This window comes from Prevotella sp. P4-67 (genome assembly GCF_002251325.1).
Lineage (GTDB): Bacteria > Bacteroidota > Bacteroidia > Bacteroidales > Bacteroidaceae > Prevotella.
On record NZ_NPJL01000015.1, the window covers coordinates 1 to 46,401 of the forward strand.

Sequence of the window (46,401 nt, forward strand, 5' to 3'; positions counted from 1 at the left end):
TCGATCTTCTTCATCATGAATGTAGCGAGTGGATTCTACCCATACCCATTCATACTGACCTGTCGCTTCATTTAGGACACGATCTCTTTCACGTTTTACTTTTGTTCTCATACACTTTTGTTTTAGGTATCCAAAAGTGTCAAGTTTTTTTAGGGTAAGTCACATACCGCTGCGATATGGCCCTTGGGCGGCATGGCCATAGTCTGCGCTGCCACCGTAGGCTCACCACTGCGCAAGGCGGATAGGCCGCCTCGGTAGATGATGCCATTCGCTGCAAGGGGAAATGGGGGTGGGAGGAAGTTTTGTGGCGTGCGCGCGAAAAGAAATGGGAGGAAGCGTGGGTTTCTTCGTAATTTTATATAACTTTGCCTGCATGAAATATGTTGAGGCTATACTTCCGCTGCCGTTAGACGGCCTTTTCACTTACAGCGTGCCCGCTGCCCTGGAGTCAAGGGTAGTGCCAGGCGTACGTATACTGGTGCCGCTCGGACGGAGCAAGACCTACACGGCGGTGGCGCTCAACATCCATGACATCCAACCCGACTTTGAGGTAAAGGACATCGTCGACGTGCTCGACGACCATCCTATGCTGCTGCCCCATCAGCTCTCGCTGTGGCAGTGGATATCCTACTACTATCTGGCGCCTATCGGCGATGTATATACCGCCGCGATGCCGTCGGGGCTGAAGGCCGAGGACGGGTTCAGACCCAAGACAGAGGACTATATAGCCCTCAGCCCGCAGTTGCACGACCAGCGCGCGCTGCACGTGGCTATGGAGTCGCTCGCAAGGGCCCGCAAGCAGCAGCAGGTGTTTGCCACCTATCTGCAGATGAGCCACTGGGACATGAGGGCCGATGGCGAGAAGGTAGAGGTGCGCGAGATTACCCGTGAAGAGCTGCGCAACGAGTCCAACGCTACCGAAGCCATCATCAAAGCGCTCGTAGACCGCCACCTATTATATATATATAAGGTGGAAGTGGGCAGGCTCAACGACGGAGTGGGCGAGCCCCTGGCCCAGCCCAAGACACTGAGCCCCGCGCAAGCCCATGCCTATGACGCCGTGGTGGCGAGCATGAAGGAGCGCGAGGTGACGCTGCTCCACGGAGTGACCTCGAGTGGTAAGACCGAAGTGTACATCCATCTGATAGCCCGCGCGCTGGAAGAGAAGAAGCAGGTGCTCTATCTGGTGCCCGAGATTGCGCTCACGGTGCAGATGATGGAGCGTCTGCGCCGCGTCTTCGGTTCGCGGTTGGGCATCTACCACTCCAAGTACAGCGACGCCGAGCGCGTGGAGATATGGCGCAAGCAGCTCTCCGACCATCCCTACGATGTAATCCTCGGCGCGCGCAGTGCCGTCTTCCTGCCCTTTACCCGGCTGGGCATGGTCATCATCGACGAGGAACACGAGACCAGCTTCAAGCAGCAGGACCCGTCGCCGCGATACCATGCGCGGTCGGTGGCGATTATGCTGGCCCGTGCCACTGGAGCCCGTGTGGTGCTGGGCACCGCCACGCCGTCGGCAGAGTCGTATCACAACGCGCAGAGCGGCAAGTATGGGCTGGTAACCCTCACCACCCGCTATCAGGACATCCAGCTCCCCGAGATACGGGTGGTCGATGTCAAGGACCTGCGTCGTCGCAAGATGATGAACGGTCTCTTCTCGCCCGACCTGCTGGTTGCCGTGCGCGACCAGCTCAGCCGCGGCAAGCAGGCCATACTCTTCCAAAACCGCCGCGGCTTTGCGCCGATGATAGAGTGTCACGACTGCGGATGGGTGCCGCGCTGCGAGAACTGCGACGTGTCGCTCACGCTCCACAAGGTGACCAACAGGCTCACCTGCCACTACTGCGGCTACACCTATACCGTGCCCACAGAGTGCCCCAACTGTGGTGGGCGCGACCTGAGAGGGCAAGGCTATGGCACAGAGAAGATAGAGGACGCCGTGCGCACCGAGTTTCCCGATGCCAGGGTGGCTCGCATGGACCTCGACACCACCCGCACGCGCAACGCCTATGAGCGCCTTATCGCCGACTTCTCTCAGGGCAAGACCAATGTGCTCATCGGTACGCAGATGGTGACCAAGGGACTCGACTTCGACAATGTGGGCGTGGTGGGCATACTCGATGCCGACTCGATGCTCAACTATCCCGACTTCCGCGCCTACGAACACGCCTTCATGATGATGGGCCAGGTGAGCGGAAGGGCTGGCCGCAAGGGCGAACGCGGTCTGGTGATACTCCAGACTAAAGCTCCCGAGCTGCCGGTGATACACCAGATCGTGGGGCATGACTTCAAGGGCTTCTTCGGCGACCTGATGGACGAGCGGCGACTGTTCCGCTATCCGCCGTTTGCCCGTCTGATATACGTGTACATCAAGCACAGGCAGGAGCACGTGGCAGAGAGTGCTGCCCTGCTCATGGCGGGATGGCTCAGGCAAGGCTTGGGCGAGCGGGTGCTGGGCCCCGACAAACCGTCGATAGCCCGCGTCAAGACGATGAGCATCCGCAAGATTGTGCTCAAGCTCGAGAACAGTCTCGACGGGCGTCAGGTGAGACAATACCTGCGTCAGGTGCAGCAAAAAATAATGCAGGACAAGCAATATGCTACCCTGCAGATATACTATGATGTGGACCCGCTATGACAGCAAGCCCACATCACACACAGATTATTGATATATTTACTTATAATTAAGGTCTCTCTTAGAGAGTGAGGTCTACACCGAGGCCGAAGACACGGTTGGTACGTGTGAACGAGTTGGTAACGGTGCCCTGACCGACGGCCTCTTTCTTGTCGTAGTCGCTGTAGATGGTCTGGAAGTAAGCGGCATTGATCTTTACCTTCTCGCTTACCTGGACACCGACTCCGAAGCCGATAGAGTAGGAGTTGACATTGAAACTGATGTCGTTCATACCCGCATCCTTGAATCCGTACTGGGTCTTCTGCGCTCCGGCGCTTACCTGCCAGCACTTGTTGATGTCGTATTCGGCACCGACGAGATACTCATTGGTGTCGCTCAACATATCCTTGGTGTACTGCTTGGTGTCGACATCGAAGTAGTGGTGCCAACCGGCCGAAATGCGGAGCGAGGGCAGCAGCGAGTACTGTGCACCTACGGTGAGCAAGCCGGGAGTGTCTTCTGCCACCTCGTTACCGTCCTTGAATTTGCTGAGCATGGGGATGCCCTCGGCGCTGAGGCTGTTGGCCGACTTGTTCTTCAGACGCATACGGGTCTTGAACTCATACTTGGCAGCAAGGTTCAGGCGTCCTGTCTTGTAGTCGATACCGATGATGGGAGCCACGCCCCATCCAGTCTGGTCGCAGTTGAGCTCGATGTCCTGGGTGGACTGGCTCAGCCCAGTAGCAAGTCTTGCGGCATCTTTCAATCCTTCTAATTGTTCTGTATTGAGAGTTGGCTCTAAGGCTCCGATGTAGCGGTTAAGCATGGTGGCCAATTCAGCGAAGTGGGCGGGAGCACTTACCATAGATGACTGGCCGTTTTCGATATGCTCGATGGAGATGTTCTTGACATAACCATAGTAGTTGGCCGAACCGTAGAGCATCTTCAGACCGCCATAGACAGAGAGGTGGTCGTTGATGCGGTAAGCGGTACCGAAGGTGAAACCATAATAATACTGGCGGCCACGCATAAATGAGTCGTAGCTATACTTGCTGCCCATGCCGTGACCTGCCATGCCGGGGATGCCCAGGTGGCCGAGTTTCTGGTAAAGCCCGTTGACTGCGGGGGCATAGGTGGTGACGCCGGCAACCACCTGCTCAAAAGAGCCGAGGCCGTAGGGGAATTCACATTTGCCACCGCCGCCGGTAAGGGCAAATCCGAACTGGAAGCTCCAGTTTCCCTTGTTGTAGGCAGCCTGCAGAGAGGGGAGAACGGGCGCGTCGGCCTTGCCCTCAAACTCGTGTACGCTGCCACTCATGTTCACGTTGTTGGGGAAGAGTGGGAAGCCCGTCTTGATAGTACGGGTCTGGTGTACATTCTGCAATCCTATAGACAGGTGCATGCCCTCGCCCAGGAAGACTACACCGGCGGGGTTGCTGTAGACGCCATCGATGGCAATGGCAGCATCGCGCGCGGGATTGCGGAGGAAATTAATGTTCTGGTTGGTGTTGGTGAGTAATCCACCGGCCTGTGCGGTGGTCGAAAAAATAACGATTGCTAACGCTGTGCAAATCAGTTTTGTCTTATTCATCTTAAAAAAACTAAAAATATTGGATGCAAAGGTATTAATATTGTTCTATATATCCACTACGTTCATCGTTATTTTATCTCTTGTTAACATTTAGAAGCCCAAAAACCGCACAAATCGGGCTTTTTGTGCGGTTTTTGGGCCTTAAGTTGGACTCTGTGGGCGCCCAGATTGGTCTCGAGGGTACCCAGGTTGTTCTCGGTTTCCTATTTCTTCAGTTCCGGATATTGTATACGTGTATGGTAAATGGCCTTGAGGCGCTCGATGAGCACCAGTTTGGCCTGGGCGATGTCGCGGAAGGTGATGGGGCACTCCTTGAAGAAGCCGTCGGCCACCTGCTGGTCGATGAGGCGGTTGACGAGGTCGCAGATGCTGTCTTCGGTATATTCGGGCAGCGAGCGAGAAGCCGCCTCGACGGTATCGGCCATCATGAGGATGGCCTGTTCGCGGGTGAAAGGATTGGGGCCGGGATAGGCAAATTCCTGGATGTCGACATCCTCGTCGGGATGTTCATTCTTATATTTAATATAGAAGTACTTGGTGATGCCCTTGCCGTGGTGGGTGAGGATGAAGTCCTTGATGAAGGCGGGCAGATTGGCGCGCTCGGCCTCTTTGACGCCCTTGGTGACATGGCTGATGATGATGCGCGCGCTCTCGCGGCAGGAAATCTCGCTGTGCGGGTTCACGCCCGACTGGTTCTCGGTGAAGAAGACGGGGTCGTCTTTCTTTCCGATGTCATGATAGAGCGCTCCGGTACGCACAAGCAGACTCTTGGCGCCTATCTTGTTGGCTATCTCGGCTGCCAGGTTGGCCACGGTAATGGAGTGCTGGAAGGTACCGGGAGCCACCTCGCTCAGCTCGCGCAGCAGTCCCTTGTTGGTGTCAGACAGTTCGATGAGCGTCACATCGGAGATAAATCCGAAGGTCTTCTCGATGAGATACATGAGCGGGTAGGCAAGCAGCAGGAATACGCCGTTGACGATGAAGTAGGAGTACATGCTGTGGTCGAGGTCGGTGAAGTCGCTGTCCTGCATGAGTTGCAGGGCGAAGTAGACCACGCAACTCGACAGCGTCACCAGCAGAGCGGTGCGGAACACCTGGGCACGGCGCGACAGTTCGCGCAGCGAGTAGATGGCCACCATGCCGCCCACTATCTGGACGATGATGAACTCGTACTGGTATTTTACGGCGGCGGCACAGATGATGACCATCGTGACGTGGGTGGCAAAGGCGGTGCGCGAGTCAAGGAAGACGCGCACGAAGATGGGCGCCATCACCAGCGGCAGGATGTAGACGCTGAACACGTTGTGGGTCATCATGAACGACACCAGCACGGGGAAGAGCGTCACCATCACGTAGAGCATCAGTATGTTGCGGGGCTTGGCAAAGTAGTCCTTGCGGAAGAGCGCCAGGTAGGTCGAGAAGAGCGAGATGAGGATGAGCACAAACAGCAGCTGGCCCATGATGGTCGAGGTGATCTCGGTAGAGTCTGAGCTGCGTCGCTGCATCTCCCGCTCAAACGAAGAGAGCACGCGGTAGTCGTAGTCGTCGACGATCTCGCCACGGTCTATAATCTTCTGACCCGTAAGCACCATGCCGCTGGCTGGCGAGATGCCGCTGAGCAGGTCGTTGAGCTCAGCCTGGCTGCGGTCCTTGTCGTAGATGAGGTTGGGCTCGATGTACTCATTGAGGTTGAGCTTCTGCAGGGTCGACTTCTGGTCGGCAAGACGCTCATCGGCGAGCAGCTGTTCGTAGGCACTCATGGTCGAGTAGACCTGCCCCACCTCCAGAGGCACAGCCTCTTTCTCGTTGACTATGCGTATGGTCGTGGCAGAGTCTCTTGCCATGTCCTGATATTCTGCCATGCCCATGATACCTGTGGCATAGAGGCGGTGCAGGCGCTTTATGACGGCCGCCTCCAGGTCGTGGGAGATAGGGTGGCTATTGGCGGCGAGGTCCTGGCGCAAGTGCTCTAGCTGCTGCTGCTCCACCTGGGTGTCGTAGCGGTAGTAGGGCTGAAAGGACTCCATCAGCGAGTCCTGCTCCAGCTTGATGGCTTCGTCGGTCTTGTAGATGGGGAAGTCAAACTTGGCGATGAACGAGCCGTACATCCATGGCTTGCCGATATCGTATCTTATGCGCTGGCTCTCGTTGTGGGGCAGAAACCACACGATGATGGCCGTGCTGGCAATGATAAGTGTCAGACGCGTGAGCGCTCTGTTGATTCGGTTGTTGGTAAACCCTATTTTCATGTTTATTGTATCTGTAATGCTTTTATTTTGCGAAAATACGAAAAATAATGGTCAATACTCAGAAAAATACCGTAATTTTGCAAAAAAATAATAATTTCTATAAATATAATGACCGAAAGAAGAGTCAGAGTGCGCTTTGCGCCGAGTCCTACAGGACCTTTGCACATCGGTGGTGTTCGTACCGCCCTTTTCAATTACCTCTTTGCCCGCCAGCATGGTGGTGATTTCGTGTTCCGTATCGAAGATACAGACTCCCATCGTTTTGTTCCAGGAGCAGAGGAATACATTATAGAGTCATTCAAGTGGCTCGGCATCAAGTTTGACGAGGGCGTCAGCTTCGGTGGCGACCATGGTCCCTACCGCCAGAGTGAGCGTCGCGACATCTACAAGAAGTATGTAGACCAGCTCTTGGCCGACGGCAAGGCTTATTATGCCTTCGACACGCCCGAGGAGCTTGACGCCAAGCGCGCCGAGATACAGAATTTCCAGTATGATGCACGCACCCGCATGCAGATGCGCAACTCGCTGTCTCTCCCCGAGGCAGAGTGGCGCCAGATGATAGCCGACGGCGAGCAGTATGTGGTGCGCTTCCTCATCACCCCCGGTATCGAGGTGCATGTCAACGACATGATACGCGGCGATGTGGTCATCAAGAGCGACATCCTCGACGACAAGGTGCTCTATAAGAGTGCTGACGAGCTGCCCACTTACCATCTTGCCAACATCGTAGACGACCATCTGATGGAGATAAGCCACGTTATCCGTGGCGAGGAGTGGTTGCCATCGGCACCGCTGCACGTGTTGCTCTACCGCGCGTTTGGTTGGGAAGACACCATGCCCCGCTTTGCCCACCTGCCATTGCTCCTCAAGCCCGAGGGCAAGGGCAAACTGTCCAAGCGCGATGGCGACCGTCTGGGTTTCCCCGTATTCCCGCTCGAATGGCATGACCCCAAGACCGGCGAAGTGTCAAGCGGATACCGCGAGAGCGGCTATTTCCCCGAGGCAGTGGTCAACTTCCTGGCGCTGCTGGGCTGGAACCCAGGCACCGAGCAGGAGCTCTTCAGCCTCGAAGAACTGGTTGAGGTCTTCGACATCAGCAAATGCTCGAAGAGTGGCGCCAAGTTCGACTACCAGAAGGGCATCTGGTTCAACCATGAGTACATTCTGCGCAAGAGCAACGAAGAGATAGCCGACCTCTTTGCACCCATCGTGGCCAACAATGGCGTGGATGAGTCGATGGAGCGTATCCGCACGGTAGTCAGCCTGATGAAAGACCGCGTCAGCTTTGTACGCGAGCTCTGGGATTTGTGCTCTTTCTTCTTCCTGCCACCCACGGAGTACGACGAGAAGACAGTGCGCAAGCGCTGGAAGGAATATTCAGCCCAGCAGATGACCGAGCTGGCCGAGGTGCTCGAGGGCATCGACGACTTCAGCATCGAGGGCCAGGAGCCTGTGGTCATGAAGTGGGTCGAGGACAAGGGCTACAAGCTGGGCGACATCATGAACGCCTTCCGTCTGGCCCTCGTGGGCATAGGCAAGGGTCCCGGCATGTTCGACATCTCTGCCTTCCTGGGCAAGGAGGAGACTCTGCGCCGTCTGCGCCGTGCCGTCGAGGTTCTGAAATAACTATATATATAATAAGGTGTCGTGCCCACGGGGGCGGCACCCTTTTTTCGTTAGATTATGTACAATGTCATTATCTACCTGATACAGGTGGGCGTAGCCATAGCCAGCCTGTTTTCAGACAAGGTGCGCAAGATGTGGCGCGGAGAGCAGGAGTCGTTCCGTATATTGCGTGAGAAGATTAATCCAGCCGACCGCTACATCTGGTTTCATGCTGCGTCGTTGGGCGAGTTCGAACAGGGCCGCCCGCTGATGGAAGAGGTGCGCCGCCAGCACCCCGAGTACAAGATACTGCTTACCTTCTTCTCGCCCTCGGGCTATGAGGTGCGCAAGGATTACAAGGGTGCCGACGTCATCTGCTATCTGCCCATCGACACCATAGGCAATGCGCGCAAGTTCCTGCGCATCGTGCGCCCCGTGATGGCATTCTTCATCAAGTACGAGTTCTGGTACAACTTCCTGCATGTGCTCAAGCACCGCGGCATACCCACCTACAGCGTGTCGAGCATCTTCCGTCCCGAGCAAATCTTCTTCAAGTGGTACGGATGGCGCTACAGCCGTGTGCTCACTTGCTTCACCCGCTTCTTCGTGCAGAACGAGGAGTCGCAGCGCCTGCTTGCCTCTATCGGCATCACCGATGTCGACGTGGTGGGCGACACCCGCTTCGACCGCGTGCTCCAGATTAAGGAGGCAGCCCGTCGTCTGCCCATTATCGACGCCTTTGTGGGTGGCGATGCCGATGTCAAGGCGCCCGTCTTTGTGGCTGGATCTTCCTGGCAGCCCGACGAGGAGATTTTCATTCCCTATTTCAACGAGCATAGACAGTGGAAACTCATCATCGCGCCCCACGTGATAGGCGAGGACCATCTGCGCCAGATTACCGACATGCTCCAGATGAAGACCGTGCGCTACACCCAGACCAACGAGCAGGAAGCCGCAGAGGCCGACTGTCTCATCATCGACTGTTTCGGTCTGCTGTCGAGTGCCTACCACTACGGCGACGTGGCCTATGTCGGTGGCGGCTTCGGCGTGGGCATCCACAATGTGCTCGAGGCAGCCGTGTGGGATATGCCCGTCATCTTCGGTCCCAACAACCAGCGCTTCAGTGAGGCGCAGGGCTTGAAGCGTGCCGAGGGAGGCTTTGAGATACACACCCCGGAAGACTTTGAAGAACTGATAACCCGCTTTACCGACGACGCCGAATACCGCAAGTGCTGCGGCGATAGGGCTGGCGCATTTGTGGCCCAGATGACTGGCGCCACCACCAAGATACTCGGCAAGGTGAGGTTCTGAGCAGCGCTTTCCACCCCGCTTGGTTCGCTACCCGACTCTTGTGGCCCGCTACCAGACCTTCTTGGCTCAACTGGTGGGTGCCATAGGCCGACAACCATGACCATAGTAATAGAAAATCAGTATATTCCCCTGTTTCCCGTCATCGTGGAGGCAGGGGAGTTTTGTTTGGCGGCGAGCTGGGGGAGCGTGGGCATGGCTGTGGGGGCAGCGACGGCCGGGCTGTTGCTGATAATGAGGCGGCTGGCCACGTATGATGGGGCGGCTGATGACCTTGGGCAGCTCGTATCGTAAGTCACGAGCCTACGTATCGTAAGTCACGAGCTTTCGTATCATATGTTACGTGGCCTCGTGCCTTACGATACGAGCCAGCCAGGATGGTCAGCAGCTTCGCAGAGTTGGTCAGCAGCTTCGCAGAGTTGGTCAGCAGTTTTGCAGAGTTGGTCAGCAGAGTTGTGGAGATGGTCACGGTGGCTCGCTCGTGGGTCAGGGTGCTTGAAAAAAGGATAAAAGTGACGCGATAGGGGGATAAATTGGCAGAAAAAGTTTACCTTTGCAGTGGCCTTCGTGGCTATATATGCGAGCATACGAGGCTATAAATATAATATACGAGGCTATAAATATAACAAGGTGTAAGATGAACAACGTGACAGAATGGTTGCAGACCGTGGGAGTATGGCTTAGCCGCATCGCCTATTGCAGGGGATTTGGCATCCAGTCGCCGTCGGCTTACCGCTTTGTGCGCTATGTCATCAACGAGCATTACCCCTATTATGCCTACGCCGACCTGCAGAAGCGGGAGCCCGTGGAGAGCCGTGTGGCGCTGCGCCTGCTGCGTCTCTGTCTGCGCGTGGCCAACGAGGTTCAGCCCCGCTATATCCTCGACTTCATAGACGGCTTGAGCGCTGAGCGCCAGGAGTATTTCTCTGCCGGCGCGCGCCGTGCCTGCATCCTCCCGGTGGCTGAAGGCGACGAGGTGCCCGCTGTCATCGACGGTGAGCGCGTGGTGATACGCACCGATGTGCAGCATGTGGATGCTCTGCTCAGCCTGTTGCCACGCATAGACAGCGCCAGCGTGGTCATGGTCGATGGTATACACCGCGACGCCCGCTCGCGCGAGACTTGGCAACGCATCGTCGGCAACAACCATGCCGCCGTCTGTTATGATTTATACTACACCGGCATCGTGATGCTGGACCAGAGCAAGCACAAGCGTTGTTACACAATCAATTTTTAATCCAATCGTCCCTATATTTTTGCTTTTTTTTATTATTAATGATTATTTAACAGCAAAAATGGTCATAAACAGTCGTATAATTGAATATAAAGTGCTACTTTTGCATCCAATAAAATTAACGACCAAAACTAAAGACTATGTATTGGACTCTTGAATTAGCTTCAAAATTGGAAGATGCACCTTGGCCCGCAACCAAGGACGAACTTATAGACTATGCCACCCGTTCAGGTGCTCCTCTCGAGGTACTCGAGAACTTGCAGGAAATAGAGGATGAAGGTGAAGTGTATGAAAGCATTGAAGACATTTGGCCCGACTATCCCTCCAAGGAAGATTTCCTCTGGAACGATGATGAATACTAATCGCTGACGGGCTGACTTTCTCAGCCGTAGGCGTAGAATATAAGCGGTATAGGAATTCCACAACAGGGTTCCTATGCCGCTTTTTTCCGTCTTTTCCCGCCAGTGGGCCAAAATAACCCTCCGAAAACTTGTTCCTTTCCTCTTTATATCGTATATTTGCACACGACAAGTTCGGAAAAATGTCAAAAATGACACAAATCGGAAGTTGTTAGTGTAATTATGAAGATAAAAAGAGACATAGTCAACAAATTCAAGGAGTGGAAAGATGCGGCAAAGCACAAGCCAATCCTATTGAAAGGCGCCCGCCAGATTGGCAAGACGTGGGCCATGGAAGAGTTTGGAAAGGAATGCTTTGACTACACGGCGAAATTTGACTTTGACCGCCAGAAGGAGTTATTGTCAGCCTTCACGGTGTCAAAGGAACCCGCCCGCATCATAAAGGAACTGTCTCTTTATAGCCCAGTTCCCCTTGTGCCGGGCAAGACGCTGCTCATATTTGATGAGATACAGGAGTGCGAGGAAGCGCTCAACTCGTTAAAGTATTTTTGTGAGGAAGCCCCCGAATGGCACATCATAGCGGCTGGCTCGCTGTTGGGTGTGGCTGTTAAGAGGCGGAGGATGACCGTACCTGTTGGTAAGGTACAGGTTATGCGCATGTATCCTATTACGTTCAAGGAGTATCTGCGGGCCAGCGACATCCAGATCTTCAATTATGTTGAGCAGATAGAGGAACCTGAGAAGCTACCGCTTATTATTCTTGACAAGTTGAAGTCGGAGTATCGCAGATATATGGTCTCTGGCGGTATGCCTGAAGCCGCTGTCAGCATGCTTGAAAACCAGGGAATGCAGGCAGTCGACGACATACTGCAAGGCATATTGGACTTGTATGAACTTGACTTCGCCAAGTATGCAGACCCTCGCGAGATACCTCGCATACATGCCCTTTGGCGCTCACTTCCGTCCCAGCTTGCCAAGGAGAACAGGAAGTTCATCTATAAGGTTGTAAAAAAGGGCGCAAGGAGCCGTGACTACGAGGATGCTTTGCTCTGGCTTGAAGATGTAGGCATGATATATTGTGTGAACGCCGTCTCGAAACCTGGAATGCCATTGAGCGCCTACGAAGAACCAGACATATTCAAGGTATATGCCAGTGACTGTGGCCTGTTGAGGCGCTTGGCCGACTTGCCGGGAAGCATAGTCATTGACCCGACAGCCAACTACACCGAATTCAAAGGCGCCATGGCAGAGAATGCGGTGTTGCAAAGTCTGTTGCCATCCTATGGCTCTGTGCCTTACTATTGGTCTTCGGAAGGGAAGGCAGAAATAGAGTTCCTGTTGCAGCGGGAGGACGAGATAATACCTGTAGAGGTAAAGGCAGAGAACTGCGTCAGTGGCAGAAGTATCGTTGTGTACAACGAACGTTACCACCCCAAGAACCGCATACGTTTCTCTTTCCTCAACTTGCAGCGTAACAGTGGTATGCTCGCATGCCCTTCGCCTCTGACGGAATGGGCTATGAAATGGCTGGACAAATAAATGTCCTATAGTGATGGTATGCCGCGCTCTTTTCGGATAGGGCAAGTAGCAGACAGGCATAGACAAAACAATTATTAACCATACAACATGACAATGAAACAAAAACATCTAATTTGGGGAGCTGCGGCAGCGTTGATCTTCCTTTTCAGCGCATCGGCTCTGGCTCACCCCCGTCCCGCCAAGAAGAAAAAGGTGGTGGAGACGAAGGCCGACGTATGCCCCTTTATGGATAAATGGGTAGAAGACGAGACCAAGTTTGAGGACCGCAAGGAAAAGGCCCACGCCACGTTTGTGCCCTATGCCTCTACAGCCTCGATGCAGCAGGACGACTGCTACAAGTATCCATGGCTCACGCCTAAGCGTGCCAACTACCTGCTGCTCAACGGCAAATGGAAGTTCCACTACACCGCCGACTGGAAGCAGGGCAAGCCCGAGAAAGACGATTTCTGGGCCGATAATGCCGATGTTTCTTCTTGGAAAGAGCTCCAGGTCCCCCTCAACTGGGAGATGGCCGGATATGATGTGCCCGTATATAATAATGTGGGCTATCCCTTCGAGAACAAGCCCCCTTTCATCACGGCGTTCAACGACAATTTCGACAAGAACCCCGTAGGTTCCTATCGCCGCAATTTCAATCTGCCTGACGGTTGGGACCAGGACAAGCGCGTCTTTCTCCACTTCGACGGAGCCTGCAGCGCCATTGTGGTGTGGGTAAACGGCAAGTATGCTGGCTATTCGCAAGGTGCCAATACCGACGCCGAATTTGATGTGACCCACCTTGTGCGCAAGGGCGACAATAACGTGTCGGTGCGCGTCTACCGCTGGTGCGACGGTTCTTACCTTGAGGGGCAGGACATGTGGCACCTCGGAGGCATCCACCGCGATGTCTATCTCGTGGCCACGCCCAAGACCTTCGTGGCCGACCATTACATCACATCGGCCCTCAAGGACGACTATGCTTCGGGTAACCTCAATGTAGACCTCACCCTCGACAACGCCGCCAAGGAGCGCTCGGAGAAGACGCTCGAAATAGAGCTCCTCGACCCCCAAGGCAAGCTGGTGGGCAAGCAGGAGACGCAGGTGGCTATGACCGCCAACGACGCGCAGAAGCACATTCGCCTCACTCTCGACAACCTCACCGGCCTGAAGGCCTGGTCGGCCGAGCAGCCCAATCTCTATACCGTCATCGTGCGCCAGAAGGTAGGTGGCAAGGAGGAGATGGTGTTCTCTACCAAATACGGTTTCAGAGATGTGGCCATCAAGGGCCACCTGGTGTATGTAAACGGCAAGCGCGTGTTCTTCAAGGGTGTCAACACACAGGATATCCACCCGCTCTATGGCCACGCCATCGATGTGGAGACCATGCTCCGCGATGTGGTGCTGATGAAGCAGGCCAATGTAAACACTGTCCGCACCAGCCACTATCCCCGTCAGGCCAAGATGTATGCCATGTTCGACTATTACGGACTCTACTGCATGAACGAGGCCGATGTGGAGTGCCACAACAACCATTCGCTCTCCAACAACCCCACCTGGCGCGACGCCTACGTAGACCGCACCGAGCGCATGGTGCTGAGAGACCGCAACCATCCCAGCGTGGTGTTCTGGTCGCTCGGTAACGAGTCGGGCGGTGGCGACAACTTCCAGGCTACCTACGACAAGGTGAAGGAACTGCTCCCCGGCCGCGACGCATGGGTGCACTATGAGGGCTATAAGAACGGCGCCAAATACTCCGACTTCGGCTCCGACATGTATCCTAAAATCGAGGTGATGAAGACGCATATGGACGGTCTCAACAACAAGCCCTACTTCATCTGCGAGTATGCGCACGCCATGGGTCAGGCTGTGGGAAATCTGCAAGAATACTGGAATCTCATCGAGACAAGCACTGGCATTATTGGCGGCTGCATCTGGGACTGGGTAGACCAGGGCATCTACGACACGCGCCGCATACGCGAGGGTCTTCCGCTGACGGATGCCAAGACCGGGCTCCACTATTACACATCGGGTTACGACTACACCAAGATGAACCGTGGCGACAGAGGCTTCCAGGGCGACTTCATGAGCAACGGCATCATCACCCCGGGCCGTGAGTGGACCGCCAAGCTCACCGAGGTGAAGTATGTCTATAGAGACGCCGACTTCGAGTCGTTTGCCAACCACGTGCTCACCCTGAAGAACAAGTGCGCGTTCACCGATCTGGCCGACAGCTACGACCTCAGCTATGAGGTGCTCCGCAATGGCGTTTCGGTGGAGAAGAACCAGGTGGCCGTCCCATCGGTGCAGCCCGGAAACACCTGCCAAATCAACATTCCTTACACCACCGTAGTGGACGCCAAGGCCGAGTATGTCATTACCTTCAACCTCGTACTGAAGAAAGCCACCTCTTGGAGTAAGCAGGGCTACGCCATGGCACAGCAGCAGTTTAAGCTCTCCGCCGACAACGCCGCTGGTGTATCGGTTGCCGACCCCACCTTCGTGCAGCAAAGCCACGGTCAGCTGCCCGCCATCCAGGAGAAGGGTAAGCTCAAGGTGAAGGGCAACACCGTCACCGGCAACAATTTCAGTATTGCTTTCGCAGAGGATGGAACCATCGCCCAGTGGACCTATGGCAACACGCAGCTCGTGCAGCCCAACGCCGGACCTGATTTCAACGGCTTCCGCCGCATAGCCAACGACAACATCAACCTCGGCGCCCCAGGTGGCGTGGCCGAGAACGATAACAAGGAGGAAGGTGTCCTCACTGGCAAGAAGACAATGGTGAGTGCGCCCAAGAAGCAGGGTAAGAACGTGATGGTGGAAACGGCCGTAACCAATGGTACCGACACCCACCAGATAGTTTACACCATCTATCCCAACGGAACTTTGGACATGAAGGTCATCACCAACAACTCGTCGGCAGAAACCCGACGCATCGGCATCACCATGCAGTTTGCGCCCGGCTTCGAGAACGTAGAATATTATGCCAAGGGCCCGTGGAGCAACTACATCGACCGCCAGCGCGGTTCGCTCCTCGGCCGCTACACCACCACCGTGGATGGCATGTTTGAAGAGCAGAGCGCGCCACAAACCATGGGCGACCGCCAGGGCCTGCGCCAGCTCACGCTCGACAACAACGCCACTCAGTTGCAAATCACCACTGAGGGCATGGTGGCCTTCTCGCTGTCGCATTTCGACGACGCCCAGTTCAACTACGATGTGTTCTATGGCGGCAAGCACCCCTACGACCTGGTGCGCTCCCCCCAGATTTTCGCCCACTTCGACTTCTGGCAGCGAGGCATCGGAAACCATAGTTGCGGAGGCGACTCGTGTCTGCCACAATACATGGCGCCAACGGGAACCCATGAGTTTACCTTGCGCTTTACGCCAATGGCCAAATAAAGATGGAATAACCCTATACCGGAGGGTGGATATTACGCACGTTTGTCGTAATATCCACCCTTTTTCGTTGTCGCCCGCCATTCTTACTTATAAATCCCAAACGGGCTAATGACCATTCTGGGGGGGTATGGCATTGAAAAGCATCCCATGACCGTCGTTTATGAGCAGAAGATAACGAAAAAAGAACTATTGATGAGAAAAATGCAACTTATAAGTTGTCTGCTTCGTCCCAAATCTATATCTTTGCATCAAGGAGATACTGTAAATGGGATGCAGGATAAACTGCATGCTCAGATAGAGTAGGATAAACTCAATGTCTGCCGCAACTGTTTGCCGCAGAAGTATCTTGGAATTTTATGAAGAGAATGGACGATGAATGTTTCACCTCTAACACTCGATATGATGAAAGCTATACGGACTACCTTAGTGCTGGCGCTGCTGCTCATGGTGACTACGGCGCAGGCACAGCGCGGCTCGTGGAAGGGCGAGCTCGACGTGCAGGGCATCAAGCTGCCCCTTGTGTTTCACTTCACCGACAAGGGATGCACCATGGACTCTCCGGCGCAGAACGTCAGGGGAATACCTACGCAGACTGTGGTCAAAGGTGACAGCGTGACGGTGGAAATCGCCATGATTGGCGCCCGCTTTGAGGGCGTGAACAAGGGCACGGAGATAGTAGGCACCTTCACCCAGCAGGGCATAGCCTTCCCGCTCACGCTCACGCCGGGCGAGGTCACCCTTAACCGTCCGCAGACGCCCAAGCCCCCCTTCGATTATCTCACCGAGGAGGTGTCGTTTACCAACGGCAGCTTCACCCTGCGCGGCACCCTCACCAAGCCCCGTGGCTGTAGCCGCCAGACTCCTGTGGTGCTGATGGTGAGTGGCAGCGGACAGCAGAACCGCGATGAAGAGCTATTCGGACACAAGCCCTTTGCCGTGCTTGCCGACGCCTTGGCACGCCAGGGCATCGCCTCGTTGCGCTACGACGACCGAGGGTGGGGCGACGCCTCCGTGAGGTTCTACGAATTTACCACCGCCGACTTCTACGCCGACGCACTCAGCGGCCTTGCCCTGCTGCGCAAGCAGTTTGACCGCGTGGGTATGCTCGGCCACAGCGAGGGCGGCACCATAGCCCTGATGGCGGCTGCCGAGGGCAAGACAGACTTCATCGTGACGCTGGCAGCCATGGCTGTGTCGGGCAAGGAGACGATGATAGCGCAAAACCGCTCGGTGCTTGCCGCCGCCGGAACGACTCCCGAGATGACCGAAGCCTACTGTATGGCCATCGGATGCGCTCTGGACCAGTTGGCTCAGGGCAAGAAGACCGCTGACATCAAGCCCACGGGCGTCCCCGTGCTCTTCCGCAGCGTCTTCGACAAAGCCCTGAAGCAGGGCGACAGTCCCTATATCCGCCATCTGCTCAATGTCGATGTGAGAGGCGTGCTCGGCGAAATCGTCTGTCCCGTGCTGGCACTCAACGGCAACCGCGACACCCAGGTGGACTGTGTCGCCAATCTCGGAGCGCTGGAGAAGGGGCTCGTCAACAGTCGCCATACCCTCAAAACCTTCGACGGACTGAACCATCTCTTCCAGACTTGCCACACAGGACTGGTCGTGGAGTATCAGCAGATAGAGGAGACCATCGCCCCGACGGTGATGGAAACCATAACGTCGTGGATAAAAAACCTGTAGAAAGACAATAAAAGCTACGCTTATCCGTTATGTAAGTGTGTTGAAAAGATATTTATTTACCCTTGTCATCTCTGTCGTCGGGGCGTTGGCCGCCTCTGCGCAATATGATATGTCGCTCAGCCACTACTTTGCCCAGGAGCCGGTGTTCAACCCCGCCGCCGTGGGCAAAGAGTCCAAGCTGAATGTCACAGGCAGTTACGCCCTCGACTTTGCCGGTTTCGAGCACAACCCGCGTACCATGATTGTCGCTGCCGATATGCCCCTGTTCATGCTCAAGCATTACCATGGTGTGGGCGTGCAGATGACGAGCGACAAACTGGGTCTCTTTGACCACCAGCGTTTCGCCGTGCAGTATGCACTCAAGACCAAGCTGCTGGGAGGAATGCTCGGCATCGGCGTCCAGGTGGGTATGCTGAGCGAGAAGTTCAATGGCTCGCAGACCGATACCGAGGAAGGCAACGACCCCGCTATCCCTACGACCGATGTGAGCGGCTCGGGGCTCGATGTGGGCGTCGGTCTCTACTACGTCCACGGCGACTGGTATGCCGGCGCGTCGGTAGCCCACGCCACCGCACCCCAAGTTACGCTGGGCGACAGTTACCTGCTCGACATCGACCGTACATATTATTTGACCGGTGGATACAATATAAAACTAAGAAATCCGTTTATTACAATAAAGCCCACGGTGTTGCTGCGCTCGGATGGCTCGGCGTTCAGGGCCGACATCACATCGCGCGTGGTCTATACCCACGACAAGCGCATGCTCTATGGCGGCGTGACCTACAGTCCGTCCAACTCGGTGACCGTCCTCATCGGCGGCAGTTTCCATGGCGTCGTGCTGGGCTATAGTTACGAGCTGTATACCTCGGCCTCCATCCCAGGCAACGGCAGTCATGGTCTCTTTGTGGGATACCAGCACGACATCAACCTGACCAAGAAAGGTAGAAACCTGCATAAAAGCGTGAGAATATTATAACATAAAGATGAAGAATAAAAGCATTATAACCCTCGGCCTTGTAGCGTTCTCTGTGGCGCTGACAGGCTGTTTCGGTAGCAAGAGTGCCATCTCGGGCGGCCGCGGCGGCGAGGTGGTTGGCGTTGGTGGCCGCTCCTTTGCCGAGCCCACGCCTTACGGTATGACCAAGGTAGAGCGTGGCTCGCTGCACATGGGCCTCGACCGTCAGGACTCGCTCTGGGGTATGAAGACTCCCGTCAAGGATATCTCTGTCGACGGGTTCTGGATGGACGAAACCGAGGTTACCAACTCCAAGTACAAGCAGTTTGTGCAGTATGTCAAGGACTCTATCCTCCGTACGCGTCTTGCCGACCCCGCCTATGCCGGCGACGAGACCTACATGATTACCGAGGACAAGTATGGCGAGCCTGTCACTCCCCATATCAACTGGCGCAAGCCTCTGCCGCGCAAGCCCAATGAGGACGAGCAGCGCGCCATCGAGAGCATGTACGTCACCAACCCCGTGACCGGCGAGAAGCTGCTCGACTACCGCCAGCTCAACTATAAGTATGAGATTTACGACTATACCACTGCCGCCCTGCGCCGTAACCGCCTCATGCCCAACGAGCGCAACCTGAACACCGATGTCACCGTCAATCCCGACGAGGTGGTGATGATTTCCAAGGACACGGCGTATATCGATGACAACGGCAATATCGTGCGCGAGACCATCAACCGCCCACTCAGCGGTCCTTGGGATTTCCTCAACACCTACATCGTCAACGTCTATCCCGACACCACCGTCTGGGTCAACGACTTCCAGAACTCTGACAACGAGATGTATCTCCGCAACTACTTCAGCAATCCCGCCTACAACGATTACCCCGTCGTTGGCGTCACCTGGGAGCAGGCCAACGCCTTCTGTGCCTGGCGCACTGACTATCTGCTCAAGGGCCTGGGCGGTGAAGCCCGCTTCATCCAGCGTTACCGCCTGCCCACCGAAGCCGAGTGGGAGTATGCCGCACGCGGCAAGGCCGGCAACGAATTCCCCTGGGAGAACAAGGATGTCAAGAACGGCGATGGCTGTTTCTATGCCAACTTCAAGCCCGACCGTGGAAACTATACCAAGGATGGCAACCTCATCACCAGCCGTGTGGGTATCTATACCGCCAACAGCAATGGCCTCTACGACATGGCTGGTAATGTAGCCGAGTGGACCAGTACCATCTACACCGAAGCAGGTGTTGAGGCCATGAACGACCTTAACCCCCAGCTCGAGTACAAGGCTGCCAAGGAAGACCCTTACCGTCTTAAGAAGAAGAGTGTGCGTGGCGGTTCGTGGAAAGACCCCGAATCCTTTGTCCGTTCGGCGTGGCGTACATGGGAATATCAAAACCAGCCACGCTCCTATATCGGTTTCCGATGCGTGAGAAGCCTCGCCAACTCGACCAGCACCAAACAGAAAAAGAACAAGAAATAACACACATTCATTATGGCTGAATATAGCAAATACAATATCGTCTACCGTCTGCAGAAGTGGATGGATAGCGTTCCCGGACAGACCTTCCTCAACTATGCCTATAGCTGGGGAGCGTCTATCGTTATCTTTGGTACCCTCTGTAAGCTCACCCACCTTCCTGGAGCCAACTTCTGGCTGTTCTTGGGTATGGGTACCGAGGTGTTCGTGTTCTTCATCTCTGCTTTCGACCGGCCCTTTGACAAGACCGCCGATGGCCGCGACCTTCCCACCCATGTCGAAGACGCCGAGGAGGATGAGGATGGCGCCGAGGCGACCGACCACGTGACGATGCAGGCTCCCCAGGCCGTGATTATCGGTGGCTCGGGAGTGATTCATGCGGGCGGAGGCGTGGCTGTGGGTCAACCCGGTGGCGCTGCCTGCCAACCCGCCGCAGCTGCTGACGGTCTGCAACCCTCGGGCAGCGTACAGATAGTGGGCGGCTCGGCTGCAGGCGTAGTAGGGCAGAGCATGGTGACACCGGTAGTCACCGGCACCGCCGAAAACGAAGAGATGGTTCAGGCCCAGAGCGACTATGTAGCCGAGCTCAAGCGCCTCGTTGAGACCCTGGGCAAGGTCAATGAGCAGAGTTCCCGCCTTGCCACCGACAGCCTGGAGATGGAGAACCTCAACCGCACCCTCACTGGCATCAGCCGAGTCTATGAGATGCAGCTCAAGAGCGCCAGCCAGCAGATTAGCACCATCGACCAGATTAATGAGCAAAGCAAGAAGATGGCCCAGCAGATAGAGCAGCTCAACCAGATTTACAGCCGCATGATAGAGGCCATGACCCTAAATATGCAGACCCGCAACCCCGGTCAGTAATCTAACGATACACCACTGATGGCAATCAAGAAGAAACAGATAACCCCGCGCCAGAAGATGATCAATCTGATGTATGTCATCCTCATGGCCATGCTGGCACTCAATATCTCCACCGAGGTGCTCAACGGTTTCTCTATCGTCGAGGAGAGCATCAACCGCACCACCGCCAATTCGGCCGAGGAAAACAGTGCCCTCTATGCGCGCTTTGAACAGCAGATGAAGACCAACCCGGAGAAGGTGAGCCAGTGGTTTGCCAAAGCCATGGCGGTCAAGCAGATGAGCGACTCTCTCTATGCTTTCTCCCAGCAGCTCAAGGAGCAGATTGTGGCCGAGGCCGACGGCAAGGACGCCGACCTGGCTAACATCAAGAACAAGGACAATCTCGAGGCTGCAAGCCATGTGATGCTTGCGCCCATCACCGGTAAGGGCGGCGCCCTGTTTGCTGCCATCAACCATTACCGGGAGCGCATCCTTACGATGGTGACCGACGAGCGCCAGCGCAAGATTATCAGCAGCAACCTTACCACCCAGCTCCCCCGTGGCGCCCACGCTATGGGCAAGAACTGGCAGCAGTATATGTTTGAGAATATGCCCGTGGCGGCAGCCGTCACCATGCTCTCCAAGTTGCAGAGCGACGTGCGCTACGCCGAGGGCGAGGTGCTCCATACGCTCGTTTCCAACATCGACCTCAAGGATATCCGCGTCAACAGGCTTGAGGCTTTTGTCATCCCCGAGTCCAAGACCGTCATCAGCGGCGACGCCTTCAATGCCCGCATCGTGATGGCGGCGGTAGATACCACCATGACACCCGAGATATATGTGGGCGGCCGCCGCATTACTGGCAACAACTACCGCTTCACAGCCAGTGGCGTGGGCGAGCACTCCTTCGCCGGATACATCACCATGCGCAATGGCAACGGCGGCCTTATCCGCCGCGACTTTACGCAGAAGTACAACGTGGTGGCGCCCAGTGCCACCGTCTCTGCCGACCTCATGAACGTGCTCTATGCCGGCTATGAAAACCCCATCAGTATCAGCATCCCCGGCGTAGCCCTCAACGAGGTCCAGGCATCCATGACTGGCGGCGCCTTCCATTCCGTGGGCATGGGTCGATATATCGCCAAACCCTCAGCCGTGGGCAGCGATGTGACCATCACCGTCAGTGCGCGCAAGGGCAATGCCATCCGCCAGATGGGCAAGTTCACCTTCCACGTGCGCAAGCTCCCCGACCCGATGGCCTACCTCGTCATCGGCACCGACCGCTACAAGGGTGGCGGCCTGTCCAAGTCTGCGCTGATGGGCATCGACCGCATCCATGCCGCCATCGACGACGGACTGCTCGACATCCCCTTCCGCGTGGTAAGTTTCGAGACCGTCTTCTTCGACAATATGGGCAACGCCGTGCCAATAGCCCCCAACGGAGCCCGGTTCTCCGAGCGTCAGCGCGAAACCTTCCGCCGCCTCTCCCGCAACCGCCGCTTCTACATCCGAGGCGTCAAGGCCGTGGGCCCCGATGGCATCACGCGCACGCTGTCTTACCCCATGGAGGTCATCGTCAAATAAGAAAACAATGCAACAATGAAGAAAATATTATTTATCCTTCTCGTCGGAATGATGGCTGTCCATGCGACCGCCCAGCCCGCCAAACGCAAAGCCGAGCAGAAGGCTGCTGCCACCACAAGCGGCGCCATCTCTACCCGAGCCCAGATTTCCTTCCCTGTGCAGACTCGCATGGCAGAAGATGTCGTGTGGCGCCGCGATATCTATCGCGAGCTCGACCTCCACGACGACGCCAACGCCAGCCTCTACTACCCTGTAGAGCCTATGGGCAACCAGGTCAACCTCTTCACCTACATCTTCAAGCTCATGATGACCGGCAACATCAAGGCCTACGAGTACCGGCTTGACGGAAACGAGGTCTTCAACGAGGCTGCCCAGGTCAAGCTCAAGGCATTCCTCGACAATTACCATATATTCTACGAGAAGACCAACCGGGGCATCTATATCGACAACAGCGATATCCCCTCGCGCGAGGTCACCGCTTACTATCTCAAGGAGTGCGTCTACTACGACCAGACCACAGCCTCCTTCCACACCCAAGTGCTGGCGCTGTGCCCCATCATGAAGCGTGAAGACGATTTCGGCGACAATGCCACGTCCTATCCCCTCTTCTGGGTCAAGTACGACGACCTGGCACCTTTCCTGGTCAAGCAGACCGTGATGACGAGCAATCTCAACAACGCCGCCGTGATGAGCATGGACGATTACTTTGCCAAAAACATGTACCGCGGCAAGATTTACAAGACCAACAATATGCTCGGCAAGACTCTGGCTCAGTACTGTCCCACCGACTCAGCCCTCTCCAAGGAGCAGAAGCGTATAGAGAAGGAGATCGTGGACTTCGAGCAGAACCTCTGGGGCGACAAGGCCCGCAAAGACTCGCTCGACAGCATCGCCAAGGCCAACAAGGATGTCAAGCCCGTCAAGAAGGGCCGCCGCGCATCGTCTTCGACTTCCGTGCGCAACAAGACCGTAAAGTCCAAGACCCGCTCCACCTCTTCGCGTTCGTCATCCTCGGCAGCGCGTGTCACCGTGCGTCGTCAGCGTCACTGATTGTAGCCAGCACTTGTTATTGGACGAAGAAGGACATTCGTCCCTCTCTGCTCCGATAATGATAGCCACGCCATCTATTTGTGCGCAATTGGAACGTGATTAAATATCATCCCGATTGCAGTCACTACGGAAACGGTATATATAATAAGTTGTAAGCCCCAGGCGCATAAAACGGCAGAACAGATGACTGCCGAAGATAGGGAAGTGATAGGTTCGCGCCGCAAGGGATATTCCTTTCGTGATGTGGCGAAACAGGGTTGTACATACAGTGCAGCGAGCGAAGCGATTACTACACGGGCAATTACCGCAATAGACTTGACTTTACGTTCTTTTCAAAGTAAAGGTTTTGTGATAGTCGTTTAAGGGGTAAAAGCTATGCTTGCACTATTAAGCACTACGTTTGAGATCACAAATTGTGATTTTGAAGATATGACAGATATAAAAGAAAAGATAGAGGACGGCGAACTGGTCACAAATTGTGACCAGATGGTTGTCGTGGATAATATAGAGTCTCTAATAAAGGTGATTAGAGGACAACAGGTTATGCTTGACAAAGATATAGCAATGCTATATGGTGTGGAGACAAGAACTTTGAACCAAGCAGTCAAACGTAATATTCAGAGGTTCCCTTCTGATTTTAGGTTTCAGTTGTCAATGGAGGAATGTTCAAAATCACAAATTGTGACTTTGAACGCTGGACGAGGACAGAATATAAAGAAATTACCTTTTGCCTTTACAGAGCAGGGCGTGGCGATGCTTAGCAGTGTTCTCCGTTCCAAAACAGCCATTGAGGTCAATATCCAAATCATGCGGGCCTTTGTCTCCATGCGCCATTTCATGACAACCAACGCTTCTGTGTTCAGTCGCTTGGAAACGATTGAGTACCATCAATTGGAAATGCAGCAACATCAGCAAGAAGCGGACAAACGCATAGACGAGGTATTTCGCCGATTGGATGAGGGCAATGCGAAGCCGAAGCAAGGAGTGTTCTACAACGGACAGATTTATGATGCCTATACATTCGTGTCCGACTTGATTAAGAGTGCGAAGAAGCGTATAGTCCTTGTCGACAACTATGTTGACGAGACTGTACTTACATTGCTCGATAAAAGAGATGAAGGTGTATCTGCGGTCATCTATACCCAGCAGATTAGTCGTCAGTTCCAGCTTGACATAGACCGTCATAATGCTCAATATGTACCGATTGATGTTGAAGTGTTCCGTTTATCGCACGACCGCTTCCTTTGTATAGACGATGATGTATATCATATAGGAGCCTCTATCAAGGACTTGGGCAAAAAGTGGTTTGGTTTCTCTAAAATGGAGATACTTACACCAGATGAATTGGTAGAAAAAATCAATAGAGAGTAAGACTCTGCTATGTGTAAAGCCAAATCTATGATATGATAGATTTGAGGATTAAAAGTTTATTGCTTGCGTGGTTGTACACTTGAGTTATCCGTAATGCAGTTTAATAAGAGATACAATAACCAATTAAATACAAACGACAATGAAAAAGAAACTATTTGCAACCCTGATGCTCTTGGCCTTTGTGGCTATAGGCAGCGCCAATGCACAGATTAAGTTCGGTGTCAAGGGCGGTATCAATATGTCCGAGTTCTCCGTCAAGGGCAATGTACTCGACAAGTCCAACAATATCGGCTTCTATCTTGGCCCCACCGCTAAGGTCTCTCTGCCCCTCACGGGCCTCGGCATCGACGTCTCAGCCCTCTACAACCAGTATTCTGCCGATGTTACCGTAGAACGTGGCAACGAGCAGATTGTCCGCGACCAGGCTACGCTCACTGTCAAGCAGATTGCCATCCCTATCAACCTGCGTTATGGAATAGGCTTGGGCAGTCTGGCCAGCATCTATGCCTTTGCAGGTCCACAGTTTGCCTTCAATATGGCCGACGACATCCAGAGTATCGACTGGAAGTGGAAGAATACGTACATGAGCTTCAACATCGGAGCCGGCGTGTCGCTGATGAGCCATCTCGCGTTCAACCTCAACTACAACTTCGGTTGCGGCAAGTCGGGTGAGACCGGTGCCGGCGATGTGGTGCGCAGCGCCTTCAACGCCAAGAGCAGCGCCTGGCAGCTGGGCATGACTTATTACTTCTAAGTCCACGCCCGCACGACAGCCCCATAACCCTCTGCTCCTGCCGAGGTTTGCCTCGGGGCGTCCGCGCCGTCGGTTACGACAAATGATATAGCCCGAAGTCCGTCATCTACGGTCTTCGGGCTTTCTGTTTCTATCTCTGCGCGATTAGTCTATCGCCGCCGTAGCCTCTGCGAGCCACTGGCGCTCGTCGTCGGCCAGATGTGGTGCCAGCTCTTCATACACGCGGCGGTGGTAGTCGTTGAGCCATTCCACCTCATAGTCGTCGAGCAGCCAACGGTCTATCACCGTGGTGTCGATGGGGCAGAGCGTGAGCGGCTTCATACGCAGGAAATTGCCACACTCGGTGCTGTCTCCACCGACGATGAGCAGCACGTTCTCGATGCGCACTCCAAAGCGGCCGGCGAGATAGACGCCCGGCTCGTCGGTGATGGTCATGCCCGCCTTGAGCGCCGTGGGCACATACTCCATACGTATCTGCTGCGGGCCTTCATGCACACAGAGATGCGCACCCACGCCGTGGCCCGTACCATGCAGGTAGTTGTAGCCGCGGCTCCACAGCACGCTGCGCGCTATGGCGTCTATCTGCGTGCCGTTGGCACCTGCCGGAAACTGAGCCATCTCCAGTCGTATGTGAGCCTTGAGTACCAGCGTGTACACCAGTCTCTGCTCCTCGCTCACGGGTCCCAGCGGTATGGTGCGGGTAATGTCGGTGGTACCGCAGTCGTATTGGGCGCCACAGTCGAGTAGCAGCAGCCCCTCGGGACGCAGTTCGACGTCGCTGTCGGCTGTCGGCTCATAGTGTACGATGGCGCCGTGACTCTCATAGGCAGCTATGGTCTCAAAGCTCTTCTCCACATACGCAGGGTCTTCGCTGCGCAGCGCCGTGAGCTTGTCGTCCACGCCCATTTCGGTCACTCCGCCCTTTGCCACTGCCGGCTTTATCCACTTGAGCAGCCTCACCATCGCCACGCCGTCGCTCACCATAGCCTGGCGGAAGCCCGCTGTCTCAGCCTCGTTCTTCACCGCCTTCATCAGCGGAATGGGCGATGGCGCATAGATTACCTGTGTGCGGCTGGGCACGTAGCGCGGCATGAGCGCAGCCGTCTCGTTGCCGTCCATCAGTATCGAGTATTCGAAGTAGTGTGCCAGTCCTTCACCTATCTTATTATATGGGCGCAGCTCCACGCCATTGTCGTTGAGATACTCCTTGACCTCGTCGCTCACGCGGCTGCACTCCGTAAACAGGGTGGCGCCCCTCGATGCGATGAGCAGATAGGCTATGAACACCGGGTTGCACTCTATATCGGCCCCGCGCAGATTGAGCGTCCAGGCTATGTCGTCGAGCGCCGATACCAGCATGCCGTCGGCGTGTACCGCTGCCAGCCTGCGCCTTATCGCCGTCAACTTGTCGGCAGCCGTTGTCCCTGCCCATTCCATCGGGTGCTTCCTTATCGGTTTCTGCGGCAGCGCGGGTCGGTCTGTCCATATCCGGCTCATCGGGTCGAGGTTGGTGCGCAGTGTGATGCCCCCCTGCTTGCGCAGCGCCATCGTCATCGCCTGCACCGTGTTGTATGTGCTTGTCGAGCCGTCTATGGCCACCGTGGCACCGCTCTTCTCAGCCAGTTCGGCGCCCAGCCACTCGGTTATCGACGGTGTTCCCTCCATGCGCAGCCGCATCAGCTGGTACTCGGTGCCATCGAGCTGCTCTTCGGCTTGCAGGAAGTAGCGCGAGTCGGTCCATAGCGCGGCACTCTTCATGGTGACCACGGCGGTGCCCGCCGACCCCGTAAACCCGCTTATCCACTCGCGGCTCTTCCAGTGGTCTGCTATATATTCTCCGTTGTGCGCGTCGCTGCTCGGGATGATGAATGCGTCTATCTTTTCACGCTCCATCAGCTCGCGCAGCCGCTCTATTCTGTTTTCTATCATCTCTTTCATCTCTATTTTGCTAATTCGACATGACAAAGGTAAAAGTTTTAAGAATTAATCACAAAAGAAATTGCGATTAAATGACATTTGTCATTCTTTTTTTCGTAATTTTGCAGATGATAGCAGCTCGAGGCGACCGCTGCCCTTACTCCGATGCATCTCCAGGTTGCATTTGGGTAGCCGGGAGTGACGATTGACCCCGTCAAGCTGCAGGATAAAAGACAGAACGAATCACTTATAATTAATATTATAGTTATGGAATTTTTAACTAATGACAAACTCGTCATCGTCGGCGCAGCCGGCATGATTGGCTCCAACATGGTGCAGACAGCACTCATGCTCAGACTTACTCCCAACATTTGTCTTTACGACGTATTCTCAGCTGAAGGCGTAGCCGAGGAAATGCGTCAGTGCGGATTTGACGATGCCAACATCGTATCTACCACTGACCCCAAGGAAGCCTTCACTGGCGCTAAGTATATCATCTCTTCAGGTGGCGCACCCCGTAAGGAGGGCATGACACGTGAAGACCTGCTCGTAGGCAACTCTAAGGCTGCCGAGGAGCTTGGCCAGAACATCAAGAAGTTCTGCCCCGACGCCAAGTTCTGCGTGGTTATCTTCAACCCCGCCGACATCACCGGCCTCGTAACTCTCGTTCACTCTGGTCTGAAGCCCAACCAGGTTGCTACACTTGCTGCCCTCGACTCTACTCGTCTCAAGGGTGCGCTGGCCAAGCACTTCGGCGTAAGCCAGGCTGTCATCGAGAACGCCTACACCTATGGTGGCCACGGCGAGAAGATGGCTGTCTTCGCTTCTCCTACCACTGTCGACGGCGTCAAGCTGCTCGACGTGATTGCTGGCAAGGCTACTGTCAACGGTAAGGGTCTTACCGCTGAGGAGTGGGCTACCATGCAGAAGGAAGTTACCCAGGGTGGTGCCAAGATTATCGAGCTCCGTCGCCGCAGCTCATTCCAGAGCCCCTCTTACCTCGCTGTCAAGATGATCGAGGCTGCTATGGGTGGCGAAGAGTTCACTTATCCCGCTGGTACTTATGCCGACACAGCCCGTTACAACCACGTGATGATGGCTATGCCTACCCGCATCACCAGCGACGGTGTCTACACCAAGCCAGTTATGGGTACAGCCGACGAGATTGCTGCTCTCGACGCTTCTTACAACCACCTCGCCGGTATGCGCGACCAGGTGATTGCTCTCGGTGCTCTGCCTCCAGTAGAGAAGTGGTCTGAGATCAACCCCAACCTTTAATACGGTTTTATAGTTATTAATACATGGCTCCAGTCCGGGTTTGTTCCCGAGGCTGGAGCCTTTATTTTGCCCCTGCGTGCGGTCGCCACGGTGGCTGTCTGCCCGAGCCCCGCCAGAGGCTAATCGGCATCGGCGTGAGCGCTGTGAAGAGTATGGCGATGACCTCCTGTGCCGAGGCTGCGCGCGCTGGTGGTGTGGAGCGTATCGATAGCTGTTGTGTATCAGGTGTCTGTGGCGGTAGAGAACGCCCTTGCTGGCTCGTATCAATAGTTACGAGCCCTCGTGCCTATTGATACGAAGGCTCGTTTCGTAAGTCACGAGCCCACGTGCCTATTGATACGAGCCGGCAGAGGTGGTCAGGGGCACCGCGGCAGCTATTTCGGGAGTAGCGGTAACAAGTTCCGTATTCGGGGTAGGGCACAGGACGATGATTGTGCGTACCTTTGTCGCTGTCCGACAGGTCGGTGCCAGCGTCTGGCCGATGCCTGTCCGCGCGAGAGTGGCGGGCGTGTCTCCGCTGCTGAAGGCGGTGCCGCCGGGGTGTCTTCTCTAATATTTATTAAAACCGATGAAGAAACTCCCGACAATCGTGGCATAAGTGTACGAAAGTTAGTATTTTTGTAGGTAAATAATAATATCCACTATGAATCTGATTAAGGATAAAGAATTTGGCGGCGAGCGTCCGCTGTTTGGTCTGAGCGACACGCGGCTCGAGCATATCACCATCACCGATGGCGAGTCGGGCATCAAGTTCTGTCGCAATATCGAGTGCGATGACTCCCGCTTCTATGGCAAATACCCCTGGTGGCACGTCGACGGCAGCCATATCACCAACTGCTATTTCGCGCCCGAGAGCCGCAGTGCCATCTGGTACTCCGACAACATGGTGATGGAAGACACGGTCATCGACGCGCCCAAGTTCTTCCGCGAGATGAACAACCTCACCCTGCGCAACGTCATCCTCACCGATGCCGACGAGACCTTTTGGCGCGTGCGCGGTCTGAAGCTCTACAATGTCGAGCTCCACGATGGTACCTATCCCTTCATGTTCTCCGAAGACATCTACGTCGACGGTCTGAAGAGCGACTCCAAGTATGTCTTCCAGTACTGCCACAACGTGGAGATACACCATGCCCGCATTACGACCAAGGACAGTTTCTGGGAGTGCGACAATGTGACCGTCTACGACTCCGAGCTCGACGGCGAGTATCTGGGTTGGCACAGCAGCAATGTGCGTCTGGTGCGCTGCCACATCAGTGGCGAGCAGCCCCTCTGCTACATGGACCACGTGACCCTCGAAGACTGTACCTTCGATGCCGCCTGCGACCGTGCCTTTGAAGACAGCTCCCACATCGACGCCCGCATCAGCGGCGCCATCACCGAGGTCAAGAACCCCGTGAGCGGACACATCGTCGCCGACCGCATAGACCGCATCACCTACGACGACTATGCCCGTGGCCACGACTGCCGTATAGAAACAACCAAACAATAAAGATACAATGGCAACATTTGATTTTGACCATGCCCCCGAGCGTCTCGGTACCCGCTGTGTGAAGTGGGACAGCATAGGCGAGGGCGAGCTGCCCATGTGGGTGGCCGATATGGACTTCGAGGTGGCTCCCGCCATACGCCAGGCTGTGGAGCGCCGCGCCGCCCATCCCGTCTATGGCTACACCTTCACCGATGACAGCTACTACGACGCCGTCATCAACTGGTTTGACCGCCGCCACCAGTGGCACATCGACCGTAGCTGGATACTCCACACCCCCGGTGTGGTGGCAGCTATGAGCTGTGCTATCAAGGCGCTCACCCTGCCCGGTCAGCAGGTGGTTATCCTCACCCCCGTCTACAACTGCTTCTTCTCGTCGATACGCAACTGCGGTTGCGAGGCCTCCGAGTGTGAGCTCAAGCGCGAGGCCGACAGCTATGTTATCGACTACGACGACCTGGAGCGTCGCTGTGCCGACGAGCGCGCCGCCGTGCTGCTCTTCTGCAACCCCCACAACCCCGCCGGCCGCGTGTGGCGCCGCGACGAGCTTGAGCGCGTGAGCGACATCTGTCGCCGCCATCATGTGCGCGTCATCGCCGACGAGATACACTGCGAGCTCGTGATGCCCGGCTATGAGTATACGCCCTTTGCGTCGCTCTCTGACGAGACATCGGCCATCACCGTGACCCTCAACTCTCCCTCCAAGTCGTTCAACACCGCCGGACTGATGCAGTCCAACGTTATCTGCAGCGACATAGAGATGCGCCGTCGCATAGACCGCGTCATCAACATCTTCGAGGTGTGCGAGGTCAACCCCTTCGGTCCCGACGCGCTCGTGGCAGCCTACAACGAGAGCGAGGAGTGGCTCGACGAGCTCAACCGCTACCTCTACGACAACTACCTGGAGCTGAAGCGCTTCTTTGCCGAGTATATGCCCAAGATAGAAGTGCTCAAGCTCGAAGGCACCTACCTCGTGTGGGTAGATATCTCTGCCCTCGAGTTTACTTCCGATGAACTCGAAGCCAAGCTCCGCGACGAGGGCAAGGTCTATCTCAACAGCGGCACCATGTACGGCCGTCGCGCCGGTCAGGGCTATATGCGCATCAACATTGCCTGTCCGCGCAGCCGCATGATAGACGGTCTCACGCGTATGGCCAAGGTGATCGCACCCTGTATGGAAGACGACTGCGACATGGGGTGCCCCTCCTGAGCCGCGGCGCACGCCCTCTCTGGGTTGCGGCAGTCGTCATAGGCTGCCGCAACCTATACCTTATTATATATAGTACAATAAACAATCTGCAACACTATTATGAACATAAGCAAAACTGCTAAGGCGGCAGCGGCAGTGATAGCCGCCCTCATCGCCTTGCCCGCCACCGCCCAGAAGAACGTGGCTTACCAGGACAGCCATGTACGCATATCGCTCGTCACCGACGGCATGGCACGTATGGAGTACTCGCCCGACGGCCGATTTGAGGACGGACAGTCGCTCATGGCCATCAACCGCGACTACCCCGCCGTAGACTATACCACCCGTGACCGTGGCAAGACCGTCGAGATAACCACCCGCTGCATGGTCATCAAGTATACCAAGAGCCAGGGCCCGCTCGGCGACGGCAACCTGCTCATAACCTCGCCCAAACGCAAGGGAGTCAAGCCCTTTGCCTGGCGCCCCGGGCAGAAAGACACCCTCAATCTCAAGGGTACCTATCGCACCCTCGACGGATATGACGGCAATATGCGCGGCGACCAGCCCATGCCCATCGAGGACGGTCTGCTCTCGCGCAGCGGATGGACCTTCATCGACGACTCGCAGAACTATCTCTTCGACCATAGCGACTGGCAGTGGGTAAGCCACCGCCGCGAGGAAGGCAAAGCCCAGGACTGGTACTTCATGGCCTACGGCCACGACTATCGCAAGGCTCTGCGCGACTTTACCGTGGTCTCGGGCAAGATGGCGCTGCCTCCGCGCTATGCCTTCGGTTACTGGTGGTCGCGCTACTGGTGCTACACCGACAACGAACTGCGCCAGCTGGTAGACAACTTTGATACCTACAGCATCCCCCTCGATGTGCTGGTGGTCGACATGGACTGGCACTACACCGAGAAGGGCAAGGGCGCATGGACAGGCTATACCTGGAACCGCCGCCTCTTCCCCGACCCCAAGGGCTTCCTGCAGTGGGCTGGCTCGAAGCAGCTCAACGTGACCCTCAACCTGCATCCCGCCGACGGCATCAAACCCTACGAGGAACAATATCCCGCTATGGCGCGCTGGATGGGCATGAACCCCGATGAGAAGAAGGACATAGACTGGGCAGCGTCGGACAAACGGTTTATGGAGGGATGGTACAACACCGTGCTGCGCCCTATGGAGCGCGACGGAGTGAGCTTCTGGTGGTTAGACTGGCAGCAGGGACTCAACGACAAGGAGTTCCCACGGCTCGGCAACACCTGGTGGATAAACTATACCACCTTCACCGACATGGAGCGCCATCGCCAGGAGCGCCCCATGCTCTACCACCGCTGGGGCGGGCTGGGCAACCACCGCTACCAGATAGGCTTCTCGGGCGACGCCGTCATCAGCTGGAAATCGCTCGACTTCCAGCCCTACTTCAACGCCACCGCCTCCAACGTGCTCTATGGCTACTGGAGCCACGACATCGGCGGCCACATGAACGCCAACCGCATAGACCCCGAACTCTATATACGCTGGCTCCAGTTTGGTGCGCTGAGCCCCATCCTGCGTACCCACTCGACCAAGAGCTCCGCGCTGGACAAGGAACCGTGGGCCTTTGACCACCAGCACTTCAGCATCATCCGCAACACCATCCTCGAGCGCTACCGCATGGCTCCCTACATCTACACCATGGCACGCCGTGCCTACGACGAGGGCCTCTCGCTCTGCCGTCCGCTCTACTATGAGTGGCCCGAGAACGAGGAAGCCTACCAGGAGCGCAACAGCTATATGTTTGGCGACCAAATCCTGGTCAGCCCCATCACCCAGCCTATGGCAGACGGTGTGTCCCGCCACAAGGTGTGGCTCCCCGGCGGCAATGACTGGTACGAGGTGGCTACGGGCACGCTGCTCAAGGGCGGACAGCGCGTGGAGCGCAACTTCCACCTCGACGAGTACCCCATGTATGTCAAGGCGGGCGCCGTCATCCCCATGTATGACAAGGTGAAGAACCTGAAATCCAACGACGAACCCATCGTGGTGACCGTCTACCCCGGCGGCAACGGCGAGTTCTCGATGTATGAGGACAACGGCAACAACAAGGCTTATGCCACCGCCTTTGCCCGCACCCGCATGACCCAGGAGGTCGAGGGCAACAAGCTCACCGTGAAGATAGGTCGTCGCGAGGGCAGCTATGAGGGCATGCCCGAGGCACGCAAGTACAGTGTGAAGATAGTGGCACGGGCTGTGCCAGAGCAGGTTGTGGTCAACGGCAAGCCCGCGGCGTTCGACTATGACGGCAACACGCTCACCGCCACCATAGCCATAGCCGACAGCGACCCCAACATCGAGAAGACCGTAGAGGTGACCTATGCCCCCGACGCCATCGATGTGGCCGACGGACTGATGGGCCAGATGCGCCGTATAGGGCAGAACAACTACAGGCTGAAGCGCCAGAAGGCCGGCATCGTCTTCGGTGAGGAACTCGGCACGATGGAGTCGACCGGTCGCGCCATCAGTTACTATCCCGACAGGATGAATGAACTCGTGGCTGCCTTCCGTGCCAACTATCAGCGGCTGCCCCAGCTGCTCGACGCCAATGGCGTGACTGAGAAACAACGTGAAATCTATCTTCGCGCCACTTATTAGGAGTGAGCGTTTGATTTATCATAATTTTCAAGGTGGAAACTACAATTTCCACCTTGTTTATTTAAGTAATAGAGGATATTTTCGTAATTTTGCACGTAGTATCTAAAGCAACAAACAATTATGGCAGAAACAAGACAAATCAAGACAGCCCTCATCTCAGTGTTCCACAAAGACGGCCTGGATGAACTGTTGAAGAAACTCAATGAAGAAGGTGTGAAATTCTTGTCGACTGGCGGCACTCAGCAGTTCATCGAATCGCTGGGTTACGAGTGTGAGAAGGTAGAGAACGTGACCTCCTATCCCTCTATCCTCGGTGGCCGTGTGAAGACCCTCCATCCCAAGGTGTTCGGAGGTATACTGGCCCGTCGCGCCAATGAGGGCGACCAGGCACAGATGAAGGAATATGACATCCCCGCCATAGACCTGGTTGTAGTAGACCTCTATCCCTTTGAGCAGACCGTGGCAAGCGGCGCATCGGATGCCGACATCATCGAGAAGATAGACATCGGCGGCATCTCGCTCATCCGTGCCGGAGCCAAGAACTTCAATGACGTGGTCATCGTGCCCAGCAAGGCCGAGTACAGCGTGCTGCTCGACATCCTCAACAAGAAGGGCGCCCAGACCGACATCGAAGACCGCAAGATGCTGGCAGCCCGCGCCTTCGGCGTAAGCAGCCACTACGACACCGCCATCCACGAGTGGTTTGTCAAGTAACAACAACGATTATTTATAGCTATAAACGATTTTTATAAATGGGATTTTTTTCATTCATTCAGGAGATTGCGATGGACCTGGGAACGGCCAACACCATCATTATCAGTGATGATAAGATTGTGGTGGACGAGCCATCGGTAGTCGCTCTCAACCGCATTGACGGCAAGATGATTGCCGTGGGCCAGAAGGCCAAGATGATGTACGAGAAGACTCACGACAACATCCGTACGGTGCGCCCCCTGCGCGACGGTGTGATTGCCGACTTCTCTGCCTGTGAGCAGATGATGCGTGGTCTTATCAAGATGGTACACTCTGGCAGCCGCCTCTTCTCGCCCTCACTGCGTATGGTAATCGGTGTGCCTTCGGGCTCTACCGAGGTTGAACTCCGTGCTGTCCGCGACAGTGCCGAGCATGCCGACGGCCGCGATGTCTATCTTATCTTTGAGCCTATGGCAGCCGCCATCGGTATCGGTATCGACGTTGAGGCTCCCGAGGGCAACATGATTGTCGACATCGGCGGTGGCAGCACCGAGATTGCCGTTATCTCTCTCGGTGGCATCGTCTCCAACAACTCTATCCGCGTGGCTGGCGATGACCTTACTTCCGACATTCAGGAGTACATGAGCCGTCAGCACAATGTGAAGGTGTCGGAACGTATGGCAGAGCGCATCAAGATACATGTGGGCTCGGCATTGACCGACCTGGGCGACGAGGCTCCGGAAGACTATGTGGTACATGGTCCTAACCGCATCACCGCACTGCCTATGGAGGTGCCTGTATGCTATCAGGAGATTGCCCACTGTCTCGACAAGACCGTGGCAAAGATTGAGAACGCCGTGCTCTCGGCTCTTGAGAACACTCCCCCCGAGCTCTATGCCGATATCGTGAAGAACGGTATCTATCTGAGCGGTGGCGGCGCCCTGCTGCGTGGTCTCGACCGTCGTCTTCAGGAGAAAATCAACATTCCTTTCCATATCGCCGAAGACCCGTTGCACAGTGTGGCACGCGGAGCTGGCATCGCGCTGAAGAATGTTGACAAGTTCTCGTTCCTGATGAGATAGTGCCAATGCGAAACCTGTTAGAGTTTCTCGGCAAGCATAACCATTGGTTTCTCTTCGTCCTATTCGAGATTATCGGACTGGTATGGCTTTTCCGCGGTCACACTTACCAGGGGAGCGTGTGGTTCTCCTCGGCAAATGTGGTGGCGGGAAAGCTCTATGAATGGGACTCTAAGGTGACGGCTTATTTCTCTCTGGGAGATATCAATGAGCAGCTCACTGCCCGCAACGTATACCTGGAGAGCCAGGTCAAGGTGCTCTCCGACCGGCTGGAACAGACTTCGGCCGACAGTACGCTGTTGGCTCAGGTCAAGGCTCAGTCGCTGGAGGGCTACAGACTCATTCCGGCCAAGGTAATCTCGAACACCATCTCGGAGAAAGACAATCTCATCACCATCGACAAGGGTGAGGCCGACGGGGTGAAGAAGGATATGGGCGTGGTAAGCGGCCACGGCGTGGTAGGCATCGTCTATCTCGCATCGGCCCACTACGCCGTCATCATCCCCGTGCTCAACCGCCAGTCAAACATCAGTTGTACCATCAAGGACCGCGGCTACTTCGGCTACCTCCACTGGGATGGCGGCTATACCGATATGGCGTATGTCGACGACGTGCCTCGCCACGCCCGTTTCCGTAAGGGCGACTACGTGGTAACCAGTGGTTACTCAGAGGTATTCCCTGCCGGTATCATGGTGGGGCAGGTCAAGTATGTGTTCAACTCGGCCGACGGACTTTCCTTCCGCTTGAAGGTAAAGCTCGCCACCGACTTTGGCAAGCTGCGCGACGTGTGTGTGGTCGATAACACTGAGCTCAGTGAGCGCATGCAGCTGCTCAACGCAGCCAAAGACTCCATCTTGCTCAAACAGAAAGATTAAAATGAAATACGGGATAGTCAAAGACATAATCTTATACGCGGTGATACTGCTGGTGCAGATATTGATACTTAATCATATCCATCTCTTCGGTGTCGCCACGCCCTTGCTCTATGTCTATCTTATCATGCTCCTTAAGCGTAACTGCCCCCGATGGGCACTGCTGCTCATTGCCTTTGTCATGGGCGTCATCGTAGACATATTCTCCGACACGTCGGGAATAGCCACCGTCAGCATGACTCTGATTGGCTTTGTCCGCCCCTACATCCTCATGCCGCTGTTGAGCCGTGAGGCTGAGGAGGATATGGCTCCGACGATGGAAAACCTGGGCACGGCGCGCTTCTTCTATTACACTCTGATCGTGGTGACCATCTACTGCCTCGTATTCTTTACCCTGGAGGCGTTCTGCTTCTACAACTGGCCCCAATGGCTGGCCTGCACGTTGTCGAGCACCATCCTCACCACAATGCTGATACTGGTAATCGAAAACGCAAGGAAGCTGTAAATGAAAGACTTCAACCTGGAGAACCGGCGCTTCGTCATCGGAGGCGTGGCCGTCGTCATTGTCGTGGTATACATCATCCGCCTCTTCACGCTGCAGCTGATGAGCGATGACTACAAGCGCAATGCCGACAGTAACGCTTTCCTCAAGAAGATAGACTATCCCTCGCGTGGTGTCATCTACGACCGCAACGGCAACCTGCTGGTCTACAACCAGCCTGCCTATGACATCATGGTGGTGATGAACGAAGAGAAGGGTCACATCGATACCCTCGAGTTCTGCCAGGCGCTGGGTATCACCAAGGAGTTCTTCATCCGTCGTATGAACGATATCAAGGACCGCAGCAAGAACCCCGGCTATTCGCGGTTTACCCAGCAACTGTTCTTGTCGCAGCTCTCTGACCAGGAGTTCAGTATGTTCCGGGAGAAGATGTTCCGCTTCCCCGGTTTCTATGTGCAGAAGCGCAGCATCCGTCAGTACCAGTATCCCAATGCAGCCCACGTCCTGGGCGATGTGGCCGAGGTCTCTGAGGCCAATATTGAGGACGATGACTACTACCAGGCTGGCGACTACATCGGCAAGCAGGGTGTGGAGAAATCGTATGAGAAACAGCTGCGTGGCGAGAAGGGTATACAGATTCTCCTGCGCGATGCCCACGGCCGCATCCAGGGTAGCTATCAGCATGGCCAGCTCGACCGTCGGCCTGTGGCTGGTAAAGACCTTACGCTCAGTATCGATATCAAGCTCCAAGCCTTGGGCGAGCGGTTGCTCGAGGGCAAGATAGGCTCTATCGTGGCCATCGAACCTTCCACAGGCGAGGTGCTGTGCATGGTCTCTTCCCCCACTTACGACCCGCGCATCATGGTGGGTCGCCAACGTGGCAAGAATCACCTCGCGCTGGCCCGCAACCCGTGGAAACCTCTGCTCAACCGTTCTACGATGGGCCAGTATCCTCCCGGCTCTACCTTCAAGACATCCCAGGCTCTCACCTATATGTCTGAGGGTATCATCACTCCCGCCACCTCTTTCCCCTGCCATCGCGGCTTTTATTACCGCGGTCTCCACGTTGGCTGCCACTCCCATGCGTCGCCCATTGCCATGATTAATGCTATCGGTACCTCCTGCAATGCTTACTTCTGCTGGGGCCTCTACCACATGGTGGGCAACCGGCGTAAGTACGCCAACAGTGCTGCTGCCCTCGACGTGTGGCGCGATTACATGAAGAGTATGGGATTTGGTTACCGGCTCGGTATTGACTTGCCCGGCGAGAAGCGAGGGTTCATCCCCAACGGTATGTTCTATGACAAGGCTTACCATGGTGCATGGAACGGCCTTACAGTTATCAGTATTTCCATTGGGCAGGGTGAAGTCAACCTTACACCGCTCCAAATCGCCAACCTCGGTGCCACTATCGCCAACAGAGGTTATTACTATACCCCCCACGTGGTGCGCAAGGTGGCTGGAGAGCCCCTCGACACCGCCTTCACTCGTCGCCATTACACCAAAGCAAGTCGCCGCGCTTACGAATATGTCGTTGCCGGCATGCGAGCTTCGGTCCTCCGAGGTACGAGCCGTTCGATGAACCGTGCCGACTATGAAGCCTGCGGTAAGACGGGTACTGCGCAGAACAGAGGTCATGACCACTCCGTTTTCATGGGCTTCGCGCCGATGAACGACCCGCGTATAGCCATTGCCGTGTATGTCGAGAACGGTGGATGGGGTGCCGACTATGGTGTGCCCATTGGCGACCTGATGATGGAACAATATATTAAGGGAAAACTGTCGCCTGCGTCGGAAGCTAAGGCCGCAGTATTCCAGAAGAAACGTATAGCTTATGGTTCAAGCAATAGATAACAATCAGGGCGTGTTTCGCTCTCTGGACAAGTGGACGGTGTTCATCTACGTGGCGCTGCTCGTCTTCGGATGGATAAGTGTCTGCGGAGCCAGCTATACCTATGGCTCGACCGATATATTCAGCATGGGCTCGCGCTCGGGTATGCAGATCGTGTGGATAGGTACCTCCTTAGCGTTGGGATTTGTCATCCTGATGACCGACTCGCGCATGTACGACACCTTTGCCTACGTCATCTATGGTGTGCTGCTCTTGCTGCTGTTTGTGACTATCTTCAACCCTCACGAAATCAAGGGCTCGCGCTCGTGGCTTGTCCTTGGACCGCTGCGATTGCAGCCGGCCGAGTTTGCCAAGTTCGCCACGGCGCTCGCGGTGTCCAAGCTCATGAGCAGTTATGGCTTTGACATCCACCGATGGCGCCACTTCGCGATGGCGATTGGCGTGGTGGTGCTACCGATGCTCTTCATCGTCGGGCAGAAGGAGACTGGCTCGGCGCTGGTTTACCTCTCGTTTTTCCTGATGTTCTACCGCGAAGGCATGCAGGGCAGCATCCTCTTTTCGGGTGTGGCGATGGTCATCTATTTTGTCGTCGGCATCAAGTACGAGAACGTGATGCTCATGGACACCCCCACCTCGGTGGGCAAGTATGTCGTCCTGCTGTTGGCGCAGATTTTCACTACCGGCATGGTCGCCTCCTACTGCAAGTCGCCCAAGACCGTGCGCATCATGGCCATAGCCGTGGCTTCCACCACCCTCATAGCCACCCTCGCAGCCCGCTTCATCGTAGCCTTCGACATCGTGTGGATACAGCTTGCCACCATCGTCGCCATGGCGATTTTCCTCATCTATCAGGGGCTTTCCACCCGCATCCGCAGCTTCTTCTACATCTCGCTGTTCTGTATCGGCTCGGTGCTTTTCTTCTACTCTGCCGACTATATGCTCAACGATGTGATGAAGCCCCACCAGCGTGTGCGCATCAATGTGCTCTTGGGACTCGAGGAAGACCTCTCCGGAGCCGGTTACAATGTCCATCAGAGTGAGATAGCGATAGGTTCAGGCGGACTCAAGGGCAAAGGCTTCCTCAACGGAACCCAGACCAAGCTCAAGTACGTGCCCGAGCAAGACACCGACTTCATCTTCTGCACCGTGGGCGAGGAAGAGGGCTTTGTAGGGTCGGCAGGTGTGCTGCTGCTCTTTCTCGCGCTCATCCTGCGGCTTATCCACTTGGCCGAGCGGCAGACCTTCAAGTTCGGGCGCATCTATGGCTACTGTGTGCTGAGTGTCTTCCTCTTCCATGTGTTTATCAATGTGGGCATGGTGCTTGGCCTTACCCCCGTCATCGGCATCCCCTTGCCCTTCTTCAGTTACGGCGGTTCGTCGTTGTGGGGCTTTACCATCCTCCTGTTTATCTTCCTCCGCATCGATGCCGCCCGCAACCAGCGTGTTTAGGCTTACAAAATAAAAACCAACGGTCCCCCTCTCCGGTTACCGTTGGTTTTGTCTTATCTGTTGTCGGCTTTCTTTCCGCCGCTTTGGTCTTCCCGAGCCGGGGACTTGTGCCCCTGCCAGCCGGCACTCACTCCCGTCCCCTATATATATAATAAGGTGTAGTCCCGATTGCTTATCTGCCTGACGGAATCAATCCATCCGTCTGACGGAGATACCCACGTCGCTCACACCCGGCAGGATGTCGCGCTTCATGTCGTGGCGCACGGTGATGTGCATGCTGTCGTTGGCGTTGAGCCTCAGTCTGCGTACCTCGGTATTGTATTCAAAGCAACTTATGCCGCCCGTTTTCTGCGTGCTGTTGGTCTTCACCAGCCGGCAGTCGAGCGTATCTCTCAGCGTGGTGCCTTCGGGCAGAATGGTCTGGTCTACGATGAGCGTGATGGCGACGAAGGGGAAGTCGTAGTCGGTGCGCAGCCCCAGTTCTACGAGGTAGTCGCCCGCCTGAGCCATCTTTGCCACGTCGTAGCACAGGGTGTCGTTGCGCTCCCATCCCTCCAGCGACGTGTGGCGGTAGGTGTCATACACCTTGCCGTCGCATGCCGTGAGTATCATCATCACGATGCCTGTCAGCAGCCCCAGATTTCTCATTCCTCCTTATTGTTCTTAGGCGCGTTCTGCTGTCTGTCCCTGTTGCCTTGACGACGCTGACCCTGTTGGCGGCGATTGTCCTGGCGGTTGCGCTTCTGGCCGTCGCGACCTTGCTTCTGGCCGTCGCGGTTCTGGTTCTGGCCCTCACGCCCCTTGTTGTGCTCGTCGCGGTTCTGGTTCTGGGCGTCCCCCTGTTTGGGTTCCTGACCCTGCTGTTGCTTTCCGCCCTGCTGCTGTTTCTGGTTGCCGTTGCCCTTGGGCTTGTTGCCGCCTTTGCGCTTGCGCTTGCTGCGGTCAAATCGGCTGATGTCGGCGTCTTCGAGCAGGTCGAGCGACTTCTTTTCCACCTTGGCGGTGCCGTCTTCGAGCAGACTCAGCGGCTTTTCGCCCTGCTTGTTCATCTCGATGATGGCGTGAGCCCTCTCGGCGCTGATGGTCTCCAGATTGGCTGCCAGGTTCTTGTCGGTCGAGTAGGTGATGAGCCCCGCCAGCACGTCGGTCTTGAACTGATAGTAGTCGTTGTCCTTGGTCTGCAGCACAGCGTCCTTGGCGGGCATCTTGCGGTTGGCCTCTACATAGTCGTCTATCTCGTAGTTCATGCAGCACTTGAGCTTGGCACACATACCCGCCAACTTTTGCGGGTTGAGCGAGATGCCTTGGTATCTGGCGGCGTTGGTGCTCACGCTTACGAAGTTCTTCATCCATGTGGCGCAGCAGAGCTCCCTTCCGCAGGGACCCGTTCCGCCGATGCGTCCAGCCTCCTGACGCGCACCTATCTGCTTCATCTCGATGCGCACGTGGAAGGTCTCTGCCAGCACCTTGATGAGCTGGCGGAAGTCTACGCGCTCGTCGGCGATGTAGTAGAATATGGCCTTGTTGCCGTCGCCTTGATATTCCACGTCGCCTATCTTCATCTGGAGCCCCAGGTCTTTGGCTATCTGTCGGCTCTGTATCATGGTGCCGTGCTCGCGGCTCTTTGCCTCGCGATACTTGTCCATGTCGATGGGCTTGGCTATACGGTAGATGCGGCGTATGTCGTCTGCCGACTTCAGGTTGGCCTTCTTCAGCTGCAGCTTTACCAGTCTGCCGGTGAGGGTCACCACTCCGATGTCGTGGCCGGGGTTTGCCTCTACCGCCACGGTGTCGCCCTTCTTCAGTTCCAGGTTGTTCACGTTGTGGTAGTAGCCCTTGCGGGTGTTCTTGAACTGTACTTCCACCAGGTCGGTCTCCTCGTCGTTGCCGGGGATGTCTGCCAGCCAGTCATAGGTATTGAGCTGGTTGTCCTGGCGGCCGCAGCCACAGCAGCTCAGACCTCTATCGGTGTCGCAGCAGAGTTTATATTTGTTACTCATTGTCTCGTTTTTGCTTTTTATGGGTTTATATATGGTGTCACTTACGACTTATTTCTGTTTCAACAGCATAATCATGTTGAGGGCCAGGTCAAACATCACGATTTTAGGTGTGACGTTCTGGCCTATCTCTTTCATCGATTTCTCCAGCTCTTCGGCTATCCCTATCACGTTGTGCTCGTTGACGAAGGGCGCGAAGTTGCGGGCGAACGCCTCTTCCTGCGCCGTCATATAGCAGAGGTCGGCGTTGTGGAAGTTGTACATGAAGTTCTCTCTCGTCATGCGGCTGAAGTATGCCAGCATGCGGCGCTGCTTTTCGCGTCCCAGCTGCGCCACATCCTCGCTCCAGGTCTTCAGGTCCTTGATGTTGCGCATATAGGCCAGTCGCATGAGCGTCTTGAAGAGTTCCAGCATCTCGGCGTTTTCGTTGTCGGCGTCTAGCGCCTCGAGGGCTCTGAGCCAGCTGCCACTGGCCAAGTGGGCTATGCGCTTGGCGTCGTCGGCGGCTATGCCCCTCTTCTCGGTGAGCGCCTGCTCGATGTCGTGGTCTTCGATGCGCTTCATGTCTATGCGCTGCACGCGGCTGCGGATGGTCTCGAGCAGCTTGTCGGGCTCGTCGCTCACGAGCAGGAACACCGTCTGCATGGGCGGTTCCTCGAGCAGCTTGAGTATCTTGTTGGCGCAGACCACGTTCATGCGTTCGGGCAGCCAGATGATGACCACCTTGTAGCCGCCTTGGCTCGACTTGAGGCTCAGCTTGCGTATCAGCGCCTCGCTCTCTGCCTCAAATATCACCGCCTGCTGGTTGGCCACCTTGATGCGCTTCAGCCAGCGGTCCATGGTGAAGTAGGGGCTCGCCAGGAGCATGTCGCGCCATTCCCTCACAAAGTCGTCGCACACCACCTTGGTCTCGCTGGTGGCGCCGGCGGGCTTGACGATGGGGAAGCTGAAGTGCAGGTCGGGGTGCTCCCACTTCTTGAGCATGGCGCTTTCGCCCAGCAGATAGGAGGCCAGCGCCAGCGCCATAGCCATCTTGCCGCAGCCGTCGGGGCCGCAGAACATGAGCGCGTGGGGCAGCCTGTGCTCCTCTGCCATCTGCATGAGACGCTTCTTGGTCTCCTTCTGTCCTATTACCTCGTCAAATGTCATATCAGTCGTCTCGTTACCTCAGCCACGCTGTCCACTGCCGACACCGTGTAGAAGTGTATATTGTTGATACCATGGGCGTAGAGCTCCTGGCACTGGTGTGTGGCCCACTCTATGCCCAGCTGCTTGGCGTCGTCGTCGGTCTTGCAGCGCTTCACTTCGGCTGCCAGCTCCTGGGGCAGGTCGCAGTGGAAGGTCTTGGGCACCACGGTGAGCTGCGAGAGCTTGGCGAGGGGCTTGATGCCGGGGATGATGGGGATGGTGATGCCCATGGCGCGCGCCTTGTCTACGTAGTCGAAGTACTTGCTGTTGTCGTAGAAGAGCTGGGTCACGGCATACTCGGCACCCATGTCCTGCTTCATCTTCAGATAGCCCATGTCCATCTCCATATTGGGCGCCTCGTCGTGCTTCTCGGGGTAGCACGCCACGCCATAGCCGAAGGGCGTGCCCGGCACCTTGATGGCGCTGCCGTCGGCAAAGTAGCCGCTGTTGAAGCGGTTTACCTGCTCTATCAGGTCGGTGGTGTGGGCGTGGCCGCCAGCCACGGGGGTAAACACGCGGTCGTCCTTGGCCTTGTCGCCACGCAGCAACAGCAGGTTTTCGATGCCCAGAAACTGGAGGTCCAGCAGCTCATACTCGATGTGCTCGATGGTGGCGCCGCTGCATATCACGTGGGGGATGACGGGGATGCCATACTTCTGCTGGATGGCGGCGGCTATCGCCACGGTACCGGGGCGGCGGCGTATGCGCATGCGCTCAAACTGGCCATTGTCCAGCTTGCGATACACATACTCGCTGTGGTGGGTGGTGATGTTGATATAGAGAGGGTCAAACTCTTTCAGCTTGTCGATAGTGGCAAAGAGCTTGCCCGTTCCCGTGCCCTTGAGTGGGGGCAGCACCTCGAACGAGAAGTTCTTCTTGTCTTTATGGATGTTGATGAGTTCTACAACTTTCATGATGATTTCTTGCAGTTAGATGGGGCGTGGTTATATATTTTGCAAAGTTAGTAAAAAAAAACAGCATACTCTTCGTTTTTAGCGGTTTTTCTCATACACTTCTTCCAATGATTTCCCCGCTCTCTGCCACTGCCGCCGCCTCTATCGCCGCTGCCGGTGGGGTAGGGCCCGCCGCCTGTGGCTCGCCCGTGGCGTCGCCGGGGGGGCTCTGCTGCCGCCCTTGTCGCCGCTGGAGCCGCATTGGCTGGCTCGTATCATACGATACGTGGGCTCGTGCCTATTGTTACGTGCCCTCGTGTCATACGATACGTGCGCTCGTGTCTTCCGTTACGAGCCGGCAGCGTTGGTCTCCACGTGGCAGCACGTGGTGGCGGCGCCACTATCTGGCTCCGCTCCTTTTCTTGTGTGCCCCTGGCCTCTTCGTGAGCGACATAATTGCCTCTGCCGGGGCAAAAAGTCGGCGTTTTGTTTGGTGCTTTCTCCGACTTGGACTACCTTTGCACCATACTAATATCATCAACGACAATGAAGAAACTCGCTATTATCAGTTTGTGCATGCTCCTGGCGCTAAGCGTCAAGGCAGGCAAGGTAGATACGGTGCTGGTACACAGCACGGTGATGAACAAGGATGTCAAGACGGTGGTCATCACACCCACCGAGACCAAGAAAAACCGCGACCAGCGCTATCCGGTGCTCTATCTGCTCCACGGCGCCACGGGCAACTGCAAGTATTATCTCGAGAAGGTCAAGGCCACGCTCCCCGAGATAGCCGACGAGAAGGGCATGATATTCGTCACCCCCGACGCGCTCAACTCGTGGTATATAGACAGCCCCATCAACAAGAATCTGCAGTATGAAACCTTCACCTCCAAGGAACTGGTCGAGTATATCGACAGCCACTATCGCACCATCGCCGACCGCAAGGGCCGCGCAGTGACGGGACTTAGCATGGGTGGCCATGGCGCGCTCTATCTGGCGTTCCGCCACAAGGATGTCTATGGCGCCTGTGGCAGCATGAGTGGTGGCGTAGACTTCCGTGGCTTCCCGCAGAACTGGGAAATCAAGCGGTCGCTCGGCGAGATGGCTCACAACCGCAAGCGCTGGGATGCCCATGTGGTGGTCAATCAGATTGGCCGCATCCAGAACCATGACCTCGACATCATCATCGACTGTGGCGAGGGCGACTTCTTCCTCGAGTGCAACAAGTCGCTCCACGAGCGTCTGCTCGGCCGTGGCATCGACCACGACTTCATCCTGCGTCCCGGTGCCCACAATGCGCAGTATTGGCACAACAGCATAGACTATCAGCTCCTCTTCTTCCAGAAGTTCTTTGCGAAGAAGTAGGGCAATGAGGGGCTTTTCTGCCCATGGCAACTCCTACAGAGTTGCCGCTGCTTGTGGGCATACCACTATGGGCTTTTATCTGCTCAACCCACACGGGGCTGAAATAAACACAAAAAGCCGTGGGCACTGCTGGCGGCTTCGCCTTGGTGGTGCCGGTGGTGCCGACCGTCGGAAAACAAGTTTTCCTTCGTGTCGTCACCGCCATCCCCACCGTCATGCGGTGCATGACGCCAGCAGTGACCACGGTAAAAAAAGCCGCCGTTGGCGGTAAAAAAAGTCCGGCTGGCGCCGGTACAAAAACAGTTGCTTGTGGAAGCCCCTCCCCAACCCTCCCCAAGGGGCGGGAGACCATTCCTGCTGTGTTTTAGGCGGTTGGATGAATCGCCCTCCCCTTG

At 55.8% G+C, this 46,401-nt stretch carries 34 protein-coding genes; 27 read left to right on the forward strand and 7 right to left on the reverse strand.

The window, feature by feature from the left end:
* The first annotated feature begins 373 nt into the window (after nucleotides 1-373).
* Nucleotides 374-2,641, forward strand: a complete 2,268-nt coding sequence (gene priA, locus CIK92_RS02615) for a primosomal protein N' (protein ID WP_094388072.1) — start codon at nucleotides 374-376, stop codon at nucleotides 2,639-2,641.
* Nucleotides 2,642-2,699: 58 nt separating this feature from the next.
* On the opposite strand, the gene CIK92_RS02620 is transcribed toward priA, so the two are convergent.
* On the reverse strand, nucleotides 2,700-4,208 hold the full coding sequence (locus CIK92_RS02620) for an OmpP1/FadL family transporter (RefSeq protein ID WP_094388073.1): 1,509 nt from the start codon (nucleotides 4,206-4,208) through the stop codon (nucleotides 2,700-2,702).
* A gap of 203 nt (nucleotides 4,209-4,411) precedes the next feature.
* Complete coding sequence (locus CIK92_RS02625; RefSeq protein ID WP_094388074.1) at nucleotides 4,412-6,457, reverse strand: HD family phosphohydrolase; 2,046 nt, start codon at nucleotides 6,455-6,457, stop codon at nucleotides 4,412-4,414.
* A 108-nt stretch (nucleotides 6,458-6,565) separates the two neighbouring features.
* Here CIK92_RS02625 and gltX point away from each other — a divergent pair, with 108 nt between their 5' ends.
* The 15 genes from gltX (at nucleotide 6,566) to CIK92_RS02705 (ending at nucleotide 25,609) form a co-directional block, all read left to right on the forward strand.
* Nucleotides 6,566-8,083 (forward strand): glutamate--tRNA ligase, encoded by a 1,518-nt coding sequence (gltX, locus tag CIK92_RS02630; protein ID WP_022310379.1) that lies wholly within the window; start codon nucleotides 6,566-6,568, stop codon nucleotides 8,081-8,083.
* Between the two features lie 57 nt (nucleotides 8,084-8,140).
* Nucleotides 8,141-9,373, forward strand: coding sequence for a 3-deoxy-D-manno-octulosonic acid transferase (locus CIK92_RS02635; RefSeq protein WP_094388075.1), 1,233 nt, complete (start codon nucleotides 8,141-8,143; stop codon nucleotides 9,371-9,373).
* Between the two features lie 96 nt (nucleotides 9,374-9,469).
* Entirely contained in the window at nucleotides 9,470-9,664 is a 195-nt protein-coding gene (locus CIK92_RS02640; RefSeq protein ID WP_094388076.1) for a hypothetical protein, read from the forward strand.
* A gap of 343 nt (nucleotides 9,665-10,007) precedes the next feature.
* Complete coding sequence (locus CIK92_RS02645; protein WP_144289311.1) at nucleotides 10,008-10,607, forward strand: hypothetical protein; 600 nt, start codon at nucleotides 10,008-10,010, stop codon at nucleotides 10,605-10,607.
* A gap of 137 nt (nucleotides 10,608-10,744) precedes the next feature.
* On the forward strand, nucleotides 10,745-10,966 hold the full coding sequence (locus CIK92_RS02650; RefSeq protein WP_022310382.1) for a DUF2795 domain-containing protein: 222 nt from the start codon (nucleotides 10,745-10,747) through the stop codon (nucleotides 10,964-10,966).
* Between the two features lie 219 nt (nucleotides 10,967-11,185).
* A complete protein-coding gene (locus CIK92_RS02655; RefSeq protein ID WP_094388078.1) occupies nucleotides 11,186-12,502 on the forward strand; it encodes an ATP-binding protein in 1,317 nt (438 codons plus the stop codon).
* Nucleotides 12,503-12,595: 93 nt separating this feature from the next.
* Nucleotides 12,596-15,883, forward strand: a complete 3,288-nt coding sequence (locus CIK92_RS02660) for a glycoside hydrolase family 2 TIM barrel-domain containing protein (protein ID WP_158214719.1) — start codon at nucleotides 12,596-12,598, stop codon at nucleotides 15,881-15,883.
* Between the two features lie 399 nt (nucleotides 15,884-16,282).
* Nucleotides 16,283-17,575: a S9 family peptidase gene (locus CIK92_RS02670; RefSeq protein ID WP_254045985.1), complete on the forward strand. Its 1,293-nt coding sequence runs from the start codon at nucleotides 16,283-16,285 to the stop codon at nucleotides 17,573-17,575.
* Nucleotides 17,576-17,612: 37 nt separating this feature from the next.
* Nucleotides 17,613-18,551: a type IX secretion system membrane protein PorP/SprF gene (locus CIK92_RS02675; RefSeq protein WP_094388081.1), complete on the forward strand. Its 939-nt coding sequence runs from the start codon at nucleotides 17,613-17,615 to the stop codon at nucleotides 18,549-18,551.
* 7 nt (nucleotides 18,552-18,558) lie between these two features.
* Nucleotides 18,559-20,010, forward strand: a complete 1,452-nt coding sequence (locus CIK92_RS02680; RefSeq protein WP_094385612.1) for an SUMF1/EgtB/PvdO family nonheme iron enzyme — start codon at nucleotides 18,559-18,561, stop codon at nucleotides 20,008-20,010.
* 12 nt (nucleotides 20,011-20,022) lie between these two features.
* Nucleotides 20,023-20,871, forward strand: coding sequence for a gliding motility protein GldL (gene gldL, locus CIK92_RS02685; RefSeq protein WP_094388082.1), 849 nt, complete (start codon nucleotides 20,023-20,025; stop codon nucleotides 20,869-20,871).
* An 18-nt stretch (nucleotides 20,872-20,889) separates the two neighbouring features.
* A complete protein-coding gene (gldM, locus tag CIK92_RS02690) occupies nucleotides 20,890-22,434 on the forward strand; it encodes a gliding motility protein GldM (RefSeq protein ID WP_094388083.1) in 1,545 nt (514 codons plus the stop codon).
* 15 nt (nucleotides 22,435-22,449) lie between these two features.
* Nucleotides 22,450-23,484, forward strand: coding sequence for a gliding motility protein GldN (gene gldN, locus CIK92_RS02695; RefSeq protein ID WP_094385605.1), 1,035 nt, complete (start codon nucleotides 22,450-22,452; stop codon nucleotides 23,482-23,484).
* A 429-nt stretch (nucleotides 23,485-23,913) separates the two neighbouring features.
* Nucleotides 23,914-24,855: an ORF6N domain-containing protein gene (locus tag CIK92_RS02700; RefSeq protein ID WP_094385680.1), complete on the forward strand. Its 942-nt coding sequence runs from the start codon at nucleotides 23,914-23,916 to the stop codon at nucleotides 24,853-24,855.
* 139 nt (nucleotides 24,856-24,994) lie between these two features.
* Complete coding sequence (locus tag CIK92_RS02705; RefSeq protein ID WP_022310393.1) at nucleotides 24,995-25,609, forward strand: porin family protein; 615 nt, start codon at nucleotides 24,995-24,997, stop codon at nucleotides 25,607-25,609.
* 144 nt (nucleotides 25,610-25,753) lie between these two features.
* Here CIK92_RS02705 and CIK92_RS02710 read toward each other — a convergent pair whose 3' ends face one another.
* Nucleotides 25,754-27,547 carry an aminopeptidase P family protein gene (locus tag CIK92_RS02710; protein ID WP_094385603.1) on the reverse strand — a complete coding sequence of 598 codons (1,794 nt, stop codon included), beginning with the start codon at nucleotides 27,545-27,547 and terminating at the stop codon, nucleotides 25,754-25,756.
* A 246-nt stretch (nucleotides 27,548-27,793) separates the two neighbouring features.
* Between CIK92_RS02710 and CIK92_RS02715 the strand changes: the two genes are divergently transcribed.
* The 10 genes from CIK92_RS02715 to rodA all read left to right on the forward strand — a co-directional run bounded on the left by CIK92_RS02715 (nucleotide 27,794) and on the right by rodA (nucleotide 40,563).
* On the forward strand, nucleotides 27,794-28,804 hold the full coding sequence (locus CIK92_RS02715) for a malate dehydrogenase (protein WP_094385601.1): 1,011 nt from the start codon (nucleotides 27,794-27,796) through the stop codon (nucleotides 28,802-28,804).
* Nucleotides 28,805-29,447: 643 nt separating this feature from the next.
* Nucleotides 29,448-30,296, forward strand: coding sequence for a DUF3737 family protein (locus CIK92_RS02720; RefSeq protein ID WP_094385599.1), 849 nt, complete (start codon nucleotides 29,448-29,450; stop codon nucleotides 30,294-30,296).
* Between the two features lie 7 nt (nucleotides 30,297-30,303).
* Complete coding sequence (locus CIK92_RS02725; RefSeq protein WP_022310398.1) at nucleotides 30,304-31,503, forward strand: MalY/PatB family protein; 1,200 nt, start codon at nucleotides 30,304-30,306, stop codon at nucleotides 31,501-31,503.
* 99 nt (nucleotides 31,504-31,602) lie between these two features.
* Nucleotides 31,603-34,116, forward strand: coding sequence for a glycoside hydrolase family 31 protein (locus CIK92_RS02730; RefSeq protein WP_094388084.1), 2,514 nt, complete (start codon nucleotides 31,603-31,605; stop codon nucleotides 34,114-34,116).
* Between the two features lie 120 nt (nucleotides 34,117-34,236).
* Nucleotides 34,237-34,830, forward strand: coding sequence for an IMP cyclohydrolase (locus tag CIK92_RS02735; protein ID WP_094385592.1), 594 nt, complete (start codon nucleotides 34,237-34,239; stop codon nucleotides 34,828-34,830).
* Nucleotides 34,831-34,868: 38 nt separating this feature from the next.
* Nucleotides 34,869-35,891: a rod shape-determining protein gene (locus CIK92_RS02740; RefSeq protein WP_022310401.1), complete on the forward strand. Its 1,023-nt coding sequence runs from the start codon at nucleotides 34,869-34,871 to the stop codon at nucleotides 35,889-35,891.
* A 5-nt stretch (nucleotides 35,892-35,896) separates the two neighbouring features.
* Nucleotides 35,897-36,763: a rod shape-determining protein MreC gene (mreC, locus tag CIK92_RS02745; protein ID WP_022310402.1), complete on the forward strand. Its 867-nt coding sequence runs from the start codon at nucleotides 35,897-35,899 to the stop codon at nucleotides 36,761-36,763.
* A 1-nt stretch (nucleotide 36,764) separates the two neighbouring features.
* Nucleotides 36,765-37,265 carry a rod shape-determining protein MreD gene (gene mreD / locus CIK92_RS02750; protein WP_022310403.1) on the forward strand — a complete coding sequence of 167 codons (501 nt, stop codon included), beginning with the start codon at nucleotides 36,765-36,767 and terminating at the stop codon, nucleotides 37,263-37,265.
* Nucleotides 37,266-39,116 (forward strand): penicillin-binding protein 2, encoded by a 1,851-nt coding sequence (mrdA, locus tag CIK92_RS02755; RefSeq protein WP_094388085.1) that lies wholly within the window; start codon nucleotides 37,266-37,268, stop codon nucleotides 39,114-39,116. It abuts the gene before it with no gap.
* Nucleotides 39,097-40,563 carry a rod shape-determining protein RodA gene (gene rodA, locus CIK92_RS02760; RefSeq protein WP_094388086.1) on the forward strand — a complete coding sequence of 489 codons (1,467 nt, stop codon included), beginning with the start codon at nucleotides 39,097-39,099 and terminating at the stop codon, nucleotides 40,561-40,563. The genes mrdA and rodA overlap by 20 nt, the downstream gene beginning before the upstream one ends.
* Nucleotides 40,564-40,752: 189 nt before the next feature.
* On the opposite strand, the gene CIK92_RS02765 is transcribed toward rodA, so the two are convergent.
* From CIK92_RS02765 to metF, 4 genes are read right to left on the reverse strand one after another with little or no spacing between them, the layout of a single operon-like run.
* Nucleotides 40,753-41,211: a gliding motility lipoprotein GldH gene (locus CIK92_RS02765; RefSeq protein ID WP_094385583.1), complete on the reverse strand. Its 459-nt coding sequence runs from the start codon at nucleotides 41,209-41,211 to the stop codon at nucleotides 40,753-40,755.
* A complete protein-coding gene (locus tag CIK92_RS02770; protein WP_094385581.1) occupies nucleotides 41,208-42,563 on the reverse strand; it encodes a regulatory iron-sulfur-containing complex subunit RicT in 1,356 nt (451 codons plus the stop codon). The genes CIK92_RS02765 and CIK92_RS02770 overlap by 4 nt, the downstream gene beginning before the upstream one ends.
* Nucleotides 42,564-42,611: 48 nt before the next feature.
* Nucleotides 42,612-43,709 carry a DNA polymerase III subunit delta gene (locus CIK92_RS02775; RefSeq protein WP_094388087.1) on the reverse strand — a complete coding sequence of 366 codons (1,098 nt, stop codon included), beginning with the start codon at nucleotides 43,707-43,709 and terminating at the stop codon, nucleotides 42,612-42,614.
* Nucleotides 43,706-44,662 carry a methylenetetrahydrofolate reductase [NAD(P)H] gene (gene metF, locus CIK92_RS02780; protein WP_094388088.1) on the reverse strand — a complete coding sequence of 319 codons (957 nt, stop codon included), beginning with the start codon at nucleotides 44,660-44,662 and terminating at the stop codon, nucleotides 43,706-43,708. Before metF ends, CIK92_RS02775 begins: the two co-directional genes overlap by 4 nt.
* A 525-nt stretch (nucleotides 44,663-45,187) precedes the next feature.
* On the opposite strand from metF, the gene CIK92_RS02785 reads away from it, so the two are divergent.
* Nucleotides 45,188-46,006 carry an alpha/beta hydrolase family protein gene (locus CIK92_RS02785; protein WP_094385575.1) on the forward strand — a complete coding sequence of 273 codons (819 nt, stop codon included), beginning with the start codon at nucleotides 45,188-45,190 and terminating at the stop codon, nucleotides 46,004-46,006.
* The last annotated feature ends 395 nt before the right edge of the window (nucleotides 46,007-46,401 follow it).

Excerpts from the sequence above, each read along its gene's own strand:
- CIK92_RS02710 (WP_094385603.1), bottom strand. The coding sequence starts at position 27,547 with ATGAAAGAGATGATAGAAAACAGAATAGAGCGGCTGCGCGAGCTGATG.
- CIK92_RS02785 (WP_094385575.1), top strand. The coding sequence starts at position 45,188 with ATGAAGAAACTCGCTATTATCAGTTTGTGCATGCTCCTGGCGCTAAGC.
- CIK92_RS02730 (WP_094388084.1), top strand. The coding sequence starts at position 31,603 with ATGAACATAAGCAAAACTGCTAAGGCGGCAGCGGCAGTGATAGCCGCC.
- CIK92_RS02775 (WP_094388087.1), bottom strand. The coding sequence starts at position 43,709 with ATGACATTTGACGAGGTAATAGGACAGAAGGAGACCAAGAAGCGTCTC.
- metF (WP_094388088.1), bottom strand. The coding sequence starts at position 44,662 with ATGAAAGTTGTAGAACTCATCAACATCCATAAAGACAAGAAGAACTTC.
- CIK92_RS02625 (WP_094388074.1), bottom strand. The coding sequence starts at position 6,457 with ATGAAAATAGGGTTTACCAACAACCGAATCAACAGAGCGCTCACGCGT.
- CIK92_RS02655 (WP_094388078.1), top strand. The coding sequence starts at position 11,186 with ATGAAGATAAAAAGAGACATAGTCAACAAATTCAAGGAGTGGAAAGAT.
- CIK92_RS02765 (WP_094385583.1), bottom strand. The coding sequence starts at position 41,211 with ATGAGAAATCTGGGGCTGCTGACAGGCATCGTGATGATGATACTCACG.
- CIK92_RS02660 (WP_158214719.1), top strand. The coding sequence starts at position 12,596 with ATGAAACAAAAACATCTAATTTGGGGAGCTGCGGCAGCGTTGATCTTC.
- CIK92_RS02735 (WP_094385592.1), top strand. The coding sequence starts at position 34,237 with ATGGCAGAAACAAGACAAATCAAGACAGCCCTCATCTCAGTGTTCCAC.
- mreC (WP_022310402.1), top strand. The coding sequence starts at position 35,897 with ATGCGAAACCTGTTAGAGTTTCTCGGCAAGCATAACCATTGGTTTCTC.
- CIK92_RS02670 (WP_254045985.1), top strand. The coding sequence starts at position 16,283 with ATGATGAAAGCTATACGGACTACCTTAGTGCTGGCGCTGCTGCTCATG.
- gltX (WP_022310379.1), top strand. The coding sequence starts at position 6,566 with ATGACCGAAAGAAGAGTCAGAGTGCGCTTTGCGCCGAGTCCTACAGGA.
- CIK92_RS02715 (WP_094385601.1), top strand. The coding sequence starts at position 27,794 with ATGGAATTTTTAACTAATGACAAACTCGTCATCGTCGGCGCAGCCGGC.
- CIK92_RS02640 (WP_094388076.1), top strand. The coding sequence starts at position 9,470 with ATGACCATAGTAATAGAAAATCAGTATATTCCCCTGTTTCCCGTCATC.
- rodA (WP_094388086.1), top strand. The coding sequence starts at position 39,097 with ATGGTTCAAGCAATAGATAACAATCAGGGCGTGTTTCGCTCTCTGGAC.
- CIK92_RS02705 (WP_022310393.1), top strand. The coding sequence starts at position 24,995 with ATGAAAAAGAAACTATTTGCAACCCTGATGCTCTTGGCCTTTGTGGCT.
- priA (WP_094388072.1), top strand. The coding sequence starts at position 374 with ATGAAATATGTTGAGGCTATACTTCCGCTGCCGTTAGACGGCCTTTTC.
- CIK92_RS02680 (WP_094385612.1), top strand. The coding sequence starts at position 18,559 with ATGAAGAATAAAAGCATTATAACCCTCGGCCTTGTAGCGTTCTCTGTG.
- CIK92_RS02650 (WP_022310382.1), top strand. The coding sequence starts at position 10,745 with ATGTATTGGACTCTTGAATTAGCTTCAAAATTGGAAGATGCACCTTGG.
- CIK92_RS02645 (WP_144289311.1), top strand. The coding sequence starts at position 10,008 with ATGAACAACGTGACAGAATGGTTGCAGACCGTGGGAGTATGGCTTAGC.
- CIK92_RS02620 (WP_094388073.1), bottom strand. The coding sequence starts at position 4,208 with ATGAATAAGACAAAACTGATTTGCACAGCGTTAGCAATCGTTATTTTT.
- CIK92_RS02700 (WP_094385680.1), top strand. The coding sequence starts at position 23,914 with ATGACAGATATAAAAGAAAAGATAGAGGACGGCGAACTGGTCACAAAT.
- CIK92_RS02635 (WP_094388075.1), top strand. The coding sequence starts at position 8,141 with ATGTACAATGTCATTATCTACCTGATACAGGTGGGCGTAGCCATAGCC.
- gldM (WP_094388083.1), top strand. The coding sequence starts at position 20,890 with ATGGCAATCAAGAAGAAACAGATAACCCCGCGCCAGAAGATGATCAAT.
- mrdA (WP_094388085.1), top strand. The coding sequence starts at position 37,266 with ATGAAAGACTTCAACCTGGAGAACCGGCGCTTCGTCATCGGAGGCGTG.
- gldL (WP_094388082.1), top strand. The coding sequence starts at position 20,023 with ATGGCTGAATATAGCAAATACAATATCGTCTACCGTCTGCAGAAGTGG.
- CIK92_RS02770 (WP_094385581.1), bottom strand. The coding sequence starts at position 42,563 with ATGAGTAACAAATATAAACTCTGCTGCGACACCGATAGAGGTCTGAGC.
- CIK92_RS02720 (WP_094385599.1), top strand. The coding sequence starts at position 29,448 with ATGAATCTGATTAAGGATAAAGAATTTGGCGGCGAGCGTCCGCTGTTT.
- CIK92_RS02740 (WP_022310401.1), top strand. The coding sequence starts at position 34,869 with ATGGGATTTTTTTCATTCATTCAGGAGATTGCGATGGACCTGGGAACG.
- gldN (WP_094385605.1), top strand. The coding sequence starts at position 22,450 with ATGAAGAAAATATTATTTATCCTTCTCGTCGGAATGATGGCTGTCCAT.
- CIK92_RS02725 (WP_022310398.1), top strand. The coding sequence starts at position 30,304 with ATGGCAACATTTGATTTTGACCATGCCCCCGAGCGTCTCGGTACCCGC.
- mreD (WP_022310403.1), top strand. The coding sequence starts at position 36,765 with ATGAAATACGGGATAGTCAAAGACATAATCTTATACGCGGTGATACTG.